The sequence below is a fragment of the Streptomyces sp. NPDC021212 genome (assembly GCF_044332925.1).
In the GTDB taxonomy this organism is placed as follows: Bacteria; Actinomycetota; Actinomycetes; order Streptomycetales; family Streptomycetaceae; genus Streptomyces.
Window position 1 is genome coordinate 112,623 of the sequence record NZ_JBIRPZ010000011.1, and the last position, 54,774, is coordinate 167,396.

The following is a 54,774-nucleotide window of genomic DNA, read 5'->3' on the forward strand; positions in this document are numbered from 1 at the left end:
GCCTTACGGGCGCCGAGGCCGCCGAGGAAGTCGGCGCAGCCATAGGCGAGCGAGCTGCCCAGGGCCAGCAGCAGAGCGATCACGGCACATCCCCCACTCGTCGTCGGAACGACCAGACCGTACGTCGGACCGACCGGGAGATGTCAAATATAAGCGACTGCGCGGTGCATTACATTGACCCACCAAGCCGGAATGCCGGGGCGGGCGCGGCAGTTGGGCAGATCATGACGCAGAATCCGGCACCTCGCCCGCTGTCCGACGAAGCGGCCTCCCAGCTGCTCGCCGCCCAGCGGTTCGGCACGCTCGCCACCGTCAAGCGCAGCGGCCACCCCCATCTGACCACCATGGTGTACGGCTGGGATCCCGAGGCCCGCATCGTGCGGTTCTCCACCACGGCGGACCGCGTCAAGGTCACGCATCTGCGCCGCGACCCTCGGGTGGCGCTGCATGTGCAGGGTGCCGACCCGTGGTCGTTCGCCGTGGCCGAGGGGGAGGCCGAGGTCTCCGAGGTGACGACGGTCCCGGGTGACGCGGTCGGGCGGGAGCTGCTGGGGATGCTGCCGGAGGCCGCGAAGCCGGAGGACGAGGACGCGTTCCTGGAGCAGCTGGTCGCCGAGCGCCGGGTCGTCATCCGGCTCACGGTGGACCGGCTGTACGGGACGGCGCTGGACTTCGACGGCAGTTGATTTCGACGGCAGTTGATTTCGACGGCGGCTAAAGACGAGCCGGCGTGATCGTGGCGGGCATAGGGCCGTCCGGGCGGACCGTGATGCCGAAGACGGTCGCGGCCGGGGTGGCCTGGAACGCGGGGGCGAAGGCGGGCAGGAGGAGCTGGAGCAGCTCGGTCATCTCGCGCATCGCGAACTGCGCGCCCAGGCAGGCCCTCGCCCCGAGGCCGAAGGGGAAGTAGGCGCCGTGCCGGGAGGAGCGGTCCGCCACGGCGAACCGTGCGGGGTCGAAGCGCTCCGGGTCGGGCCACAGGGCCGGGTCGCGGTGGGTGAGGTAGGGGCAGACGAAGATGTCGGTGCCCGCCTCGATCCGGTAGCCGGTCAGGGTGTCGTCCTCGGTGGCGTGGCGGGGGATCAGCCACGCGGGCGGGTAGAGCCGCAGGGTCTCGGAGGCGAGGGCGCGGAGGGCGTCCTCGCGCTCGGGTGAGCCCTCGGGGCCCGCGTCGAGGGCCCGGCGGCGGGCCTCGGGGTGACGGTCGAGCAGCAGGTACAGCCAGGACATGGTGGTGGCCGTGGTCTCGTGCCCGGCGGCCAGCAGCGTGACCAGCTCGTCGCGGATCAGTTGGTCGGTGTATTCGGGACGGGTCTCCCCGGCCTCCACCAGGACGCGCAGCAGGCCGGGCCCTTCCGGGCCCGCCTCCCCTCGGCGGGCGGCCGCGATCGCGCGCTCGGCGACGGCGTCGATCCTCGCGAGGTCGGCGGCCACGGTGGCGCGCAGCGCCTCCATGTCGGCCGAGGCGGAGGGGATCGTCGGGAGGGCGGCCCCCACCGCCTCGACGGAGGCCAGCTCGCGGTTGGTGGCCTCGTCCAGGGGGTGGCCGGTGAGGGAGCGCCAGATGGTGTCGAGGGCGAAGAAGCGCATGTCCTCGGCGACGTCGGTCGGGGTGCCGGTACGGGCGGCGGCCGCCCAGTGGTCGGCGGCGCGGCGCGCGGCACCGGCGATGCGCTGCTCGTAGCGGCGGATACCGGCCCCGGTGAACTGAGCCTGGAGCAGGCGGCGTTGCCGCTTCCACGGCTCCCCGGTGGCCGAGAGCACCCCGTCGCCGACGAGCACCCGCGCCCGGTGCGAGCGCTTGACGTAGCGGTCGGGGTGCAGCGCGAGGACGTGCCGCACCGCGTCCGGGTCGGTGACCAGCACCGTGGGACGCGGGCCGAGCCGTACGGCGCCGACCCCGCCGAGTGCGCGCACCTGGGTCAGCAGATCGACCACCGCCCCCGAGGAGGCGCGCCACCGTTCGACGTCGGCCGGGTCCAGCTCCGGGACGGGGGCGCCGTGCGGGGCTGTGGTGGCCACTGTGTTCTCCTGCTCGCTCGATGGCACTACTAGGGCTCCTGGTTCATGGCTTCCCGCCCGGCCTCCCGCGCTGCCGCGAGATCCGCCACCCACCGCTCCTCTACCGGGACGCTCGCGTCAGAGTACTGGCCGGACAGGCAGACGGGGCCGCCGTAGCCCAGCTCCGCCAACTGGGCGGAGACGACCGACCAGTTGGACATGCCCTCACGGCCCGGTACGAACCAGGGCTTCCAGTTTCCGTCCACCGATGCGTAAACCGCGTTCTTCAGGTTGACGATCCCCGGCCGCCCCGCCACCAGCGGCAGCGTCACCCGCGGATCGTCCCCCGCCAGCGCGTCGTGCGCGGCGTCCCACACCACCTGGAAGTGCTCGTGCGGCACCCCCTCCAGCAGGTCCATCACCCCGAGCGCCGAGGAGACGAAGCGCCCGTGGTCCGGCTGCACCCCGACCCGTACGCCGTACCGCTCCGCGAGCGGCGCGGCGGCCTCCAGGCGCTGCCGTACGCGGCGTACGGAGGCGGCGTAACCGTCGGGGCCGAGGTCGGCCATGACGCGGATCATCGGCACGCCCGCCGCCGCGCACGCCGCGAAGACGGGTTCGCTGGTCGGGCACGGACGTCACGGCGGCGGTGTCGTCGCCGCGCTGACGCCACTGGACCGGGCCGCGCCGACCCAGCGGTGGTAGGCGTCCACGTCGACGTTGCTGCCGCACACGATGGTGACAACACGTCGGCCGGCGAAGCGGTCACGGTCTTCGAGGATCGCCGCGATGCCGAGCGCGGCCGACGGCTCGACGACGAGACCGGCGTGGTCGAGGAGCATCCGCATACCGGCGATGATCGACGCCTCCTGGACCAGGACGGCGTCGTCGGCGACCAGGAGAAGGTCGTCCAGGACGGCCGGGATGGGACACCGTCCGGCGACGCCGTCGGCGATGGTGTGGGTCGTGTCGGTGGTGACGACACGCCGCCCGCGCCACGAGTATGTCATCGCCGGTGCGCCCAGCGGCTGGACGCAGATCACCTCGACATCGGGCGCCAAGGCTTTCATCACATGACCCACGCCGGTGGCCAGCGCCCCGCCACCGAGAGCGACCAGGACGGTGTCGAACGACGACGCGGTGTCCACCAGTTCCAGGCCGATGGTCGCCGCGCCCTCGCAGGTCTCGATGTCCAGGCTGTCTTCGACCAGTCGGATGCCGTCGTGCCGCGCGACGGCCGCCGCCCGCTCGCGAGCCATCTCGTGGTCGCCGTCCACCAGCTCCAGCCTGGCGCCCAGCGCGCGGATGCGATCAAGCTTGGCCACCGTCGCGAAGCGGGACGCCACGACGGCCACGTCGAGCCCTCGGCGGCGACCTGACCACGCGAGGGCCTGGCCGAGATTGCCCGCGCTGGCGCACACCACGGCTCGCGAGCCGCCGCCGTCGGCCAGCCCGCTCGCGACGACCTCGGTGCCACGGGCCTTGAAGCTGCGGACCTGGTTCGCCGTTTCGAGCTTGATGCTCACCGCGCACCCGAGGTCGGGCTCCAACGCCTCGCAGCGGTACAGAGGGGTGTCGAGAAAGACCGGGTCGATCACCCGGCGAGCCGCCCGGATCCGAGCGGTGTCGAGGCGCGTTTCCTGCACGACACGGGAGTGTAATCGGCGGGTCACCACCCGGTCAGCCGAGCGCCGCGGCCCACTCCTCGACCGTCGTCACCGTGGCCTGGCGCGGGAACACCTTCTCGGTGAGCACCCGGTGGACCTCCTCGTCGGCGTCGGCGCATCCGTCGGCCAGGACGGTGAGCCGGTAGTCGAGGTCGGCGGCCTGGCGCAGCGTGGACAGCACGACGCCGCTGGTCGCGACGCCGGTCAGGACGAGATCGGTGATGCCCTGGGCCCGCAGGACCATCTCCAGATCGCTGCCCGCGAAGGCGCTGATCCGCTTCTTGGTGATCACGGTCTCGTCGGGCCGGGGCGCGACATCGGGGTGGATGGCGGCGCCCGGGTCCCCGGGCGTGAAGGCGCCGGACGCGCCCAACGCGCTGAACGCCATGTTGCGCTCCGACACCTCCGGATGCCCGGAGCGGAAGCCGACCACGACGTGCAGGACCGGAATCCCCGCGCCGCGCGCGGCGTCGACCGCGCGGGTCAGGCGCGGCACGTAGTCGGCGGCGGCGATGCGGCTCAGGATGCCGTTCTGAATGTCCATCGCGAGCAGTGCGGTGTTCGACACGATCAAGCCTTTCAGGATGTGGAGGGAGAGTCGGCACCGATGCGGCCCAGCGAGCGGTCCGCGACCGTCAGCGCCAGGAACAGCCCGGCGATGGCGAGCATGAACCAGGCCAGGCCGTGCAGACCGACGGTGTCGGCGCGGGGCCCGAAGAAGGCGCCGTTGGCGCTGGAGGCGACCATGGCGCCGAGGTAGAGGAAGGTGCGGAGCAGCCCCGCCGACGAGCCCATCCGCTCGGGGTCGGCCTGGTGGTAGACGGAGTTCTGGAGGGCCAGGTTGTTCAGCCCCTGCGGTACGCCGCACACGAGCGCGATCGCGATCAGCAGCCACACCGGGCTGTGCGATCCGAGCGTGAGCAGCATGAGGCACACGGCGATCTGCCCGACCGCGCCGACGAGGAGCTTGCCGCGCACGGCGGCGCGACGACCGGTGGCGGTGGACACCACGATCGCGGCCAGGAACAGCGGCAGTTGGGCGAGTCCCGCCTGCGACGCCGTCAGCCCCCGCCCCTCCTGGAGCCACTGGGTGTACCCGTACAGCATCACGTACGACACGACGGCGACGAGGAGCATACGGGCGTACGTGAGGAGCAGCGGAACGTTGCCGCCGAGCACCCGCAGATCGATGAACGGCTCCCCCGCCCGCAGCTCCCGCACCACGAACCCGACCGCCGCCACCACCATGATCACCGGCAGGTACCAGCGGTCGGCGCTCGGCTCCATCAGGAACAGCAGCAGCGATACGAGCATCCCGGCGAACAGCGCCATGCCGACGAGGTCCAGCCCGGCCGCCCCTTCGCGCTCCCGGCGCGGGTGGGCCTTCGGCAGCCGGAGAAAGCCGAGGGTCAGCCCGGCCACGGCGAGCGGAAGGTTGACGGCGAACGTCGCACGCCAGCCGCCCAGCCCGATCAGCAGCCCGCCCAGGGAAGGGCCGATGACGGCGACGGTCTGGTTGGCCACGGCGAGCGCGGTCAGCACCCCGGTGGGACTCTCCTTGCCCGTGCGCTCCGCCTCGCTGCGGATGAGGTACATCGACGCCGGATAGCCCGCGCACGTCCCGAACCCGAGCACCACCCGCGCGAGGATCAGCGTGCCCAGGTTCGGGGCCAGTACGCCGATGAGCCCCGACAGGCCCGTCAGCGCCGACCCCGCGAGGAAGAGGCGGCGCGGCCCGTACAGGTCGATGAGCCGGCCCACGACCGGCTGGCCTATCGCGGTGGCCAGGTAGAGCGCCGAGACCAGCCAGGCCGTCTGCGCGGGCGGGGCGCCGAAGGCGGCGCCGATCGGCACCAACGACACGGAGACGATGGAGGAGTTGACCGGGTTGAGGATCGACCCCAGCATCATCGGCGCGAGCAGCCTGCGGTCGAAGCCGCCGCGCGTCTGGGGCTTGCCGACGCGTCGTATGCGCCGCGTGATCATATGGCGTTGAGCCGGTCGAGCAGGGCCAGCGAACTGATGATGGCCTGCCGTTCGTCCTCGGTGTAGCCGGTTTCCAGGGACCGGGCCAGCCACTCCTCGCCCGCCCGCCGGTTGTCCTCCAGGAACGCCTGGCCCGCCTCGCTCACCGAGATCACCTGCCGCCGCCCGTCGTCCGGATCGGGCCGCCGCTCGATCAGCCCGCGCTCATCGAGCACGCCGAGGGTGAGCGCGATGGACTGCGGCCGGACGCGCTCCGCCGCCGCGAGCCCACTGGCCGAGGCGGGCCCGTCCTTGCTGAGCCTGCTGAGCACGGACGTCTGCGTGGGGGTGAGCCCTTCCATGTCGTACGTCTCCCTGAGCCGCCGCCGCAGACGGCCGACGACGACACGGATCTCATGCGCGGCGCGCACGGAGGACGCGGACATGCCGGGTGGAGTCTCTGCCATGCCCCCACCGTAAATTTCATCAGGCCAGCCTGTCCAGTCTGCACTGAACAGTTTGCCCTGTCGTTCAGCTGCGGCGCATGGGCCATAGGTGCACGGTGACGGCCGCCGCCGCGCACGCGGCGATCGCCAGGGCCATCGGCAGCGCCGCCCCGTTGCCGCCCAGCCCCGCCAGCGGCGCGGCGACGCCGCCCAGCGCGAACTGCAACAGCCCCAGCAGCGCGGACGCGGTACCGGCCGCCTCCGGGTGCCCGGACATCGACAGCGCCGTGGCGTTCGGCATGATCAGGCCGATGCTCGATACGAGCGCGAAGAGCGAGATCAGCACGGCGACCACGCCGAGACCGGTGAGCACGGACAGCAGCAGCGCACCGCCGCCTGTCGCGCACAGCGCGATCCCGGCCGTCAGCAGGGTGTGCGGGCTGCGGCTGCGCAGCAGCCGGGCGTTGCCCTGGCCGAGCAGCATGATGCCCAGGGCGTTGGCCGCGAAGGCGATGCTGAACTGCTGCGGGTCCAGGCCGTACGTCTTCTGGAGCACGAAGGACGACGCCGAGATGTACGAGAACATCGCCGCGAACGCCAACCCGCCCGCGAGCGCGGGCCGCACAAACCCTGGATCACGCAGCAGCGAACCGAAGCTACGGAACGTCTGCCCGAGCCCGCCCGAGCGCCGCCGCGCGGCCGGCAGCGTCTCCCCCACGACGACCACGGTGGCCGCGAGCAGAACGGCACCTATGACGGCGAGCACGAGGAAGACCCCGCGCCAGGACGTGAACCGCAGCAGCTGACCGCCGACGACCGGCGCGAGGATCGGCGCCATGCCGTTGACCAGCATCAGGAGGGAGAAGAAGCGCGCGACGGCGGCTCCCTCGTAGAGATCGCGGACGACGGCCCGGCTGATCACGATCCCCGCCGCGCCCGCTATCCCCTGGAGGGCCCGCAACCCGGTCATGGCGGTCACGTTGGGCGCGAAGGCGCAGAGCACGGACGCCACGACGTACCCGGCGAGGCCGATGAGGAGGGGCACCCGCCGCCCCCACCGGTCACTGAGCGGCCCGGCGATCAGCTGCCCCACGGCGAGGCCGATCAGGCAGCTGGTCAGGGTCAGCTGAACGCCCGCGTCGGGGACGGCGAAGTCGCGGGCGAGAGCGGGCAGGGCGGGCAGATACATGTCCAGCGACAGCGGACCGAACGCCGAGAGCCCCCCCAGGACGATGAGCAGCCGCAGCCGGCGGCGGGGCGGTCGTGTGGTCCCGGTGGCGGTGGGTGATGACGTGGCGACGGTGTCCATGACCAGCAGCGTAAGATATTGCTGACTGCTCAGCAATTGAGCAGTCAGTGATTTTCTCCACTAGACTGCCCACATGGTGATGAAGGCCGACTCGGAGAAGCGCACGGCCACGCAGGCGGCCAGCGAGCCGCTGGTCCACGATTTCGGCCTGTTGCTGAAGGCTGCGACCCACCTTGAGCAGCGCATCAACGCCGCCATGCGGGCGGAGGCCGGGATCGGCCACGTCATGTTCGAGGTGCTGCTGCGGCTGTGCCGGGACCCGGAGGAACAGGTCTCCCAGCGCACCCTGGCCGAGGACGTCATCCTGACCAGCGGCGGGGTCACGCGCCTGGTCGACCGCATGGAGACGGCGGGCCTCGTACGCCGCGTACCGTCACCCGACGATCGCCGGGTCACGCTGGTCGAGGCGACGGACGGGGGTGAGAGGACCTTCGTGCGTGCGGTGGACGTCCACGCCCGCATCGTGGAGCGCTACTTCGTCGCCCTGCCGCCCGACGACCGCCGTCGCCTGACGGCATCTCTCGACCGGCTCACCACGGCGCTCGTGAACGACGACGGTCCAGCCCATCCAGAGGACTGAACGGGCTGGACCTCTGGGTCAGTTGTTCGCGGCGAACCCCACGAACGCGTCCCACACGGTGGCCGGGAACGTGAGGACCGGGCCGGTGGTGTCCTTGCTGTCACGGACGTGGATGGTGTCGGGGCATGCGGCCACCTCGACGCAATCGCCGCCCTCGCTACCGCTATAGCTGCTCTTACGCCACTCCATGGCGACCTCGACGCACTGACCCCCCTCGCTGCCGCTGTAGCTGCTCTTGAACCAGACCAACTCGCCTATTCCCATACTCATAGCTCCCTCAGCACCTTCTCAATCAGCGCCAACGACTCCCCTGGGTTGAGAGCCTGGGCCCGGATGATCCCATACCGAGCGGCGATGATGCGGACCTCTTCCCGGTCGGTGAGCAGGATGCCGTGGCCCTGACGTTCGAGGTACGCGATCTGCGAGCCTCCCTTCGGGATCATCAGGCTCAAGGCTCCATCGGCTCCGGCATGGTCCTCCCGGTCCGTTGGCATGACCTGGAGTTCCACATTGCGCTTCTCCCCGATGAGAAGCAGGTGTTCCAACTGTCCGCGCAGAACCTGCTTCCCGCCATAGGGGCGCCGCAGAATGGCCTCCTCCATAACGAAGCCCATGATCGGTGCGGGCTTGACGGTGAAGATGGCCTGGCGCTCCAGCCGTGCGGCCACACGCTGCTCGATCAGCTCTTCGTCCACCAGGGGGCGACGCATCCCCAGTACGGCTCGCGCGTACTCCTTCGTCTGGAGCAGCCCCATGAACACCTGGGTCTCGTAGGAATACAGCTCGACCGCTTCCTTTTCGATCTCCGCCGCATCCTGGAAGAACGCCGGATACCGCTCCAGCGCGACCCGCTCCTTCATCGCCTTGAGGAGACCTCGGGCCCCGAGCACCTCATCGGCCTTGTCGATCAGGTCCGGCTTGGGGATGCGGCGCCCGCATTCCACCGACGCGATCTGATCCGCGCTGTACCCGATACGCAACCCCAATTCCGCCTGCGTGAGACCTGCCGCCTCCCGCAATAGCTTCAGCTGCCTGCCGAACCCCCTCAGAAATGCTGACGTCTCGTACGTACCTGCCATGGGTCACCACCCCTACCTCCGCGCCCTCGCGTGTCCGACAGACACTGTCCGTACAGGCGCGCTTACTGGCGAGACTAGGCACACGACCACCACCCTCGTTGCCATGACGACCGAAAATCCCCCCTCACGGGGTACGACTCAGGGCCAGCTCCCTTCCGTACCCGGCGAGTTCGCCATGCGCTTCACCTCGACGCCGCGCGGGGCGCGGCTCGCGCGGCGGCTCGTATCGCACCGGCTGGCCGCGTGGGGGTACCCGTACGATTCCAGCCCCAACGAGATCACGACGCTGATCGCCAGCGAGCTGTGCGCCAATGCGGTGCGTCACGGACGCGTCCCCGGGCGGGACTTCCACGTACGCCTCACCGCGCCGCTCGACGCGTCGGGCCCCATCCGTATCGAGGTCTCCGACACCCGCACCGAGCGGCTGCCCGCGCTCAAGACGGCGACGCCGGAGGCCGAGACGGGGCGCGGGCTGTTCCTCGTGTCGCAGTTCGCCGAGCGGTGGGCGGTTGGGCCACGGCCCAACGGTGGGCCGGGGAAGACCGTTTGGGCTGAGATCGCAACAAAATACGGGGCCGACACCCCTATCGTTGGCGCCCATGGAACAGCGGATGGAAACCGCCATGCGCGTGGAGATCAGCGCCGAGGCGGATGATGGGGATCTCGCGATCCACGACCTGTACCGGTGGCTGCGGCAGGACACGGACGTCCGTGCGCATGCCGATCTGAACATGCTCCCGAGCCCCTCGCACGGCAAGCTGGGGATCATCGACCTGGTGGTCAGCCAGGGGCTCGGCGCGCTGAACCTCGGCCTGTCCTACGCCGCGTGGCGCGCCGCGCGCCCGGCCGCACCCGCCGTCATCATCAGCGCCAACGGCCGTTCGATAACGGTGCGCGGGGAGTGCGACGCGGAGACGGTGCGCCGCTTCGTGGAGGCGATGGAGTCCGCCTCCGCTCCCAGCCCGACCCCGGCGGCGGACGCGGACAGCGCGTGACTCCTCAGCGGCAGCGGGCACGGGTACCCGGCATGTGCTCGGCGTGACCCCGACGGCTAGGGTCCAACCACGAGTGATCGCGTCGGCACCGTAGGGGAAGTCATGGCAACGCTCGCTGACCGGCCGAAGGGCGAGGACCACGAGCAGAGGCCACGTCGGCGCAGGTGGCTGGTGTGGTTCCTGGCCTTGTGCGTGGTGTGGACGCTCGGCGTGATCGTTTGGGCGGCCGTGGCGCTGTTCACGTCGGCCGGTGACGGTCCGGAGGAGTCAGTGGAGCGCAAGGCGGGGATGCACCACGATCAGCATCCATCCGCGGGGCGCTACTACATACCCACGTACGCCAAGGTGGCGAAGGACGGCGCCGCGGTGCTCCGGTACAAGGTGGGCAACGGCCAGGACTCAAGCGTCGAGGACTTCCTTCGTACGTACGACATCACCGCCGAGCCGAAGCGCTCCAGCCCGTCCAAGGTGACGTACTCCGACCACTTCGGCGAGGTACGGCGAACGTTCACGGTCACCTACAACCCATCGCCCGAGACTGGTGGCTACGACTACGCGCGGATCACCGTCGAAGCCACTCCTTGAGTCACAGCAGGACATCACGTACCGGGTCCGCCGCGTGGCGCGCCGCCCGCCCGGCGGCGCCCGCGTCATCATCAGCGCCAACGGCCGGTCATGGTCTCGCGGCGGACACCCCCTAGTAGCTGTCGTAGCTGGGCTTACCCTTCGGCCGGTAGACGCCGACGACGGTACCGCCCTTCGTCGTCGAGACGCTGACCGGCTCCAGCGCGGTGGGGATCGCCCCGTCGGCGAACAGCCGCTTGCCGGTGCCGATGATCACCGGATGGATGGTCAGCCGGTACTCGTCGACGAGGTCGTGCCGCATGAGGGTCTGGGCGAGGTCGCCACTGCCCACAACGTTGATGTTGCCGCCGTCGGAGGCTTTCAGCTTGCGTACGGCATCGGCGATGTCGCCCTCCAGCAGCGTGGAGTTCTGCCACTCGACGGACGTCAGGGTCCGAGACGCCACGTACTTGTGCATGCTGTTCATCCGATCGGTGAACGGGTTGTCGGGATCGGCGGTCGGCCAGTACGCCGCGAAGATCTCGTACGTCTTGCGGCCGAGCAGCATCGCGTCGGAGGACTCGTACCAACCGGCGATGGCCGTGCCGACCTCGTCGTCGGACACCGGCTTCTGCCAGCCGCCGTGCTCGAAGCCGCTCTCCGCGTCCTCGTCCGGACCGCCCGGTGCCTGCATGACGCCGTCCAGCGTCAGGAACGTGCAAACGATGATCTTGCGCATGGTGCGCTCCCTTCGTTGACACGTAGACCGCACCACCGCCGGAAACTCATCGGCGGAGCCGGTTTCACGACCAGGCGATCTCGCCATGGCGGGAGACGAAGCGTCCGGTACGCGCGCCGGGCCCCTCGGTGGCGAGGGCGACGATCGCGTCCGTGCCCTCGGTGACGGTCTGGGGGCCGCTGTGGCCGTTGAGGTCGGTCGCGGCGGCCACGGACGCGTCGTCGGTCACGTCGATGGGGACGTAGCGCGCGCCGAGCGCGGCCGCGGCCTCCTCGCCCTGCTCGCGGCTGCGGGCTCCCACGAGCACGGTGTGGCCGCGCTCGATCAGGCGGCGGGCGGTCTCGCGGCCGAGCCCCTTGTTGGCTCCGGTGATGAAGGTGATCGTCATGTGTTCGATCCTGGTCCCGTCGAGGGAGGCGGACCAGGGACGCTTCGACGGTAGGAAGACCCGTACCACCCTCGCGCCCCCACGCACCACGCGGGATGCAGAAGGATGGGGAACATGCCGACGACACCCGGGACCGGACTGGGCGCGATGATCCGCACGTGGCGGGACCGGCTGCCCCCGTCGGCCGCCGGGCTGCCGGTGGCCGGGGGGCGCCGGGCGGCCGGGCTGCGGCGTGAGGAGCTGGCCGACCTGGCCGGGGTGTCGGTCGACTACGTCGTGCGCCTGGAGCAGGGGCGGGCCACGACGCCCTCGGCGTCGGTGGTGGCGTCCCTGGCGCGCGCCCTCCAGCTGTCCACCGCCGAGCGGGACCACCTGTACCGGCTGGCCCGGCTCGTACCGCCGATGGACGGCGCGGTCTCCGACCACCTTCCGCCCGGCATGCAGCGGGTGCTCGCCCGCCTCGGGGACGTGGCGGTCGCCGTGTTCGCGGCGGACTGGCAACTGGTGTGGTGGAACCGTGGGTGGGCCGCCCTGCTGGGCGACCCGTCCGCCTCGCCGCCACGGCTGCGCAACTTCGCCCGCGACAGGTTCCCGGTGGACGCCGGCCCCGCGCACCTCGCACGGTGGCCGGTGACCGAGGCGGACCGCGACGCCACCGATGCCGCCGTCGTCTCCGACCTGCGCCGCGCCACCGGCCGCTTCCCCCGGGACAGCCGCTTGGCCACGCTGATCCGCGACCTGAACGCGGGCAACAGGAGGTTCGCCGAGCTGTGGGCGACCGGAGAGGTGGCCGCGCACCGGGAGGACCACAAGACGATCGACCACCCGTCGGTGGGTCCGGTGACGGTGGACTGCGACGTCCTGACCGACGGCGACTCCGAGCTGAAGATCGTCATCATGACCGCCGTACCCGGCAGCGAGGACGAGACCAAGCTCCAGCTCACCGCCGTCACCGGCCACCGTGCTGATGCCCCTTGAGGGGCTGCGCATACGTTCGGTATACAACAAGTATGCTGCCAGCCCATCCGGAAGAGAGGCCGCACACCCCATGCGCATCGCACTGAGCCAGATCACCACCGGCCCGGACCCGAAGGCGAACCTTGTCACCCTGCGCGAGCAGGCCCTGCGCGCGGCGGCGGACGGCGCCCGGATCGTCGTCTTCCCGGAAGCCGCCATGGCCTGCTTCGGCACCCGGCTGGGCCCGCTGGCCGAACCGCTGGACGGGCCGTGGGCCACCGAGGTCCGGCGGATCGCGGAGGACGCGGGGCTGGTCCTCGTGGCGGGCATGTTCACCCCGGCCCCCGACGGCCGGGTCACCAACACCCTGCTGGCCACCGGCCCTGGTGTCGAGGCCGCGTACGACAAGATCCATCTGTATGACGCCTTCGGTTTCGCGGAGTCCAAGAACGTGGCCCCGGGCTCGGAGGTGGTGACCTTCGCGCTGGACGGCGTCCGGATCGGCCTCGCCACCTGCTACGACGTGCGGTTCCCCGAGCTGTTCCGGGCGCACGCCGACGCGGGCGCGGCGCTGTCGCTGCTCCCGGCATCCTGGGGCGCGGGCCCCGGCAAGCGGGAGCAGTGGGAGCTGCTGACCCGGGCGCGGGCGCTGGACGCCACCGTATGGCTGGCCGCCGTGGGACAGGCCGATCCGGCGGCATCCGGCCTGTCCACCACCGGCTCCGCCCCCACCGGCATCGGGTACAGCGCCCTCGTCGGCCCCGACGGCACCGTACGGGAGCGACTGGAAGCGGCCCCCGGGCTGCTGGTGGCGGACGTCGACACGGACGAGGTCACCGCCGTACGGCGCACGGTGTCCGTCCTGGCCAACCGCAGGCTCGGCACCCACGCGACGAGCGGGCGGGCCAAGCCCGAGCTGGAATTCCACCGTCCCTCCGGCGCCTGGCAGGTGCCCGAGGGGGCCGCCCCGGGCGTCCGGGAGCAGACCCTCGCCGCCGACGGGAGCGGGGCGCATCGCACGGCGCTCGTCCGGTGGGAGCCGGGCACGGACACCTCGCGGTCCGGGGTCGTCCGTCATGACTTCTGGGAGGAGGTCTACCTGCTCGAGGGCGACATGCACGACCTGACGCTGGGGCGGACCTTCTCGGCGGGGGACTACGCATGCCGCCCGCCGGGCATGCCGCATGGCCCGTGGATCTCCGACGGCGGGGTGACGATGCTGGTGATCACCTACCCCGGGGCTTGAGTCACTGGATCCCGGCACGCTCCAGGGCCGTACGCGCCATCCGCCGCGCCGTCGCGACCGGGTCGGGGATGGCCGACAGGCCGTACAGCACGGTGGCGCCCTCGTGGAGCAGGAGCAGTTCGTCGGCGAGGGCGCCGGGGTCGGGGGCCTTCGCCTCCTCGGCCAGGCCCCGCAGATAGTCCCGTAGCCACCGCTTCTGGTCGCTGATCGCGCGGCGGGCCGGATGGCTGCTGTCCGGCAGCTCGGCGGCGGCATTGACGAAGCCGCAGCCGCGCGGGTTCTCGCGGCGCATCCAGACGCCGAGGGCGTCGAAGGTGGCAAGGATGCGGTGCGACGGGTCCTGCCGGGGCGACTTGTCGACTTCGGCGGTCAGCCAGACCCGCCACCGCTCGTCGCGCTCGCGCAGATACGCGGCGACCAGCGCCTCCTTGCTCCCGAAGCGTTCGTAGAGCGTCTTCTTGGTGACCCCGGCGCGCTGAGCGATCAGATCCACGCCGACCGCGTGGATCCCCTGCCCGTAGAACAGCTCGGCGGCGGCATCGAGGACGCGGCGGGCGGCGGGGGTGAGCGTATCCATGGGGCGCGATTCCTCCCGACGTGACGTGACGGGTATACCGATCTGTTTAGTCTAGTGGAAGAGCGTGGTAAACAGACCGGTATACCTAGTAGCTCGGGAGGAGTCCCATGCCCGTCACCGCGATCACGTCCATCGGTCTCGTCGTGATGTGGAGTTCCGGCTTCATCGGTGCCGAACTCGGCACCCGCGAGGCCCCCGCCGACACCCTGCTGATGTGGCGCTTCATCGCGGCGGCCGTTCTGCTGGGCGGCGGTTGGGCGCTCTTCCGGCGGCGCAGGCTCTCCCTGCGCGCGGTGGCCGAGCAGACCGTCATCGGCGCGCTCTCGCAGGGCGGTTACCTGGGCGGGATCGTATGGGCGGTCGGGCTCGGCGTACCGTCCGGGACCGCCGCCCTGATCGCCGCGCTGCAACCGCTGGCCGCCGGTGCCCTCGCCGGGCGGCTGCTCGGGGAGACGGTGACCGCGCGGCAGTGGGCGGGGCTCGCGATCGGGCTGGGCGGCGTCGCCCTCGTCGTACAGGGCGACCTGTACGGGACGGCGGCCGTGACGCCCTGGGCGTACGGCCTTCCGTTCGCGGCCATGGCGGCGCTGCTGGCGGCGAGTTTCCTGGAACGGCGCACGCGGGCGCCGCTCTCGCCGATGGACGCGATACCGCTGCACTGCGTCACCAGTGCGGTGCTCTTCACCGGTGTCGCCTTGGCCGGCGGCCACGCGGCGCCCCCGTCCGGCGGCGGCTTCTGGTTCGCGGTGGCGTGGACCGTCCTGCTCTCCACCGTGGGCGGTTACGGCTTCTACTGGCTGAGCGTGCGGCACAGCGGCGTCACCCGTACCTCCGCGCTGATCTACCTGACGCCGCCGACGACTTCGGTGTGGGCGTACGCGATGTTCGGCGAGGCGCCGGGGGTGCTCGCGCTGGTGGGGATGGCGGTGTGCGTGGCCGGGGTGGCGGCGGCGAATGGCCGCGCTGGGCGGCGGTCGGCGCGAATCTCTCCGGAACCGGAAGCGGCCCGTCGCGAGGTCGTCCCCTGACCGTGCCGCCGGACAGGCCGGGCTGTGTCCGGATCGAGGTGTCGGACACCCGCGGGAAGCGGAAGGGGCAGTCGCCCGCGACACGCACGGCCCGCGCGTAGGGAACGGCGGGATCGCATGCCTCCCACGGCCACAGGCACGGTCACTGGCGGACTCTTCCGGTTCATCTGTACGTCGAAAGCCGTACGCGTGGCCTGACCGACGCGACTGCCGGTGTCCGGTGCGGGGAACAAGACCACGCTGTCCGCCCTGCTCATCGCGCTTCTGGAACACGTTTTACCGCATGACCGTTCGCGCATTGACCGCAAGGGCACGATCTGGACAACCGGCCACCAGCCCACCGGTCGTACCGCTCACACTCCGGTCGCCGGTCCTTCGACGGCGGAAACCCACAGGTGAGACACGGTAATGCTCCCCGGAGGCCACCTTCGCCGAGAACACGTTCGCCCGCGCGGAGTTCCCTGCTCGCGGGCGCTCTCGTGATCGCTGTCCTGATTCCCGCCGCAGCCCCCTGTCTTGATTTACGTTGTTGATACATAGAAGAAACACACCTTTCCGCAGATCAGCCGCGTCAGCCTTTCCGCGCGGCTCCCGGTACGCACCGGCTCATCCGGCAGCTGCCCGGACATGGCCGGTTCCTGTCCTGCGGAGCCAAGAGCCGTGGGACACGATGATCGCGACAGATCAGCAGGGAGTTCGACGAACAGCAGAATGGATGTGCCACCCATCCAGTGCCGCAATAAAGCGGACGGATGAATTCACCTTCTCTTCGATCCGATCCCCGCCTCGATCCTGTGCGTCACCCTGCGTCACTGCTCGGCAAAGCCGTCACCCCAGTCAATCGCGCCTGAAACGGGAGTGAAAACGAGAATGACAACGTTTGCGAGCACGGCGATCCACGACTCGGTCACCTCACTCATCGACGACCTGGACCGGCACCCGGTCTACGAAAACGAGTACTTCAAGCTCCTCGAGGGAACGCCCTGGACCGGTGAATCGTTCGAATTCCACCGGGCGAACTTCTACCACCGCACCGAAGGCACCGTGAAGGGCATCGCCCATGTCTGCGCCCAGGCGGCGGCCCACGACGACATGGACACCCTGGTCCTGTTCTCGCACATCCTCAACGAGGAGACCGGCGACGGCAACCGGGCGCACTGTCACGAGATACTGATGGAGAACACCCACAACCTGCACGGTCAGGTCGAGTTCGGTGTGGCTCCGATGCTGGTCAAGGAGGCGCGGGACAGCAAGCTCGTCATCCCGGAGACCCTGGAGTACCGTCGGCGCACGCTGGACCTGCTGGTCACCAGCTACCACAGCATGCTGGGCGTCGCGATGGCGCTGGAGTCCCACGCCGACCGGATGCTCAAGATCTGCCGTACGGCGTTCCGCAACACCAACAAGGTCCTCCCGCAGGACAAGTTCGTGCACGACGTCGAGGTCTACTTCAACGTCCACGTGGGCGACGAGGGAGTCGAGGAGCGCCACGCCGCGGACGCCAAGAAGTGCGTGGTGAACAATTGCCACAGCGAGGCGGACGTGGCCGCCATCGCCGCCGCCGCGACGGCGACGCTGGACGTCCAGTTGGAGATGTGGAACGCGATGCACAAGGCCGTCACCAACTGAGTCCGCGGCTCCAGAGAGGCAGTCCACACAACTGTGCAGAAGAACCGAGGAATCTCCAGCGCCGTTCTGAACATTCCGGAATCGGCGACGCACGGAACCGCGGCCAAGCTCGTAGCGCTGAACAGCGGGCTCGCCGCGGAAGACCAAGTAATCGACCTCAGCATAGGCGCTCTCGACACGCCCACCGATCCCCGGATCGACCGCGGCGTGATCGATTTCATCCAGACGAAATCCGACGTGATCCACGCGTTCGCCCCCATCAAGGGATTTCCCTTTCTGCGGGAATCCATTGCGGCGCGCGTGAGCCGTCTGCACGGGATCGCATACGATCCGGAGAACGAGATCCTGGTGACGCCCGGTGGCGTGAAGGGTTCCATCTCCGTGGTGCTCCACGCCCTGCTGAACCCGGGCGACGAGGTCGTCGTTCCGGTGCCCAACTGGCCGCACTACTCGGACATGGTGCTGCTGCACGAGGCCGTACCGAAGACGGTCCTGGTCACGGCCGAGGACGGGCTGACGGCGCCGGCGCTCGAGCAGGCGATCTCCGACCGGACCAAGATCGTTGTACTCGGCGACTGCATCAACCCGACGGGCAAGATCTACTCGACGGAGGAACTCTCCGCGCTGGCACAGGTCGTCGCCCGGCACAACCTGCGGCGCGAGGCCGACGGTGCGAGCCCGATCTACGTCCTGTTCGACTGCCCCTACGAGGCCCATGTCCTGGGCGACCGCGCCAAGACGTTCGCCGCCATCGAGGCCGCACTCCCCGATGGGAGTCTCACCCCGATGCGGCCGTGGACGCTGACGGTGACCGGCCCCGGCAAGACGTACGGCATGCACGGGGACCGGATCGGCTATCTGTGCGGGCCGACGGACATCGTCGAGGCCGCCGCCCGGGCACAGGTCAACCTCACGTCGTTCGCGTCCACCTACGGCCAGGTGGCGACGCACATCGCGCTCCAGCCGGCGATGGACGAAGTGGCGACGGCGAGGGCCAGGACCGCGCGCACGAACCTGGAGGCCATGCTCCGCGAACTGGAGGCCGTTCCCGCGCTGCGGGTCAGGCCGCCCCAGGGGGGTTACTTCCTCTTCGTCGACCTGTCGAGCTACGCCCACGCCTACCAGGAGCACGGCTACGTCACGGCCGACCAGTTCCTCCTGGAGGAGGCGAAGGTCGCCACGATCTGCGGCAACCACTTCGCCGAGGACAAGGGCCTCAGCCACTTCGTGCGGATCAACTGCGGCCGCACGGCGTCCATCCTGAGCCAAGCCGGCATACGCATCAGGCGTGCCCTCAGCCGTCTGGAGCCCTGAGCTGAAAGCCAACACGGTAGGAACTGTCAGATACTGCGTCATCGGCACCGGATTCGCCGGTACCTGCGCGCTGTGGCATCTGGTCCGGGAGCTGACCGTTCCAGGGCGTCTGTCCCCGCTCTCCCGTTCCGCGATCACGATCGCCACGGTGGAGCGGGGGCGGGTGAACGGCCCCGGATACCCCTACGCCAAGGACAACGCCCAACTCGGACACCGGTGCAACAACGAAGCGAGCACCATGGGGATCCATGGCAACGACTTCGTCGACTGGCTCGCCGAGAGCAAGCCCTGGCTCGTCGCCGACCATCCGGAACTCATCCTGGAGACCCACCCCGGGATCGACCCGACGGACTGGAAGCCCGAGGACGGCGAGTTCTATCCGCGGGCCCTGTTCGGCCTGTACCTGGAGCACCGGTTCCAGGACGCCGTGAAAATCGCCCGGGACCACGGGATCGACGTGCGGCAGTACACGGGACACGAGGCCTTCGACGGGCGGACGACGGAGGACGGCTTCTCCATCCTGCTCCGTGACCTCGGCACCGGCCGCGAGTTCAGCCTGGACGGACTCGACCGGGTGCTGCTGAGCACCGGGCACTGGCAGTCCGCGGAGAACGACGCGCTCGCGGAACACGCGGGGTACGTCTCGGCTCCCTATCCGCCGGGCAGGCTCCGGTCCGTCGTCGCCGGCCGTGTCCGGTCACGGCGGACACCGGGTGCGCGTCCGCGGGTCTACGTCCAGGGGATGGGGCCGAGCGGCATCGACGCCATCATGACCCTGTGCGATGAGGGCGAGTTCACGTACACGGCGGACGGACACGTCGCCTCCTACCGGCCGGCGCCGTCGGGAGGGGGAGAAGAACCGCCGCACATCGTCGTCGGATCACGCTCCGGCTTCTTTCCCCCCGTCCGGGGCCCGCTCACCGGCCATGAGCTGTTCCATCTCACCCCGGACGCCCTCGCCGGTATCCGGAGCGAACACCGGGGGCAGCTGAGGATCAAGCCCATTCTGGACCTGTTGGACAAGGATCTGCGCAGAGCGACCGACGGGGCGCTGGGGTGGCACGACGTCGAAAATCCCCGGTTCTCCTCGGCCAGAGAGAAACTCGAAAGCGACCTTCGGGACTCACGTCACGGAAATCCCGTCTACACGCTCGTCCTGAAGGCGCGGAGGATGTGCTTCTACCGGGAACTGGAGCCCGGCGACAAGGCCGTGTACGACCGCCTTTTCGACACGCACTTCATTCGGACGGCGGTGCCGATGCCGACGGCGAACGCGGAGAAACTGATCGCCCTCATGGACGCCGGAGTTCTGTCCACCGTGAAACACGGGTACGCGGAGCCACCGGTCAGTGTGCACGAGGACGGCGGATTCGTGATCGCGTACGAGACCGCCGACGGCGAGCGTTCCAGCGTGCGGGCCGACTGCGTAGTACGGGCCAAGACACAGGATTTCAGCCTGGAACGCCACCCTTCGGCACTGGTGCGGAATCTCCTGCGACGGGGCGAGATCGTGCACCACGAGGAATCGGGATACGTCACCGGCGGATTGGCTCTCGACCCGCACGGAACATACCGGGTGACGAGGCGCGCGGGGAACCTTTCCGAACCGTCGCCGCATCTGTCGTCGTACGGTTCCCCCGTCAGGTTCTGGCAGAACGAACACAATTACGCCAGAGCCTTCGTGAAAGCCGCCGAGCAGGTCGCCGCCGACTGGGCCGACGCCGCGCCCAAAATACCGCAACACACCACCGTACCGGACGACGCAGGGCTGATCATCAGCTAGACAGGGAGTTGAACGATGGAAATGAAAGAGTTCTACTATCAGGACGGCCTACGGGTCAGCGTGTTCAACCTCGATCACGAAGCCGTTCCCTACCACTTCCACAACGAAGTGTCGGACATGGTGTACTGCTCCAGGGGGCAGATCGCCATCGAACTCCCCGAAGCAGGCGAGGTATTCACCGTGCTTCCCGGACAGGTCTTCCAAGTGCCCCGCACGAACAAGCACCGGTTCGTCAACGGAGCACCCGTCGGAACGCCCTCGCGGTACGTCCTCCTCCAGATCGGCACGTTCGACATCAACTTCGTGCCACCCACCGAAGGGCTCGCGGAGAAGGTCGCCGACCGCACGGCGACACACGTGGCGGACGCCGACGTATACATCGAGAACCGCAAGGACGACATTCTCGGGCTCGCCGACCGCTTCACGTCGGAGAGGCCGGAGGTCCTGACCGCGGAGGAGCAGGCCGACGTGGTGCAGGCGCTGCGCTGCTTCGTGGACCGCGGTATCGCGGCCGAGCATCCGAGGGCCGCCGTCCAGTCGTGACCGACGCCATCCCCTTCTCGTTCGGACTGACCACCTTCGTGCTGATCGTTCTCACGTTCTTCGTAGGTGGGTTGTTCAAGGGGCTGACCGGCCTGGGCCTGCCGCCCGTCGTCCTCGGGATTCTCACCGCAACGATCGGTATTCAGCCCGCAAAGGCGCTGATCATCATCCCGACGTTCCTGACCAACGTATTCCAGGCGGTGCGCGGCGGCCACGGTCGTAAAATCATCCATCTCACCTGGCCATTTCTCTTGGCCGCCACCTTGTTCACCCTGTCGGGCGCGCTGACGCTGAGCTATTTCCAGGCGGACGTGATGTCCGCCCTGCTCGGCGTCGGGCTCGCCGTCTACGGGATTCTGGGGCTGTTCCGACTGCGGGTGAACATCAGGGGAAAATGGTGGAATCACCCCGTGGGTGCGTCCCTCGGGGCCGTCAACGGATTTCTCACGGGAATGACCGGATCGTCGGCCGTCCCGGGGGTCTTCTACCTTCAGTCGATCGGTCTGTTGCGGGACCAGTTGATCCAGAGCATGGGGATCCTCTTCACGCTGTCGACGGTTTCCCTGGCATGGTCGCTGCGCACTCAGGATCTCTTGGACGCGAACCTGCTCGCCATGTCCGCGGTGTCCTTGGCGCCGGCCTTTCTGGGAATGTCGATCGGGAACAGGATCCGCCGCAGCATACCCGAGGAGAAATTTCACATGGTACTCTGTGCCGCTCTGATACTCCTCGGCCTCTACATCACGGCCCTGAATCTGGCCAAGTGACACCGGATCATTAATCGACAAGGGGAAATATCATGGAACCGGCCTTCGCCGAGTTACTGCGCGAGTTGGAGGAATTCGGCGAGGCCAACGACTCGGCCACGGACGACCGAAGCCGGAAGATGCTGAACATCACGCCCGACACCGGTAAGTTTCTCGCGCTGCTCGTCAAAGCCTGCAAGGCGCGGAACATTCTGGAGATCGGCACGTCCAACGGCTACTCGACCTTGTGGCTCGCCGACGCCGTGGGCCCGGAAGGTTCAGTCACGACGGTCGAGCGGGCCGACGACAAGGTGAAGATGGCCGAGCGGAACTTCCGGCGTGCCGGACTCCATTCCCGGATCCGGCAGATCACCGACGACGCGGGCCGTTTCCTCGCCTCGCGCGAGGCCGGCGAGTACGACTTCGTCTTCCTGGACAGTAACCGCGGGGAGTATGTCGGCTGGTGGGACTCGCTGCGGCGGATCCTCGCGGACGGCTGCCTGCTGGTGGTCGACAACGCCGTGTCCCACGCCCACCAACTGGAGGACTTCAACCGGCTGGTCGAGGCGTCGGACGACTTCTCCGGAGTCCTGCTGCCCATCGGCAAGGGCGAGTTGGTGCTCCTCAAGGACTCGTGACCGGTCCCTCGCCCGCCGACGAGCAGCCCGAAGGCCCTTGAGGGCTGCTCGTCCAGGACGGCGATGCCGTCTGCCCCTCTCCTGTCCTCTGAGCCGTGCTCTCCCGTGCATCGGCTGCACATCGGGTGTATCGCCCCGTCTTTCGTTCACCATCCGCACTGAGGAGTAACTGCCTTGGACGTCATGACGGCCATCCTGACGCGCCGTAGCATCCACACGCTCTCCGGTCCGGCTCCTTCGGACCAGGAGTTCGCCTACCTGCTGCGGGGAGCGGCCGCGGCCCCCGACCACGGCAGACTGCGCCCATGGCGCTGGATCCTGCTGAGGGACGCGGACCTGGAGGCGGTCGGCGCCTGCCTCGCCGCCGAGGCGGAGCCGGAGGAACGGGCCATGGTCGAGAGGAAGTTCATGCGAGCCCCCCTGAAGGCGGTGCTCGTCTTCTCCCCGGCGGCGGAGCACCGCGTGCCCGAATGGGAGCAGCTCGCCTCGGCGAGCAACGTCGCCTACGGCTTGATGCTGTTACTGCACGCCCGCGGCTTCGGCAGCATCTGGCGTACCGGCCGGTTGTGCCAAAGCCCGAGCGCTCGGAGCCTGTTGGGCGTCCGTCCGGACGAACAGCTCCTGGGCTCCCTGGACATAGGCACGCCCGGCAGCTCGGTACAACCGGCCCGCCGGAGCCATGAGGACGTCACCGACCGCATGCAGTTCCTGCGCACCTGAACGGGACCACGACGCCGTCAGCAGCACTGCCAGGTGAACATGGCGCGGTCGAAGCGGCCCGCCGCGAGGTCGTCGGGGCGGATCAGCCAGTACAGGGCGCCGCCGTCGCCCCACATCAGGTCGGCGTCCTCGTCGGAGTCGAACTGGGCCAGGAGCACCCAGCGCCGCGCCTCCGCCTCGATCCGCGGGTCCTCCCACGACACCCCGTGGCCGCCCAGTGCGCCATGTGCGACCACTACCTCCACGGGGGTCTGCACGGACTGCGCGTGGCCGCCGATCTGGTGGGCGGCGCCGCTCTCGTACGCCCACTGCGCCCGCTTGAACGCGTCCGGGAGGTCGAGGCCGCCGAGCGCGGGCGCGTCGGTGTCGGGGGCGCTCGGGCCGAGGCGGACGGTGAGCGGCACGGCCGGGTACGGGGTGAGCCCGGCGGGCGCGGGGCGCTCGGGGGCGTCGGCGGGCGCGGGCGGGAAGTGGAGTACGCGGGCTCCGGCCCAGGTGGTGGGGTCGGCGGTGTCGACCAGGGCGTCGTCGTCCTCGTCGCCGTAGTAGAAGAAGGCGAGCCGGCCGTCGGGAGCCAGCGGTATGTCCAGCCCGGCCACCGGCAGCGCGGCGCAGTCGACCGACGCGACGAACCGCAGCGGGCCATGGCCCTCCCACAGCGGCCACTCGACACCGTCGGGCAGCCGGGGCAGCCCGCCGAGCTGCCCGACGACCGGGTCGCCCGCCGCCGCGACGCGCAGATGCGCGGCGGGGCGCAGCAGCCCGGTCCAGCGGTCGGCCAGGTCGGCGGGGAGGTGGGTGCGCGCGAGGGCGTGCAGCGGGTGCTCGGCGGTGGTCATATGGGCCATCATGACGGGCGGCACCGACAACGGCCGGGCCGGGCGGTACCGGCGGCGGGGCGGGCCGAGCGGCGGGGCCCGCGCAGGTCGAGAAAGCCCACAGGTCAAGGAACCGTAAAGCGGGGGCGTTCGTTACCCCGGACATGACCGCTATGACACCCGGCTCGAACCTCCCCCTCCCCGTCGCGCGCGTGGCGGTTGACGTCACCGCGCCCGTGCGGCTCGACGTGTCGGGCCTGCTGCTCACCGCCGACGGCAAGGTGCGCTCCGACGACGACTTCGTGTTCTACAACCAGCCCTCCGGCCCCGGCGTGACCCACCGCGCCGGGGCCGGGGGCGGTGGTGACGCGATCACCGTCGACACCGCCGTCGTGCCGCCGGACATCGACAAGATCGTGGTGACGGCCAGCCTGGACGCCCCCGGCGCCACCTTCGCGGGCACCGAGCCGACCGCCACCGTGCGCGGGGCGGACGACGGCGCCGTGATCGCCACGTTCACCCCGCCGCAGCTGGGGACCGAGACCGCGCTCGTGGTCGTGGAGGTGTACCGGCGGGGCGGGGCCTGGAAGGTGCGGGCCGTGGGGCAGGGCTATGCGAACGGGCTGGCGGGCATCGCGACGGACTTCGGCGTGACGGTGGAAGAACCCGCCGCCCCGGCAGCAGCACCCACCGCACCGCCCGCGCCCCCGGTCACCCACGCGCCCCCGCCCACCGGCCCGGCGGCGTCCGTCCCCCCGCCGCCCATGCCGTCCGCCCCGCCCGCCGGCGGGAAGATCAACCTCGACAAGGGCCGGGTGAGCCTCCAGAAGAACCAGAGCGTCTCCCTGGTCAAGGGCGGTCGCCCGATGCTCAACTCGGTGAGGATGGGCCTCGGCTGGGAGCCCGCCTTCCGCGGTGCGAACATCGACCTGGACGCCTCCGTGATCGCTTTCGGCCCCGACCGCAAGAAGATCGACGCGTGCTTCTTCGGCAAGCTGGCGATCCTGAACGGCGCCATCCAGCACTCCGGCGACAACCTCACCGGCGAGGGCGGTGGCGACGACGAGTCCATCACCGTGCACCTGGGCGGGCTCCCACCGGAGGTCACGGGCCTCGTATTCACGGTCAACTCCTTCTCCGGCCAGAAGTTCACGGACGTGGCGAAGGCGTACTGCCGCTTGGTCGACGCCCAGACGAACGAAGAGCTGGTCCGCTTCGACATCACCAACGCCGAGCCGCGGACGGGCGTGATGATGGCCAAGCTGATCAGGCAGTTCTCGGGCGAGTGGGAGATGACGGCGATGGGCGAGTACGTCGACTCGCGCACGGTGCGGGGAATGGCGAAGCCCGCGGGCAAGGCCCTCTGAGGCGGCGGGGCGGGGCACGCCGAACCACCGTCGGGCTCCGCCCCAGGGCCGTATTATTAAGAGGATTGCTAAACTGGGTCACGTGGCAGCAGAAGAGACAGAGCCGGGGCTCGGCGAGGGACCGGCCAAGGCGATCAGCGTGTCCCTCCCCGAGGGGACCGTGCGGGCCCTGCGCGATTACGCGGGCAACCGTGGGGTCTCGGCTCTCGTCGCCGTGGCGATCGAGGAGCATCTGCGCAATCAGGCCACCCGCGAATACCTTGCCGAGTTCGAGGATGAGCACGGGTCGTTCACCGGTGCGGAGCGTCAGGCGGCGGCCGACATCTGGACGGCGGCCGAGCGTCGGGAGTCCCAGTGGCACGAGGCCGTCTGACCGGAGGCGGCTGCCTGGTCCTGGACAGCCAGGGACTGTCGCTCTACCTGGAGCAGGACCGGACCGTGATGAACATGGTGCGGTCCGCGCTCGACCGTGGTGCCGACCGCGTGGTCAGCGGTGCCACCCTCATCGAGGCCCAGCATGACGGCATCAAACGCGCGCGCTGGAACTACGTGCTCTCCCAGCTGCGCGTGGAGCCCCTCAGCGTGGACTGGTCCAAGGAAGCCGCACTCCTGCTCCAAGAGACCGGGTTGCACGGTCACAAGTACGCCATCGACGCGATGGTGGCAGTCACCGCGCTGCACCAGCCCGGCCCTGTGGTCATGCTGACCTCGGACACGGACGACATGGAAAAGCTGTGCGGAGACCGAGTCACCCTGGTCGCCGTCTGACCGGAAAAATGGGGCGCGCCCGGCCGCCGCGGCGCAGTACGGTCCCGGCCATGGACGAAGTCGGCAAGGACGGGTACTTCGGAGAGCGCGTCGCGGCGACATACGACGAATCGACGGCGGAGATGTCCGAGCCGGGGGCCGTGGACCCGGTGGTGGATCTGCTGGCGGGGCTTGCCCGGGGCGGGCGGGCGCTGGAGCTGGGCGTGGGGACGGGGCGTATCGCGCTGCCGTTGGCGGCCCGCGGGGTTCCGGTCCACGGGATCGACCTGTCGGAGGCGATGGTGGCCCGGCTGCGGGAGAAGCCGGGCGGGGACGCGATCGGGGTGACGATCGGGGACTTCGCCACCGCGCGGGTCGACGGCTCGTTCTCCGTGGCGTATCTGGTGTTCAACACGATCATGAATCTGACGACGCAGGAAGCGCAGGTGGCGTGCTTCCGCAACGTCGCGGAACACCTCGCGCCCGGCGGCTGCTTCCTCATCGAGGTCATGATCCCCGAGCTGCGGAAGCTGCCCCCGGGGCAGCACATCGTGCCGTTCCACGTGGGCGCCACGCGCTGGGGGTTCGACACCTACGAGGTCGCCACCCAGACGATGAGTTCGCACCACCTGCAGATCGCGGAGGACGGCCGGGCCACGTACACGCCGATGCCCTTCCGGTACGTATGGCCCGCCGAGCTGGACCTGATGGCCCGGCTCGCCGGGCTGCGGCTGCGCGACCGGTGGGAGGGCTGGGCCCGGGAGCCGTTCACCAACGACAGCCCCCGGCATGTCTCGGTCTGGGAGAAACCCACCGCCTAGCGATCAGGCGGTGGCCGCCTCCAGCAGGGGCCAGCCGTCGACCTCCACCGTCTGCCGCTCCCCCGGCTGCCACCCTCGGGCCGACGCCGCGTCGAGCAGGGCCCGGACGGCGCCCGGTTCGTGCAGGTTGAGGGAGCCGCCCCGGACGTACCCCACGTCCCCCGAGCCCATGGGGAACCCGCCCGGGACGTACCGGCCGGGGCCATCGGCGAAGACGATGCGCAGCGGGCCGCCGCTGCCGGACGGCTGCGGGTACAGCGTGAGGGTCTGGCGGCAGTCCGCGGCCCGGCCGCCGTCCACCACCCGATGGCTGTGGCGGAGCGTCCACAGATACGTGCGCCCGTCGGCGACCAGGCGGCGGGGCTTCTTCGGATGGCGCGGCACGGAGCCGAGCGTACGCGGCCCGACCGCTACGCCGTGAAGAAGTCGGCGAGCGCGCGGGCGATCCGGCCGGGGGCGTTCTCCGTGGGGATGTGTCCCGCGTCCGGGATCCGTAGGAGCGTGGTGTGCGGGATCTCCGTGGCGAACCGCTCGGCGTACTCGACCGTCTCGAAGGGGTCGTCCTCGCCCCAGATCAGCAGCTTGGGCGTCGTCGACCGCCGCAGCGCGGGAACGAGATCGAGGGTGTAGCGGCTGTCGGCCGCGCCCGCCATGGCCATCCAGGAGCGGCGAACCCGGGCGGCTGTCCACGGGTCCAGGTAGTCCGCGATCCGCTGCTCGGTGGCGGCACCGGCCAGCGCCGCCGTCACCGCCTCTCGGCGGGCGGCGAGAACGTCGTCGGCGGTGGCCCCCGGACCCCGGAACCGGGCCACGTGGGGGGCCGGCCAGGAGTCGTAGGTGACCGAGTTGACCAGGGCCAGCCGCGACACCTCCAGGCGGTCGTGGACGAGGAGGTGCTGGGCGACGGCGCCGCCGATGTCATGGCCCGCCACGGCGACCGGCCCGGAGATCTTCAGCGCGGACGCGAAGCGCGCCACCCAGTCCGCGAGGGCCGGGACCGTGGCCGTTTCCGGGGTCAGCTCGCCTCCCGAGCGGCCCAGTCCGGGGAGATCGACCGCGAGGGGGCGCAGCCCGGCCTCGGTGAGGCGGCCCAGCACCGGGAGCCAGACCCGGCTCCAGTACGTGCCGTGCAGCAGCAACACGACCGGGCCGTCCCGCTCCACGGCCTCCACGGTCAGGTAACTGGCCGTTTCGCCGTCGACCTGGACGGCGGCCCTCAGCACTGTGGTTTCACCCATGGGACCACTGTGACCGGGGACGGCCTCCCCGCCCGAGAGTCCGGAAAGACACCCACAGGTACATTCCTGCCATGAACCTGCATCGGGTGGTGGCCCTGCTCAACCCGCCCCAGTCACCCTTCGAGCTGGCCTGTGCCACCGAGGTCTTCGGCACCGTCCCACACGGCGAGCCGGCCCGCTACAGCTTCCGGGTCTGCGCCGAGCGCCCCGGCCCCGTGCAGACCACCGCCGGCTACGCGATGTTCGTCGACGCGGGGCCGGCGGCCCTGCGGGAGGCGGACACGGTGATCGTCCCCGGATGGCAGCCGCCCGGCGCACCCGCACCGCCGGCCGTCATCGAGGCGCTGCGGGACGCGCACCGGCGCGGGGCCAGAATCGTCGCCATCTGCACGGGGGCGTTCGTCCTCGCTCAGGCCGGACTGCTCGACGGCCGCCGCGCCACCACCCACTGGCGCAGCGCCGCCCGGCTCGCCGCCGCCTTCCCCGAGGTGCGGATGGATCGGGACGTGCTCTTCGTGGACCACGGCGACGTGGCGACCAGCGCCGGGACCGGCGCGGGCATCGACCTGTGCCTGCACCTGGTGCGTTCCGACCACGGCGCGGCGTACGCCGCCCAGATCGCCCGGAACATGGTCCTGCCGCCGCACCGGGAGGGCAGCCAACTCCAGTACGCCGCGCGGCCCGCACCGGCCCGGGCGGACGAGTCGTTGGCGCCGCTGCTGGAGTGGGCCGCCGCCCGGCTCGACACGCCGCTGACTCTCGGCCGTCTCGCCGAACGCGCCGGGCTGTCCGGCCGCACCCTCGCCCGGCGGTTCGCCGAACAGCTCGGCACCAGCCCGGGACAGTGGCTGCTCGGCCGGCGCCTCGACGCGGCCCGGGTACTGCTGGAACAGACCGACCTGCCGGTCGAGGCCATTGCCACCCGGGTCGGGCTTGCCTCGGCCGTCAACCTGCGGCGTCGTTTCCGGACGCATCTCGGGACCACACCTGGTGCCTACCGACGGACCTTCGGCGAAACCCGCGTCACACGGCGGTGAGCGGTGCCGGTGCCAGATCCGCCAGCCGGGCCAGGCGCCGGTAGGAGGCGAGCAGGGCGTCCTGGTCGTAGGTGCTGGTGGTGACCAGCACCTCGTCCGCGCCGCTGCGGCCGATCAGCTCATCGAGCGCGGCGGCCACCTCGTCCTCCGTGCCGTACAGCTGGCCCCGCAGCCCCTCCTCGTAGAAGCCGCGCTCCTTCTCCGTCATGTCCAGCGCGGCGATCTCCTCCGGCGGGGTGAGCGGGGGGAAGGTGCCGCGGGTGCGGGAGTGGGCCATGGCCCAGGCTTCGGGGACGAGGAGGCGGCGGGCCTCTTCCGTCGTGTCGGCGACCGCCACGTTGCCCGAGACGACGACGTACGGCTCGGACGACCACGCCGAGGGCCGGAAGCCCTCCCGGTAGCGGTCGATCGCGCGCAGCATGCGGTCCCGGCCGCGGAGGTCGCCGATGACCAGCCCCAATCCGGCCTCGGCCGCCACGTCCGCGCCCGCGCCCGTCGCCAGGACGAAGGCGGGCAGGGTCAGGCCCTCCGCCGGGAGGGCGTGGACCTGGGGGTACGCGCGCTGCCCGCCGGTGAACCAGCCCAGCAGCTCGGACAGTTGCGCGCCGAAGTCCTGCGCGGCGTCCTTCTCGGCGCCCAGGGCGCGGCGGATGCCGTCGGTGAAGCCGACCGAGCGGCCGAGACCCATGTCGATGCGGCCCGGGAAGAGGGAGGCCAGCACCCCGAACTGCTCGGCCACCACCAGCGGGCGATGGTTCGGCAGCATCACGCCGCCCGTGCCCACCCGGATGCGCTCCGTCGCCGCCGCGACGGCGGCCGCCAGCACGGTGGGGGCCGATCCGGCGACGCCGGGCACGCTGTGGTGCTCCGAGACCCAGAAGCGGTGGTAGCCCAGGTCCTCGGCCTGCTGCGCGAAGCGAACGGTGTCGCGCAGCGCCTGCGACCGCTCCCGCCCCTGCCGGGTGCGGGAGCGGTCCAGGATGGAGAAGGGGGTGGTGTGCAGACGTGAGGTCACCTTCACGTCAACACGCGCCCCGGCCGGGAGGATTCCCGGCTCAGCCCTGGCGGCGCCAGGGGCCTGTGATGGCCAGCATGATGCCCGGCTCCTGGATGTTGGCGTACAGCGTCTGCCCGTCGGGCGAGAAGACGACGCCGGTGAACTCGCTGAACTCCGGCTCCTCCGCCGAGCCGATGTTCAGGTCGTTGCGCGCGATCGGGTACGTACGGCCGTCGTCCGTCGCCCCGAACAGGTGCTGGATGCCCTCGCCGTCCTCGGCGATCACCAGGCCGCCGTACGGCGAGACGGTGATGTTGTCCGGGCCGTCGAACGCGCCGTCCTTCGACGGGTCCGGGTTGACGCCCAGCAGCACCTTGAGGGTGAGGGTGCGGCGCTTGGGGTCGTAGAACCAGACCTGGCCGTCGTGCTGGACCGGGCTCTCCTCACGGGCGTACGAGGAGACGATGTACGCGCCTCCGTCGCCCCACCACATGCCCTCCAGCTTGCGCGCCCGGGTGATCTGGCCGTCCTCGAACTGCTTGCGGACGGGCACGGACTTCGCGTCGCGGTCCGGCACCGGCTCCCAGTCCACGCCGTAGACCGTGCCGATCTTGGTGGCGCGGGACAGGTCGTCCACGAACTTGCCGCCGGAGTCGTAGCACCGGGGCGCCTGGAGCACGCCCGCGTCGTCCGCCAGCGTGCGCAGCTTGCCGCGGCCGTGCTGGAAGCCCTGCGGCGGGACCCAGCGGTAGAAGAGACCGTTCGGTCCTGAGGCGTCCTCGGTGAGGTAGAGGTGGCCGCTCTTGGGGTCGACGACGACCGCCTCGTGCGCGTACCGGCCCAGCGCCTTGATCGGCTTGGGGTTGCGGTTCGCCTTGCGGTCGCTCGGGTCGACCTCGAAGACGTAGCCGTGGTCCTTGGTCATGCCGTTCTGGCCGGCCTTGTCCTCGTTCTCCTCGCAGGTCAGCCAGGTGCCCCACGGGGTGCGCCCACCGGCGCAGTTGGTCGAGGTGCCCGCGATGCCGACCCACTCGGAGACGTGGTCGCCGTACTTGGCGACCTCGACCACGGTGCAGCCGCCGGACGCCGCCGGGTCGTAGACCAGGCCGTCGATCAGCGGAACCGGGTGGGGCCAGTTCGCGCGGGGGCCCTTCAGCTCGTGGTTGTTGACGAGCAGCGTCGCGCCGCGGGGGCCCTCGAAGGTGGCGGTGCCGTCGTGGTTGGACGGGGTGGACTCGCCGGACTCCAGCTTCGTCACACCGGTGCGGGTGATGATCCGGTACGTGAACCCCTTGGGCAGGGCCAGGATGCCCTTGGGGTCGGCGACGAGCGCGCCGTAGCCGAGGGCGGCGGCGCCCTCCTCCGCGGCGGTGCCGGTGGTTTCCGTCGCCAGGGCGCCGGGCGCGGTGCCGAGGACACCGGCGCTGCCGACGAGGGCGAACCCGGCCCCGGTGTACGCGGAGCGCTTCGCGAAGTCTCTTCGGGTGAAGGGCATCTTTTCTCTCCTGAGCGGCGAGGGCCTGGCTGCGAACGCCATGCTGGGGACTGCGCGCTTAGATTTTCGCCCCAGACCGAACAGCAGTTGAACGGAATGAGACATCGACGGACCAAAGGGTCCGTCGATGTCATGCTGTCGGCCGCCGTCAGGAGCCTTCCGGCCGTTACGCCCGGGAGCGGGCCTTGAACGCGGCCTTGCGGGCCTCCTTCGCGGCCTTCTTGTCCGGATGCAGCCGCCCCATCGCCTCCAGGACATCGGCCGTCGCCGGGTGGTCCACCCGCCAGGCCGACTCGAAGAAGCCGCCGGACTGGTCGACCAGCCCGCGCACCAGGTCCCGCAGCTCCTCGGAGTCGTCCTCCGTGGCGAGCTGCGCGGCCAGGGTGTCCACCGTCAGCCAGAAGACCATGGTCTCCGACGGCTCCGGGATGTCCTTCGCGCCGTGCTCGGCCAGCCAGACCCGGGCCAGCCCACCGAGGTGGCGGTCGTCCAGCACCTCCCGCAGGGCGGGCTCGGCCGCGTCGCCGACCAGCGACAGCGTCTGCTGGCAGGTGAGGCGGCGCAGCGGGGCGTCCTCGTCGTCGCCGCGGGCGGCGGCCAGGAGTTCCCGGGCGGCACCGTCGGGCGTACGGCGGCCCAGCCACAGCTCGGCCTCGGCGTGGGCGGCGGGCTCGGGGTGGCCGGGGAGGGTGTCCAGCAGGACGTCCGCGCCCTTGTCGGCCAGGTCGCCGACGACCGGGGCGTCGACGCCCGCGTCGAGCATGCGGGAGCGGATGGCGTAGACGCCGAGGGGGGTGAGGCGGACCATGCCGTAGCGGGAGACGTCGTCCTCGTCGTCCTGCGGCTGCGCTTGCGCCGGGTCGGACTCCTGGAGGCGGACCTCGCCGTCGACCTCCTCGATCAGCGACTCGTCGACCGGCTGGTAGTCGATGAGGCCGGTCGGGGCGAGCAACCGGAACTGGTCGTCCAGCCGCACCATCGCCTCCGACACCTCTTCGAGGATGTCGTCGGTGGGCTCGTCCATGTCGTCGGGGACGACCATGGAGGCGACGAGCGCGGGCAGCGGCACCGAGCCGACGGCCGCCTCCTCGTCCATGGCGGTGAGGAGGTAGAGGTTGCCCAGGATCCCGTCCAGGAACTCGGCCTCCTCCTCCGGGTTCCAGTCGATCGACTCGAGGTCGATCTCGCCGCCCTCGCTGATCTGGTCCACGATGTCGGCGAGGTCGGGCGCGGCGGCGTCGGCGAGGACGGTCTCGAAGCCGTCGAGCCAGATGTCGAGGATGTCCTGCGGGCTGCCGCCGGTGATCAGCTCCAGCTCTTCGCCACTGGTCGCGGTGGCGGGCGCCTCGCTCTCGCCGTCGGCCGCTGTGTCGTCGTCCGCCGAGTCGGAGGAGTCGGCGGAGTCGTCCGCGGACTCCTGGATCGCGACCAGGCCGGTGTCGACGGCCAGCTGCCACGCCTGGGCGACGTGCTCGGCCCCGTCCTCGTCCGCCGCGAGGTCCAGCAGCTCCACCGCCGCCCGCAGATCCTCGGCCGACAGCACGCCCCCCGCCGCCACCGGTTTTCCGGGCTCGGCCCAGCGGGCGAGCCGTACCGCGCGGGCGAGGAGCGGCGCGGCGAGCGCGTCCCGGGCGAGTTCCGCGTCGGAGCGGAGCCGCACGGGCGGCATGGTGGGGCGGTCTCCTGGCATAAGCGGAAGTCTCCTCGGGCGGATGGCGGTACGGAGGGCACGGGGCACGCGGCCCGGCCCCCAGCGTAGACGGAACGCGGGGGCAGTTTCGTCCCGATGTGGCCGCCCGCCGCGTTCCCCCGCCCGTTCACGTGTCCGTTCATCGGCCTGCCCGGGTCCGTACACCTGACCGCCCTTGACAACTGCCGTACGAAGACAAGAGATTGACGCGCGTAGAGGCCACCTTGTCCCTCTTTTCACTCCGCACCGGAGGCCATCACCATGTCCCCACGCGCCCGGCGCACATCCGTCGCCGTCACCGTCACCGCCGTCGCGGCAGGGCTGCTCGTCGGCCCGTCGTCCGCGTTCGCCGCCCCGACATCGGATGCGGTCCGTATCCATGACATCCAGGGCAGCACCCGAATATCCCCGCTGGCCGGGAAGCAGGTGACCGGCGTCCCCGGCACGGTCACGGCGGTGCGCTCCTTCGGCTCGTCGCGCGGCTTCTGGATGCAGGACTCCCGGCCGGACGCCGACCAGGCCACCAGCGAGGCGATCTTCGTGTTCACCGGCTCCACCACCCCGTCCGTCGCCGTCGGGGACGCGGTCGAGGTCAGCGGGACGGTGAGCGAGTACTACCCGGGCGGGGCGTCGGCCGGTCTCCAGTCGCTGACCGAGATCTCCAAGGCCACGTGGACGGTCCGGTCGCAGTCCAACGAGCTGCCCGCCGCCTACCGGCTGAACCCCTCCACCGTCCCCGACCGGTACGCCCCCGACGGCTCCCTGGAGGGCCCGGCGCTGCGGCCCCGCTCGTACGCCCTGGACCGGTACGAGTCGCTGGAGGGCATGCGGGTCTCGGTCACGGACGCGCCCGTGGTCGGCGCGACCAACACGTACAAGGAGCTGTGGGTCACCGCCGAACCGCGCCACAAGCGCACCGCACGCGGCGGCGCCCTCTACGACACGTACCGCGACCCGAACCCCGGGCGGCTGAAGGTCGCCTCCCTCCTCCCCTACGCGGAGCACCCCTTCCCGGTCGCCGACGTGGGCGACGAGCTGACCGGGACGACGGCCGGGCCGCTGGACTACGACAACTTCGGCGGCTACACGATCGCGGCCAGTACGCTCGGGAAGCCGGCCGACCGCGGGCCGACGCGGGAGCGCACCCGCGGGCAGAAGTCCGGTGAGCTGTCGGTCGCCACGTACAACGTCGAGAACCTGTCCCCCAAGACCGCGCAGTCGAAGTTCGACCGCCTCGCCTCCGGCCTGGTCGACAACCTCGCCTCGCCCGACATCGTCGCCCTGGAGGAGGTCCAGGACGACAACGGCGCCACGAACGACGGCGTGGTGAGCGCCGACGCCACCCTGAAGAAGCTGACGGACGCCATCGCGGCGGCCGGTGGCCCGGCGTACGCATGGCGGCAGATCAACCCGGTGGACGACCAGGACGGCGGGGAGCCGGGCGGAAACATCCGGGTCGCCTTCCTCTACAACCCGAAGCGGGTCTCCTTCACCGACATTCCGGGCGGCGACTCGACGACGCCGGTGAAGGTCGTGAAGGACGGCGGCAAGGCCGCCCTGTCGGCCTCCCCGGGGCGCATCGATCCGGGGAACGAGGTGTGGAAGGCCAGCCGCAAGCCGCTGGTCGGGCAGTTCGCCTTCCGGGGCCGCCCGGTGTTCGTGGTCGCGAACCACTTCAACTCCAAGGGCGGCGACCAGGGCCTCGACGCCCGCGTCCAGCCGCCGGTGCGGTCCTCGGAGACCCAGCGCACGGGCCAGGCCACGGCCGTCAACACCTTCGTGAAGTCCCTGCTGGCCGCCGACCCCAAGGCGGCGGTGGTCGTCGCGGGCGACCTCAACGACTACCAGTTCTCCCCGGCGCTGTCCGCCCTGACCGAGGGCGGCGTGCTGACGGATCTGGTGACGCGCCTGCCGCGGGATGAGCGGTACGGCTACGTCTACAACGGCAACTCGCAGGTGCTGGACCACATCCTGACCAGCCGGGCCCTGCGCGGCCCGGACTACGACATCGTCCACATCAACGCGGAATTCGCCGACCAGTCCAGCGACCACGACCCCCAGGTGGTCCGCCTCCGCCCCTGACCGGGGGCGGTGGGGCGCGTCCGCGGTTGGAGAGGAACCCCACGCCGTAGCGGCGCTGCACGGTCACACCAAGAAGATTTAAGTGGACCTGCGGCATCCCCCGGCACGACACTTCCGTCATGTCCAGATCCCATCTCGCCTGCGCCATGGTCACCCCCTTCACCCGGGACGGGGACCTCGACCTCATCGGCGCCCAGGGCCTCGCGGCCGCCCTCGTCGACGAGGGCGGCTGCGACGGGCTGGTGCTGGGCGGGACCACCGGGGAGTCGCCGACCACCAGCGACGCCGAGAAGACGGCGGTCGTGCGGGCCGTGGCGGGGGCCGTCGGGGACCGGGCGCGGGTCGTGGCGGGGGTGGGGAGCAACGACACGCAGCACGCCGTCGCACTCGCGCGGGCCGTGGAGAAGGCGGGTGCGCAGGGGCTGCTCGTGGTCACCCCGTACTACAGCCGCCCGCCCCAGGAAGCCGTCGAGGCGCACTTCCGGATGGTCGCCGACGCGGTCGACATCCCGGTCACGCTGTACGACATCCCCTTCCGCACCGGCACCGCCCTCTCGTACGAGACCCTGTGCCGCCTCGCGGAGCACCCCCGCGTGATGGGGGTGAAGGACTGCGCGTACGACCTGATGAAGTCGGCGCGGACGATGGCCGCCACCGGGCTCGCCTACTACTCCGGCTGCGACGAGTTGAACCTGCCGCTCAGGGCGATCGGCGCGGCCGGATGCATCAGCACGGTCGCGAACGTGGCGCCGCGCGAGGTACGGGGCGTGCTGGACGCGTACGACGCGGGCGACCCCGAGGAGGCCGCCCGCCGCCATCTGGCGCTGATCCCGCTCATCGACGCGATGATGTCCACCCTCCCCGGCGCGGTCACCGCGAAGGCGCTGCTGGGCACCCTCGGGCGACCCGGCGGGGCGGTACGCCCGCCCCTGTTCGGGGCGGACGCGACCGTAACGGCCGACCTGGCCGACGCCTACGCGTCGGCGACCTGACCGACCACGAGGCCGATCAGCCGCGCCCTCGACCGGACCTCACCCGGCGCGGGCCCGGGGGCAGGGCTCTGCGCCGCCCTCCCACCCCCGGCACGCCGTGACCAGCCGCGGCCGTACGGCACCGTGGGCGCCGGGCCGCGGCGGACCCGATGCGGGGATTTGGGGGGACGGAGCGCCCCTCTCTGCCCCAACCCCGGCACGCCATGACCAGTCGCGGCTGCGCAGCGCCGCGGGCACCGGGCCGTGCCCGGTGTGGGGGCACGGTGGCGGAGCAAGGCGCGCCCCCCTACACCCCGGCACGCCGTGATCAGCCCTGGCCGTACGGCACCGGTATGGGGTCCGGGGCGGGGCCCCCGGTTTCGGGGAGGGGCGGGGTGGGGGACTTCCCGCCCCGCCGCGATCAGTTGTGGCTGTGCAGCGCCTCATTCAGCCCGCCCCACGACCCCGTACGCGGCAGGACCTCGACCGCGCCGGTCGTGGAGTTACGGCGGAAGAGGATGTTCGTGGCGCCGGACAGCTCAAGGGCCTTGACGATCTTGCCGTCCGGGAGGGTCACCCGCGTACCCGCCGTCACGTACAGGCCCGCCTCGACGACGCAGTCGTCGCCGAGGGAGATGCCGAGACCCGCCTCGGCACCCAGCAGGCAGCGCTCGCCAATGGTGATCGTCTGCTTGCCGCCACCGGACAGCGTGCCCATGATCGACGCGCCGCCCCCGATGTCGGAGCCGTCGCCGACGACGACGCCCGCGCTGATGCGGCCCTCGACCATCGAGGTGCCCAGCGTGCCGGCGTTGAAGTTGACGAAGCCCTCGTGCATGACGGTCGTCCCGGCGGCGAGATGCGCGCCGAGCCGTACGCGGTCGGCGTCACCGATGCGGACACCGGACGGAACGACGTAGTCCGTCATCCGCGGGAACTTGTCGACGCTGGTCACCGACAGGTGCAGCCCCTCGGCGCGGGCGCCGAGCCGGGCGCGCTCGACCTGGTCGGCGGCGACGGGGCCGAGCGAGGTCCAGGCGATGTTGGCGAGCAGGCCGAACTGGCCCTCCAGGCTCAGCCCGTGCGGCTTGACCAGCCGGTGGCTGAGCAGGTGCAGCCGCAGGTACACGTCATGCGCGTCCAGCGGCTTGTCGTCGATCGAGGCGATGACCGTGCGGACGGCGACGACCTCGACCCCACGGCGCGGGTCCGGGCCCAGCGCCTTGAGGGCGGTCTCGCCCAGGAGCTGCGCGGTGCGCTCGGCGTCGAGCCGCTCGGTCCCGGCCGGGCCGGGCGCGTCGGCCAGCTCGGGGGCCGGGAACCAGGTGTCCAGAACGGTGCCGTCCTCGGTGAGGGTGGCGAGCCCGGCGGCGACGGCGCCGGTGGGGCGGGTGGTGGTGGCTGCATCGGTCATGGTCAGCACGCTAACCGGAGGCGGGCCCCGGAGGCTAACCGGTCTCATCGGCCAGACACGGCCAGACCCCCCTCGGCCCCGGCCGCTCAGGGCCGCCGGCCCTTGCCGTCGACCAGCGCCCGCTCCACCAGCGCATGGGTGCTGAGCACATCGCCGGCCTTCCAGCCGTCCCGGTCGTCATCGTCCGGTTCGCCATCGCGCCCCGCGATGCTCCGCTCCCCGAGCGGAGCGAAGGTCTCCGGGTCGTAGAGCAGCTGGAACTCCGAGAACCCCCGCTTCCCCACGGTGCCCTGCCCCCACCGCGACGGCCGTCCGCCCGAGGTTGTCCTTGACCTCCGCCGCCGTGATCCCCGGAACGGTCGCCCTACGGAACACCTCGGCCCGCCCCCGGGGTCGGCCGGGAACGCCTGGCTCAGCCCGCCGAGCAGCCGGGCCTTCTCCGTGACCCGCTCCGGGCCGCCGGGGAGCGTGTCACCCTCTGTTCCCGGTGGACGCCAAGGGTTCACGCCCCTCCAGGACCCGCGCCCCTCAGCCGGTCACGCGCGCGAACGCCACCCGCACCTCCTCCCGGTCGAACTCCCGCCCGGTCAGCAGGATCTGCAACAGCAGCCCGTCGTACAGCGCGTTCAGGGCCCGCGCGACGTCCGGGTCGCCGGTGCGCCGCTCCAGCAGCGCGGCCATCCGGTCGAGGAACGCGGCGGCGATCGGCCGCACCGAGGCGCGGCGCAGGGCGGCGAGATACAACTCGTACTCCAGCTCCAGCCGTTTGCGGTCGCCGTCGCCCGTCAGCTGCTCCTCCATCAGGCCCGCCAGCTGGTCCGCGAGCGGCGTCCCGGGCGGCGCGTCGCGCTCCCAGCGCTCCATGTCGGCCAGACATGTGGCGTTGACCTGGTCGAGCGCGGCGACGAGCAGATCATCGAGGGTGGCGAAGTGATACGTGGTGGAGCCGAGCGGTACGTCCGCCTCGGCGGCCACGGCCCGGTGGCTGAGCGCCCCGATGCCCCGCTCCCCCACCACCGCGATCGCGGCGTCGATGATCCGCTGCCGCCGCTCGGGGTCGTAACGGCGCCCCATCAGTGGGCCCCGCCCAGGTTGAGCACGACCACTCCGACGATCACCAGCAGCACCCCGGTCACCCTCGCCGCGGTCACCGCCTCCCCGAGGAACAGCATTCCGATCGCGGCGATGACGGCGGTCCCGGCCCCGGCCCATATGGCGTACGCGGTGCCGACGGACACCGTCTTGAGCGTCTGGGCGAGGAGCACGAAGGCGATCCCGTAGCCCAGGGCCGTCCCCAGCGAGGGCCAGAGCTTGCTGAAGCCGTCGCTGTACTTCATCGAGGTGGTCGCGAGCACCTCGGCCAGGATGGCTCCGGAGAGCGTCACGTATCCCATGCGTACGAGTGTACACAACGATGCGTACGGGCGTACACAACAGTCGTGCACAACAAAGCCCGGAGACCCGGAAACGCGAAGCGGCCCCCGCGCACCATGCGCGGGGGCCGCTTCGGAAAACCGGCGGGAGGCCGGGAACCTCAGACGTTGAAGCCGAGGGCCCGCAGCTGCTCGCGGCCGTCGTCGGTGATCTTGTCGGGACCCCACGGCGGCATCCAGACCCAGTTGATCCGCAGCTCGTTGACGATGCCGTCGGCCGCGGACTTGGCCTGGTCCTCGATGACGTCGGTCAGCGGACACGCCGCGGACGTGAGCGTCATGTCGATGGTCGCGATGTTGCTCTCGTCGACGTGAATGCCGTAGACGAGGCCGAGGTTGACCACGTCGATGCCCAGCTCGGGGTCGACCACGTCGTAGAGGGCCTCGCGGACCTCTTCCTCGCTCGCGGGCTTGGTGGTGGTTTCCACGTTCTCAGTCATGCGGTCTTCCCTTCAGCGCCGTCGCCCAGGGCCTGAGCGGTGGCGTCCTTCCATGCCATCCAGCTCAGCAGGGCGCACTTGACCCGGGCCGGGTACTTGGAGACGCCGGCGAACGCGACCGCGTCCTCCAGCACCTCTTCCATCGCGTCATCCGGTTCCAGCTGGCCCTTGGACTGCATCAGCTCCAGGAACGTCGTCTGGATCCTGCGAGCCTCGCTCAGTTCCTTGCCCACCAGCAGGTCGTTGAGCACGGACGCGCTCGCCTGGCTGATCGAACAGCCCTGGCCCTCGTAGCTCACGTCCTCGATCGTCTCGCCGTCAAGCCGCACCCGGAGGGTGATCTCGTCACCGCAGGTGGGATTGACGTGGTGTACCTCGGCGTCGCCGTCCCTGAGACCCCGCCCGTGGGGGTGCTTGTAGTGATCCAGGATGACGTCCTGGTACATCGAATCCAGCTTCACGTGGCATCCCCTAGCCGAAGAAGTTCCGTACGTGCTCCAGCCCGTCGACCAAGGCATCCACCTCGGCCGGCGTGGAGTACAGGTAGAACGACGCTCGCGTGGTCGCAGGAATTCCGTACCGCAGGCAGACCGGACGGGCACAGTGGTGGCCCACCCGGACGGCGATGCCCTGCTCGTCGAGCACCTGGCCCACGTCGTGGGGGTGGATGTCGCCGAGCGTGAAGGAGATCGTGGCGCCGCGCTCCTCGGCCGTGGTGGGGCCGATGATGCGCAGGTCGGGCACCTCCAGGAGCTTGCCGACCGCGTAGTGGGTCAGGGCGTGCTCATGGCGGGCGATGTTGTCCATGCCGATCGAGGTCAGGTACTCCACGGCCGCGCCGAGGCCGACGGCCTGGGCGATCGGGGGCGTACCGGCCTCGAACTTGTGGGGCGCCGGGGCGTAGGTGGAGGAGTTCATCGAGACGGTCTCGATCATCTCGCCGCCACCGAGGAACGGAGGCAGGTCCTCCAGCAGCTCCTGGCGGCCCCACAGGACACCGATGCCGGTCGGGCCGCACATTTTGTGGCCGGTGAAGGCCACGAAGTCGGCCTGGAGCGCCTGGACGTCCAGCAGCATGTGCGGGGCGGCCTGGGAGGCGTCGATGACGACGAGCGCGCCGACGTCCTGCGCGCGGCGGACGATCGCCTCGACCGGGTTGACCGTGCCCAGGATGTTGGAGACCAGCACGAAGGAGACGACCTTGGTCTTCTCCGTGATGACCTGCTCGATCTCGGACAGGTCGAGACGGCCGTCCTCGGTGAGGCCGAACCACTTCAGCTTCGCACCGGTGCGCTGCGAGAGCAGCTGCCACGGAACGATGTTGGAGTGGTGCTCCATCTCCGTGATGACGATCTCGGTGTCCTGGTCCACCCGGTAGGGCTCATCGGCCCAGCCGAGCATGTTGGCGACCAGGTTCAGCGACTCCGACGCGTTCTTGGTGAAGATCACCTCGTCGCGGCTGGGCGCGTTGATGAAGGTGGCGACCTTGTCGCGGGCGCCCTCGTACAGCGCCGTGGCCTCCTCCGCGAGCACGTGGACGCCGCGGTGCACATTGGCGTTCGCGCGCTCGTAATAGCTGTTCAGCGCGTCCAGCACCTGGCGCGGCTTCTGCGAGGTCGCCGCGTTGTCCAGGTAGACGAGCTTCTTGCCGTCGTGGACCGAGCGGTCCAAGATCGGGAAGTCCTTGCGGATCGCCTCGGTGTCGAGGAGGCCCGGCAGCTGTGTCACTCGGAGACGCCTCCCTTCACGTACGCCTCGTAGCCCTCGTCCTCCAGCTTGTCCGCCAGCTCCGGGCCGCCGGACTCGGCGATCCGGCCGTTCGCGAACACGTGGACGTGGTCGGGCTTGATGTACCGCAGGATGCGGGTGTAGTGGGTGATCAGCAGGGTGCCGACCTGGCCGGACTCGCGGACGCGGTTGACGCCCTCGGAGACCACGCGCAGCGCGTCGACGTCGAGACCGGAGTCGGTCTCGTCGAGGATCGCGATGGCGGGCTTCAGCAGCTCCAGCTGAAGGATCTCGTGGCGCTTCTTCTCACCGCCGGAGAAGCCCTCGTTGACGTTCCGCTCGGCGAAGGACGGGTCGATCGAGAGGCGCTGCATGGCCTCCTTGACCTCCTTCACCCAGAGGCGCAGCTTCGGCGCCTCGCCGCGGATCGCGGTCGCGGAGGTGCGCAGGAAGTTGGAGACGGAGACGCCGGGCACCTCGACCGGGTACTGCATGGCGAGGAAGACACCGGCGCGGGCCCGCTCGTCGACGGACATCTCCAGCACGTCCTCGCCGTCGAGGGTGACGGTGCCGCCGGTGATCTTGTACTTCGGGTGACCGGCGAGCGAGTACGCCAGGGTGGACTTGCCGGAGCCGTTGGGGCCCATGATGGCGTGTGTCTCGCCCTGCTTCACGGTCAGGTCGACGCCGCGCAGAATCTCGCGGGGGCCACCCTCGGCCTCGACGGAGACGTGCAGGTCGTGGATCTCAAGCGTTGCCATGGGTGCCTCAGGACTCCTGGGTGACGGAGACGAGCACGTCGTCCCCTTCGATCTTTACGGGGTATACGGCGATGGGGCGCGTCGCGGGAAGACCGGACGGCTTGCCGGTGCGGAGGTCGAAGCTGGAGCCGTGGAGCCAGCACTCGATCTGGCAGTCCTCCACCTCGCCCTCGGACAGCGAGACGTTCGCGTGCGAGCAGACGTCGTTGACCGCGAACACGTCGCCCTCGGTGCGCACCAGTGCGACCGGCACGCCGTCGAGTTCGACGCGCTTGGGGGCGTCCTCTTCGAGCTCGGCCAGCGCACAGGCGCGGAGATAGGTCGCGGTCATCCTACGGACGCCTCCAACTCGGCCTCGATCTTGGCGATCAGACGCTCCTCCAGCTCGGGCAGCCCGATCTGCTGGACCAGCTCGGCGAAGAAGCCGCGGACGACCAGGCGACGGGCCTCGTCGGCCGGGATGCCGCGGGCCATCAGGTAGAACAGCTGCTCGTCCTCGAAGCGGCCGGTCGCGCTGGCGTGACCGGCGCCGACGATCTCACCGGTCTCGATCTCCAGGTTCGGCACCGAGTCGACGCGGGCGCCGTCGGTGAGGACCAGGTTCCGGTTCAGCTCGTAGGTGTCCGTGCCCTCGGCCGCGGCGCGGATCAGCACATCGCCGATCCAGACCGCGTGCGCGTCCTTGCCCTGCAGCGCGCCCTTGTAGGCCACGTTGCTGCGGCAGTGCGGGGTGTCGTGGTCGATGAAGAGCCGGTGCTCCTGGTGCTGGCCGTTGTCGGTGAAGTACAGGCCGTACAGCTCGGCCTCACCGCCCGGCGCGCCGTAGACGACGCGCGGGTGCAGCCGGACCAGGTCGCCGCCGAAGGTGACGACCACGGACTTGAAGGTGGCGTCCCGGCCGACCAGCGCGGTGTGCTGGCCGACGTGGACGGCCGTGTCGTCCCAGTCCTGGACGGAGACGACGGTGAGCTTGGCGCCGTCGCCGATGAGGTACTCGACGTTGGCGGCGAGCGTGGCGTCACCGGTGTGGTCGATGACGACGACGGCCTCGGCGAAGGCGCCGACCTCGATCACCTGGTGGCCGAAGGCGGTGCCGCCCTCGCCGTGCACGGCGATCCGCACCGGCTCGTCGAGCACCTTCTCCTTGGGCACGGAGACGACCGAGGCCTTCTCGAAGGAGCTGTACGCCTGGGCCGCCACCCGGTCCACCGGCTTGCCGGCCTTGCCCAGGCGCGCGTCGTCGCGGCCCACGGTCTCGACGGTGACGCCCTCGGGGGCGGTCACCTCGACCTTGACGCCGCCGTCGGCGACGGCGGTGCCGTCGTGGAGGCCGCGCAGCCGCTCCAGCGGCGTGAACCGCCAGTCCTCCTCGCGCCCGTGCGGCACGGGGAAGTCGGCCACGTCGTACGACGCGGGCGCGCTGACCCGCGCGTCGATGGGCTGCTGCCCCACCTGGATGACGCCGTCCGTGGTGGATCCGGCCGGAATGGTTTCAGCCATGGCTGTCGTACTGCTCGCTTTCTGCCTTCTGGGGCTTACACGGGGGTGCCCCGATGGCGGGGCGGGAAGGGCGGTGGCGTCAGCCGACCGCGCCCTCCATCTGCAGCTCGATCAGCCGGTTGAGCTCCAGCGCGTACTCCATGGGCAGCTCGCGCGCGATCGGCTCGACGAAGCCGCGCACGATCATCGCCATGGCCTCGTCCTCGGACAGACCGCGGCTCATGAGGTAGAAGAGCTGGTCATCGCTGACCTTCGAGACGGTCGCCTCGTGGCCCATGGACACGTCGTCCTCGCGGACGTCCACGTACGGGTAGGTGTCCGAGCGCGAGACGGTGTCGACCAGCAGGGCGTCGCACAGCACGTTGGACTTGGAGCCCTCGGCACCCTCGCCGATCTCGATCAGACCGCGGTAGGAGGTGCGGCCACCGCCCCGGGCCACCGACTTGGAGACGATGTTCGAGGAGGTGCGGGGCGCCATGTGCACCATCTTGGCGCCGGCGTCCTGGTGCTGGCCCTCGCCCGCGAAGGCGATGGACAGCGTCTCGCCCTTGGCGTGCTCGCCCATCAGGTAGACGGCCGGGTACTTCATGGTCACCTTGGAGCCGAGGTTGCCGTCGACCCACTCCATGGTCGCGCCCTCGTAGGCCACGGCGCGCTTGGTGACCAGGTTGTACACGTTGTTCGACCAGTTCTGGATGGTCGTGTAGCGGCAGCGGCCGCCCTTCTTCACGATGATCTCGACGACCGCGGAGTGCAGCGAGTCCGACTTGTAGATCGGCGCGGTGCAGCCCTCGACGTAGTGGACGTAGGCGTCCTCGTCGACGATGATCAGCGTCCGCTCGAACTGGCCCATGTTCTCGGTGTTGATCCGGAAGTACGCCTGGAGCGGGATGTCCACGTGGACGCCCTTGGGCACGTAGATGAACGAGCCGCCGGACCAGACCGCCGTGTTCAGCGAGGCGAACTTGTTGTCGCCCGCCGGGATCACCGTGCCGAAGTACTCCTTGAACAGCTCCGGGTGCTCCCTGAGCGCGGTGTCGGTGTCCAGGAAGAGGACGCCCTGCTCCTCCAGGTCCTCACGGATCTGGTGGTAGACGACCTCGGACTCGTACTGGGCCGCGACACCCGCGACGAGGCGCTGCTTCTCGGCCTCCGGGATGCCCAGCTTGTCGTACGTGTTCTTGATGTCCTCGGGCAGCTCCTCCCAGGAGGCGGCCTGCTGCTCGGTGGAGCGGACGAAGTACTTGATGTTGTCGAAGTCGATACCCGACAGGTCCGAGCCCCAGGTGGGCATGGGCTTCTTGCCGAAGAGCTTCAGGCCCTTGAGGCGGAGCTTGAGCATCCACTCCGGCTCGGACTTCTTCGCCGAGATGTCGCGTACGACTTCCTCGGAGAGGCCGCGCTTGGCCGAGGCGCCGGCCACGTCGGAGTCGGCCCAGCCGTACTCGTAGTTGCCCAGACCCTCGAGCTCAGGGTGAGCGGTCTCCGTGGGGAGAGTCATTCGGGGTTCCTCCCGGCCGTACTGGCAGATGCTGTGGTGGTCTTGGTAATGCGGTGGTCGGTCTTCTCGACCGCGGTGTCGGTCTGTCCGGGGTGTCCGGTCTTCGGGATGAACGTCGTGCACACCCCGTCGCCATGGGCGATGGTGGCCAGACGCTGGACATGGGTCCCGAGCAGCTGGGAGAAGACCTCGGTCTCCGCCTCACACAGCTGCGGATATCGCTCGGCTGCGTGGGCGACCGGGCAGTGGTGCTGGCAGAGCTGTTCGCCGACCGGCGCGCTGCGCGCCGTAGCAGCGTACCCGTCCGCGGACAGTGCGCCCGCCAGAGCTTCCGTACGCCGCCCGGGAGCGGCCGCCTCGACGGCGCCGCGGTATCCGTCGGCCTGGGCGGCGAGCCTGGCACGGGCGAACGCCGCGACGGCGGCCCGGCCCGCCTCGCCACCGCCCGCGGTCTGCTCGATCCAGCGCAGGGCGTCGACGGCGAGATCGTCATAGGCCTGGTCGAAGGCGTCACGGCCGCAGTCCGTCAGCGCGAACACCTTGGCCGGGCGGCCGCGCCGGCGCGCCCCGTACACCCTCTTCTCGCGGGGCTCGACGACGCCGTCGGCGACGAGGGTGTCGAGGTGGCGCCGCACGGCCGCCTGGGTCAGCTCCAGCCGCAGGGCGAGCTCGGCGGCGGTGGACGGGCCGTGGTCGAGGATGGAGCGGGCGACCCGGTTCCGGGTGCCGTGCTGCTCCTCGGGAGCGGTCACGGCAGGCGTGCCCGACCGCGCGGCCGTCTCGGCCGCGCGTCCCTCGGGAGCCTCGCTCGCGTATTTCACAACGCCATTGTTGCGTAATTCTTCGGCAACGTACAGCGGGCCCGGAGGCGGCTTCCGGTGGGGTGGGTCACTTAGGCGTACCTAAGTGTGACCTGGGGCGATGCGGCCGCCGGCTCGTCGGAGGGGGCTCGTACCGCCCGTGACCACTGTCCGTTCCGGCCCTGCCGCCCACGGCCCGCCCCGCCGTTCGTAGACTGCCGGACATGCGAGAAGAGCCCGCGGTCGACGTCGTCGGCCTGGTCAAACGGTACGGCTCGAAGACCGCCGTCGACGGGCTCGACCTGTCCGTCGGCCGCGGATCCGTGAGCGCCGTCCTCGGCCCCAACGGCGCCGGCAAGACCACCACCGTCGAGACCTGCGAGGGATACCGCCGCCCCGACGCCGGGACGGTGCGCATATTCGGCCTCGACCCGGTCGCCGACGCGGCGGCGCTGCGGCCGCGGGTGGGCGTCATGCTCCAGTCCGGAGGGGTTTATTCCGGGGCGCGCGCAGAAGAGATGCTGCGCCACACCGCCTCGCTCCATGCCCATCCCCTGGACGTCGCCCAGCTCATCGAGCGGCTCGGCCTCGGCTCCTGCGGCCGTACGACCTACCGGCGGCTCTCCGGCGGCCAGCAGCAGCGGCTCGCGCTCGCCATGGCCGTCGTCGGCCGCCCCGAACTGGTCTTCCTCGACGAGCCCACCGCCGGACTCGACCCGCAGGCCCGCCGCGCCACCTGGGACCTCGTCCGCGATCTGCGCCGCGACGGCGTGACCGTCGTGCTGACCACGCACTACATGGACGAGGCCGAACAGCTCGCCGACCACGTCGCGATCATCGACGGCGGCAAGGTGATCGCCCAGGGCACCCCCGAGGAGCTGTGCCGCGGCGGCGCCGAGAACACCCTGCGCTTCAGCGGCCGCCCCGCGCTCGACCTGGCCTCGCTGCTGAAGGCGCTGCCCGCCGACAGCACGGCCGCCGAGCTGACCCCCGGCGGCTACCGGGTCACCGGCAAGGTCAACCCGCAGATGCTGGCCACCGTCACCTCCTGGTGCGCGCAGAACGGCGTGATGCCCGACCGCATCTCGGTCGAGCGGCACACCCTGGAGGACGTCTTCCTGGAGCTGACCGGTAAGGAGCTGCGCGCGTGACCGCCACAGGGACTTTCACCCCCCGGCCGGGGGCGGCACCGCTGCTCCGGATGATCCGCGCGCAGGCCGCGCTGGAGACCCGGATGCTGCTGCGCAACGGCGAACAGCTGCTGCTGACCGTCGTCATCCCGTCGCTGGTCCTGGTGCTCTTCAGCAGTGTCGATATCGTCGACACGGGCGCCACCGGTGTCGCCGGGAACACCGTCGACTTCCTCGCGCCCGGCGTGCTGGCGCTCGCCGTCCTGTCCACGGCCTTCACCGGCCAGGCCATCGCGACCGGCTTCGAGCGGCGGTACGGCGTGCTCAAGCGGCTCGCCGTCTCCCCGCTGCCCCGGTGGGCGCTGATGACCGCCAAGACGTGCGCGGTGCTCGTCACCGAGGTCCTGCAGATCGTGCTGCTGACCGCGATCGCCTTCGCGCTGGACTGGTCGCCGCGGGGCGACCCGCTCGCCGTGGTGCTGCTGCTGGTCCTCGGCACCGCCGCGTTCTCCGGGCTCGGGCTGCTGATGGCGGGCACCCTCAAGGCCGAGGCGACGCTCGCCGCCGCCAACCTGGTCTTCCTGCTGCTGCTCGTGGGCGGCGGGGTGATCGTGTCGCTGGACAAGTTCCCGGGCGCGGCGCGCACCGTCCTGGAGCTGCTGCCGATCTCGGCGCTCTCCGGCGGGCTGCGGGACGTCCTCCAGGACGGGGCCGGAACGCCCTGGCGGGACCTCGGCATCCTGGCCGTGTGGGCGGTGCTGGGGCTCGGGGCCGCGGCGCGGTTCTTCCGCTGGGAGTGAGCGGGGAGTGAGGGGCCGCGCCCCTGCCCACGCTGGGACTTTCCTCAACCATGACCCCCTCGTGAAAAGCTGCACAAGCGGCCGCCTACGATGGCTCCGTGCCGAATTCGCTGAATCCGTTCGAGCTGATCGCCCGGCGCTGGCAGCCCTCCGCGCGCTTCGTGGAGCGGGCCGCCCTCGCCACCGTGGTGATGGCCGTGGTCATCGTCGTCACCGGAGGCGCGGTGCGGCTGACCGAGTCCGGGCTGGGCTGTGACACCTGGCCCAGGTGCACCTCCGGGAGCCTGACGCCCACCGCCGACATGGGCATCCACGGCGCCATCGAGTTCGGCAACCGCATGCTGACGTACGTCCTGTGCGCGTTCGTCGGCCTGCTGATCATCGCTGCCCGGGCCCGTCAGCCGGTGCGCCGCCCGCTCACCCGGCTGGGCTGGGTCCAGTTCTGGCTGATCATGAGCAACGCCATCATCGGCGGCATCATCGTCCTCACCGGCCTGAACCCGTACATCGTCAGCTCGCACTTCCTGCTGTCCACCGCGCTCCTCACGGTCGCGATGACCGTCTGGCAGCGCTCCCGCGAGGGCGACGGCGCGCCGCGCGACCTGGTGGCCCGGCCGGTGCGCCAGCTGACCTGGCTGCTGGTCGGCGCGACCCTGACGCTGATCCTGCTCGGCACCGTGGTCACCGGGTCCGGTCCGCACGCCGGTGACGCCCGTGAGGTGCACCGGATCCCGCTGGACTGGCAGGAGATCACCCAGCTCCACGTGGACTTCGTCTACATCGTGCTGGGCCTCACCGTCGCCCTGTGGTTCGTGCTGCGCGCCGTGCAGGCCCCGGCGGCCCTGCGCCGTACGGTGCTCGACCTGCTGGCCGTGCTGCTCCTCCAGGGCGTGATCGGGTACGTCCAGTACTTCACGGGCCTGCCCGAGGTGATCGTCGGCATCCACATGTTCGGGTCCTGCCTGGTGTGGATCGCGGTCCTGCGGGTGTTCTTCGCGCAGCGGGAGCGCCCCTCGCTCGCCGCCGCCCCGGAGTCCGGCCCCACGGGCGACCACGAGTCCCTTCAGCCGGAGAGCCCGGCGGCCCCGGAGCCCGAGCCCGCCGCGTCCAGCCGGTAGACCCGGCGCGCCGTCCCGGCCGCGACCAGCCCGGCGATCCGCCGGGCCTCCGCCCGCGTACAGATGCCGTCGGCGACCCATTCGGCCGCCAGCCGGTTCATGGCCCGGCCGAACAGCCGGGCGGCGGTCACATACAGCTCGGGCAGCGCTCGGGCGCCGGTGGAGAACAGCAGCTTGCCGAACGGCGCCTCGCCCAGCGTCTCCGCCGGCCGCGGTCCCGCGTCCGCGTAGACGTGCGGGAAGACGGCGGCGAGCTGGGCCGCGCCGCGGTGGTGCGGCCGGTCGGGCAGCAGCACCAGGTCGGTGCCGAACCCGGCGGTGGCGCGTAAGAAGCCGACGAGCGGCTGCGGATCGGCGCAGTGCAGCTGCACCGGCAGCCCGGTCGCCACGGCGCTCCACATCAGATGCTGGGCGAGCACGGGGTCGGGCGCCCGGTTGCGCGCCGGGCGCGCGGAGAGCCGCCGGGCCGCCGCGCGGCGCACCTCGTGCGGGTCGGGCGGGGTCTCGTCGCAGAAGGTGATGCCCAGCGCGAAGGCGGTGGCGTGCTGCGCGGCGGCGTACAGGGCCTCGGCGGTGTTGCCGATGAACGCGTCGACCGTCCCCGAGGTGTCCGCGACCTGTTCGGCCAGCGGTTCGAGGCGTACGACCTCGTGCACCCGGCCGTCGGCCGCCGCGGCCAGCTCGGCGGCGGAGGTGAGGGCGCTCGGGGCGCCCGACTCCAGCAGGAACGTGCCGATGCCGGCGCCGCGCAGCAGCAGCCGGGCGGCGCGGTAGGCGCCCAGCTCGCGGCGGCGGGCGAGATAGCGCACGGGCGTGCAGTGCGGTTCCATGCCCAGCAGCGGCGGGCACCAGCGGCGTACGGCGAGCCCGGTCCAGCTGTCGAAGTACGTGGTCCCCGCCGGGGCCGGGCCCGATCCCGCGGCGGTGGCCAGATGCGTCTCGAACGAGCCGAGGCCCAGCTCGCCGTGAACGATGCCGTGGCCGTGCTGATCGACCAGCGGGGGCAGCTCCACACCCGGCCCGTCCCGGGGCACCGGGCCGGTAGCGGGACCCAGGGTCTCCTGGGAACGCTCGTCCATCGCCGCCGCCTCCTCGCCCTCCGGCATCGCAGGGCTTAACGCCCGGATGCCGCACGAGGTGTCGCCGGTCGGGGTCCGGCGGACCGGCGGACCGGCCGTATGCGGGCGCCGCCCCATTGTGCCGGTCCGCGGGACGGACTTTCCGCGGTTCGGGCGTTTGCCGGTTCGGGCTGCGCGGCTCAGGTGGTGCGCGGACCGTCAGGTGTTGCGCGGGCCGCCCAGCTGGATACCGGCCATGCGCTTCCACTCGTACGGGCCCGTACGGACCTTCGCCGCGAGGTCGCCGTCGAAGTCGTCCTGGAGCGTGAGCCCGGCGATCTCGACGGCACGGTCGGCCGTCTCGCGGCTGGGGGCGACGAGGGTGCCCCATTCGCCGTTGGCGCCCACCAGGGCGATCCGGACGGTGCCGCGGCCGATGTGGGCGAGCTGGCCCTCGGCGCTGCCGCCGTGGCTCTTGGCGAAGGCCGTGATCTGGTGGGCGAGTCGCTGGGCCCGCTTCTCGTCCTTCGCGGACGCCTGCGTGGTATCTGCCATACCACCGATGCTACCCGCCAGTAATCACCGCTGGAAGGGGATCACCGCAGGAAGGGGTCCACGGCGACGGCGACGAACAGCAGCGAGACATAGGTGATGGACCAGTGGAACAGCCGCATCTCCTTGAGCTTCGCGCCGGTGATCTCGGCCCGGGCGCGCGCCTGCAGCCCGTGCGCCTCCTTGAGCCAGAACGCGCCCAGCACGGTCGCCACCACCGGGTAGAACCAGCCGGTGTAGCCGAGCGGCCACAGCAGCAGCGAGACGCCGACCATGGCCCAGCTGTAGAGGACGATCTGCCGGGCGACCGCCTTGTTGCCCGCGATGACGGGCAGCATCGGCACGCTCGCCCGCTCGTAGTCCTGCTTGACCTTCATGGACAGCGGCCAGTAGTGCGGCGGCGTCCAGAAGAAGATGACCAGGAAGAGGATCACCGCGGCCCAGGACACCTCATTCGTGACCGACGACCAGCCGATGAGCACCGGCATACAGCCCGCGATGCCGCCCCACACGATGTTCTGCGAGGTACGCCGCTTGAGCCACATCGTGTAGACGACGACGTAGAAGACCAGCGCGCCGAGGGCCAGCATCGAGGACAGCGGGTTGACCAGAACCCAGAACCAGGCCGTGGACGCGACGGCGAGCGAGAAGGCGAAGACCAGGCACTCGCGCGGCGAGACCATGCCGGTGACCAGTGGACGCTGCGACGTGCGGTCCATCATCGCGTCGATGTCGCGGTCGTAGTACATGTTGAACGCGGCGGCGCCACCGGCGGACAGATAGCCGCCGACGCAGGTCGCGAGGACCAGCCACAGGTCCGGGACGCCCTGGGCGGCCAGGAACATGACCGGCACCGTGGTCATCAGCAGCAGTTCGATGACGCGCGGCTTGGTCAGCGTCACGAACGCCTTGGCCCGGGCCCCGAACGGCCGGCGGCCGGGAAGCCGCTGCCCGAGGCTCGATTCGCTCGTTTCGAGCACCCCCGCAGGACGGGATTCGACGGCCGTCACGCACACCCCTGGTGGAAGCAAGAACCAGCAAGCACCGGAGATGAAACCCCGGTAAAGACTTGCGCGTACCACGCCACTCTAGACGTAGCGGATACACCGTCTGCCGCCGGGGTCGGGTCGTGTTGGCGCCCCCCGAAGACCTGCGCGGACGGCCCGTACCGCCGCCGGAACACGGTATTCCGCGGGTCCCGCAGAGAACTCCGATGGAATGCCACGACCTTGTGATTCGTTTCCCAGGACGTTGAGTGGAACTCGAAAAGATGACCGTTCTTACAGGGGTAGGCTCGACATCGCCGGTGTGCACACGGTCACCGGACAGCGACATTGTGGAGAGGAGCCCTGACTCAGGGTGAGCAGCAAGCCGACTACCACAGACCTTGAATGGACCGATCTGGACCAGCGGGCCGTTGACACCGCCCGCGTCCTGGCCATGGACTCCGTACAGAAGGTCGGTAACGGCCACCCTGGCACGGCCATGAGTCTGGCGCCCGCCGCCTACCTTCTCTTCCAGAAGCTGATGCGGCACGACCCCTCCGACGCGGACTGGGTCGGCCGCGACCGGTTCGTCCTGTCCCCGGGGCACACCAGCCTGACTCTGTACGTCCAGCTCTACCTGGCGGGCTTCGGCCTGGAGCTGGAGGACCTGAAGTCCTTCCGCACCTGGGGCAGCCTCACCCCGGGCCACCCGGAGCACGGCCACACCACCGGTGTGGAGACCACGACCGGGCCGCTCGGCCAGGGCATCGCGAACGCGGTGGGCATGGCGATGGCCGCCCGCTACGAGCGCGGACTGTTCGACCCGGAGGCGCCCGAGGGCGCCTCTCCGTTCGACCACACCATCTGGGCGATCGTCTCCGACGGCGACCTGGAGGAGGGCATCTCCGCCGAGGCGTCCTCGCTGGCCGGACACCAGAAGCTGGGGAACATCGTCGCCCTGTACGACGACAACCACATCTCCATCGAGGGTGACACCGCCACCGCGCTGTCCGAGGACGTGCTGAAGCGGTACGAGGCATACGGCTGGCATGTCCAGCGCATAGAGCAGGCGGCCAGCGGCGACTTCGACGTCCAGGAGCTGTACGCGGCGCTCAAGGCGGCGCAGGCCGAGACCGAGCGCCCCTCGATCATCGCCGCGCGCACGATCATCGCCTGGCCCGCGCCGAACGCGCAGAACACCGAGGCCTCCCACGGCTCCGCCCTCGGCGCCGACGAGGTCGCCGCCACCAAGCGGGTCCTGGGCTTCGACCCCGAGAAGCATTTCGCGGTCGACACCGAGGTGATCAACCACACCCGCGGCCTGGTCGACCGCGGCCGCGAGGCGCACGCCGCCTGGGACAAGAAGCTCCAGGAATGGCGCAACAACAACCCCGCGCGCGCCGCCGAGTTCGACCGCATCGCCGCCGGTGAGCTGCCGGAGGGCTGGGAGAGCGCGCTGCCGGTCTTCGAGGCCGGGAAGGACGTCGCCACCCGCAAGGCGTCCGGCCAGACGCTCAAGGCGCTCGGCGGAGTGCTCCCGGAGCTGTGGGGCGGCTCGGCCGACCTCGCCGGCTCCAACAACACCACCATCGACGCGTCCTCGTCCTTCCTCCCGAAGGGCAACCCGTTGCCGGAGGCCGACCCGTACGGGCGGACGATCCACTTCGGCATCCGCGAGCACGCCATGGGCTCGACCATGAACGGCATCGCGCTGCACGGCAACACCCGTGTCTACGGCGGTACGTTCCTCGTCTTCTCCGACTACATGCGCCCGGCCGTGCGGCTGGCCGCGCTGATGAAGCTGCCGGTCACCTACGTGTGGACGCACGACTCCATCGGCCTCGGCGAGGACGGCCCCACCCACCAGCCGGTCGAGCACCTGTCCGCGCTGCGCGCCATCCCGGGCCTGAACATCGTGCGCCCGGCCGACGCCAACGAGACCGCCATCGCCTGGCGCGAGATCACCCGCCGCCACGGCGACAAGCCGGCCCCGCACGGCCTCGCGCTCACCCGGCAGAACGTGCCGACGTACGAGGCGAACGAGGACGCCGCCAAGGGCGGTTACGTCCTGTTCGAGGCCGAGGGCGGCCAGCCGAAGGTGATCCTTATCGGCACCGGCTCCGAGGTCCAGCTCGCCGTCGAGGCGCGCGAGCAGCTGCAGGCCGCCGGCGTGCCGACCCGTGTCGTGTCGATGCCCTCGATCGAGTGGTTCGAGGAGCAGGACAAGGGGTACCGCGACAGCGTGCTTCCGCCGTCCGTGAAGGCGCGCGTGGCCGTCGAGGCCGGCATCGGCCTCACGTGGTACCGCTACGTCGGCGACGCCGGCCGCATCGTCTCGCTCGAGCACTTCGGCGCCTCCGCCGACTACAAGGTGCTCTACCGGGAGTTCGGCCTGACCGCCGACTCCGTGGTCACCGCTGCCCGCGAGTCCCTGGACGCCGCCGGGCAGTGACGCCCGCATCCGACTTGAACAGCGACGAGCAACAGGAGACACACCCCATGACAGACGCACTCAAGCGGCTGGCCGACGAAGGCGTCGCGATCTGGCTCGACGACCTCTCCCGGAAGCGGATCACCTCCGGCAATCTCGCCGAACTGATCGACCAGCAGCACGTCGTCGGCGTCACCACCAACCCGTCGATCTTCCAGAAGGCGATCTCCGGCGGCGACGGTTACGAGCAGCAGCTCACCGACCTCGCGGCCCGCAAGGTCACCGTCGAGGAAGCCGTACGCATGATCACCACCGCGGACGTCCGGGACGCCGCCGACATCCTGCGCCCGGTCCACGACGCGACCGGCGGCCAGGACGGCCGGGTCTCCATCGAGGTCGACCCGCGGCTGGCCCACAACACGAGGGCCACCATCGCCGAGGCCAAGCAGCTGGCCTGGCTGGTGGACCGCCCGAACACCTTCATCAAGATCCCGGCCACCCAGGCGGGCCTTCCGGCGATCACCGAGGTGATCGGCCTGGGCATCAGCGTCAACGTCACGCTGATCTTCTCCCTGGAGCGCTACCGCGCGGTCATGGACGCCTACCTGGCCGGTCTGGAGAAGGCGAAGGCCGCCGGCCTCGACATCTCCAAGATCCACTCGGTGGCGTCCTTCTTCGTGTCCCGCGTGGACACCGAGATCGACAAGCGCATCGACAAGCAGGGCACCGACGAGGCCAAGGCGCTGCGCGGCAAGGCCGCCATCGCCAACGCCCGCCTCGCCTTCCAGGCGTACGAGGAGGTCTTCGGCTCCGACCGCTGGGCCGCCCTGGACCGCGCCAACGCCAACAAGCAGCGTCCGCTGTGGGCCTCGACCGGCGTCAAGGACCCGGCCTACAAGGACACCCAGTACGTCGACGAGCTGGTCGCCCCGGGCACCGTCAACA

60 protein-coding genes and 2 pseudogenes (2 of these 62 running past the window's edge) are annotated in these 54,774 nt (G+C 70.6%); 28 read left to right on the forward strand and 34 right to left on the reverse strand.

What is annotated here, in order from left to right; translation table 11 throughout:
• On the reverse strand, positions 1–83 hold the beginning of the coding sequence (locus ACH4SI_RS28470; RefSeq protein WP_398300485.1) for an EamA family transporter. Its footprint begins 754 nt before the window's first position; only the first 83 of its 837 coding nucleotides appear in the window; its start codon is at positions 81–83; the stop codon falls past the left edge of the window.
• 141 nt (positions 84–224) lie between these two features.
• Between ACH4SI_RS28470 and ACH4SI_RS28475 the strand changes: the two genes are divergently transcribed.
• Positions 225–686, forward strand: coding sequence for a PPOX class F420-dependent oxidoreductase (locus ACH4SI_RS28475; RefSeq protein WP_398300487.1), 462 nt, complete (start codon positions 225–227; stop codon positions 684–686).
• Between the two features lie 28 nt (positions 687–714).
• On the opposite strand, the gene ACH4SI_RS28480 is transcribed toward ACH4SI_RS28475, so the two are convergent.
• The 7 genes and pseudogenes from ACH4SI_RS28480 to ACH4SI_RS28510 form a co-directional block, all read right to left on the reverse strand.
• Positions 715–2,022, reverse strand: coding sequence for a cytochrome P450 (locus ACH4SI_RS28480; protein WP_398300489.1), 1,308 nt, complete (start codon positions 2,020–2,022; stop codon positions 715–717).
• A 29-nt stretch (positions 2,023–2,051) separates the two neighbouring features.
• A pseudogene (locus tag ACH4SI_RS28485) lies at positions 2,052–2,594 on the reverse strand (sugar phosphate isomerase/epimerase family protein); the annotation flags it as partial.
• Between the two features lie 45 nt (positions 2,595–2,639).
• Positions 2,640–3,647 carry a threonine/serine dehydratase gene (locus ACH4SI_RS28490; protein WP_398300491.1) on the reverse strand — a complete coding sequence of 336 codons (1,008 nt, stop codon included), beginning with the start codon at positions 3,645–3,647 and terminating at the stop codon, positions 2,640–2,642.
• A 34-nt stretch (positions 3,648–3,681) separates the two neighbouring features.
• Positions 3,682–4,236 carry a cysteine hydrolase family protein gene (locus ACH4SI_RS28495; RefSeq protein WP_398300933.1) on the reverse strand — a complete coding sequence of 185 codons (555 nt, stop codon included), beginning with the start codon at positions 4,234–4,236 and terminating at the stop codon, positions 3,682–3,684.
• A gap of 11 nt (positions 4,237–4,247) precedes the next feature.
• Positions 4,248–5,654, reverse strand: coding sequence for an MFS transporter (locus ACH4SI_RS28500; RefSeq protein ID WP_398300493.1), 1,407 nt, complete (start codon positions 5,652–5,654; stop codon positions 4,248–4,250).
• Complete coding sequence (locus ACH4SI_RS28505; protein ID WP_398300495.1) at positions 5,651–6,100, reverse strand: MarR family winged helix-turn-helix transcriptional regulator; 450 nt, start codon at positions 6,098–6,100, stop codon at positions 5,651–5,653. The genes ACH4SI_RS28500 and ACH4SI_RS28505 overlap by 4 nt, the downstream gene beginning before the upstream one ends.
• A gap of 64 nt (positions 6,101–6,164) precedes the next feature.
• Complete coding sequence (locus ACH4SI_RS28510; protein WP_398300497.1) at positions 6,165–7,388, reverse strand: multidrug effflux MFS transporter; 1,224 nt, start codon at positions 7,386–7,388, stop codon at positions 6,165–6,167.
• Between the two features lie 73 nt (positions 7,389–7,461).
• On the opposite strand from ACH4SI_RS28510, the gene ACH4SI_RS28515 reads away from it, so the two are divergent.
• A complete protein-coding gene (locus ACH4SI_RS28515) occupies positions 7,462–7,968 on the forward strand; it encodes a MarR family winged helix-turn-helix transcriptional regulator (protein ID WP_398300499.1) in 507 nt (168 codons plus the stop codon).
• Between the two features lie 18 nt (positions 7,969–7,986).
• Here the strand turns inward: ACH4SI_RS28515 and ACH4SI_RS28520 are convergent, their stop codons facing one another.
• Positions 7,987–8,238 carry a DUF397 domain-containing protein gene (locus ACH4SI_RS28520; protein ID WP_398300502.1) on the reverse strand — a complete coding sequence of 84 codons (252 nt, stop codon included), beginning with the start codon at positions 8,236–8,238 and terminating at the stop codon, positions 7,987–7,989.
• Positions 8,235–9,047 (reverse strand): helix-turn-helix domain-containing protein, encoded by an 813-nt coding sequence (locus ACH4SI_RS28525; protein ID WP_398300504.1) that lies wholly within the window; start codon positions 9,045–9,047, stop codon positions 8,235–8,237. Before ACH4SI_RS28525 ends, ACH4SI_RS28520 begins: the two co-directional genes overlap by 4 nt.
• Before the next feature lie 103 nt (positions 9,048–9,150).
• Here ACH4SI_RS28525 and ACH4SI_RS28530 point away from each other — a divergent pair, with 103 nt between their 5' ends.
• From ACH4SI_RS28530 to ACH4SI_RS28540, 3 genes are all read left to right on the forward strand, one after another.
• Positions 9,151–9,702 (forward strand): ATP-binding protein, encoded by a 552-nt coding sequence (locus ACH4SI_RS28530; protein ID WP_398300506.1) that lies wholly within the window; start codon positions 9,151–9,153, stop codon positions 9,700–9,702.
• Positions 9,671–10,042, forward strand: a complete 372-nt coding sequence (locus ACH4SI_RS28535) for a hypothetical protein (RefSeq protein WP_398300508.1) — start codon at positions 9,671–9,673, stop codon at positions 10,040–10,042. The genes ACH4SI_RS28530 and ACH4SI_RS28535 overlap by 32 nt, the downstream gene beginning before the upstream one ends.
• Before the next feature lie 102 nt (positions 10,043–10,144).
• Positions 10,145–10,627, forward strand: coding sequence for a hypothetical protein (locus ACH4SI_RS28540; RefSeq protein WP_398300510.1), 483 nt, complete (start codon positions 10,145–10,147; stop codon positions 10,625–10,627).
• Positions 10,628–10,739: 112 nt separating this feature from the next.
• On the opposite strand, the gene ACH4SI_RS28545 is transcribed toward ACH4SI_RS28540, so the two are convergent.
• Together ACH4SI_RS28545 and ACH4SI_RS28550 are read right to left on the reverse strand one after the other, a co-directional pair.
• Positions 10,740–11,345: a dihydrofolate reductase family protein gene (locus tag ACH4SI_RS28545; RefSeq protein ID WP_398300512.1), complete on the reverse strand. Its 606-nt coding sequence runs from the start codon at positions 11,343–11,345 to the stop codon at positions 10,740–10,742.
• 64 nt (positions 11,346–11,409) lie between these two features.
• The gene (locus tag ACH4SI_RS28550) at positions 11,410–11,733 is read right to left on the reverse strand and encodes an SDR family NAD(P)-dependent oxidoreductase (protein WP_398300514.1); all 324 of its coding nucleotides are present in this window, start codon (positions 11,731–11,733) and stop codon (positions 11,410–11,412) included.
• Between the two features lie 114 nt (positions 11,734–11,847).
• On the opposite strand from ACH4SI_RS28550, the gene ACH4SI_RS28555 reads away from it, so the two are divergent.
• The 3 genes and pseudogenes from ACH4SI_RS28555 to ACH4SI_RS28565 all read left to right on the forward strand — a co-directional run bounded on the left by ACH4SI_RS28555 (position 11,848) and on the right by ACH4SI_RS28565 (position 13,936).
• Positions 11,848–12,711 (forward strand): helix-turn-helix transcriptional regulator, encoded by an 864-nt coding sequence (locus ACH4SI_RS28555; RefSeq protein WP_398300516.1) that lies wholly within the window; start codon positions 11,848–11,850, stop codon positions 12,709–12,711.
• A 70-nt stretch (positions 12,712–12,781) separates the two neighbouring features.
• Positions 12,782–13,573 (forward strand): annotated as a pseudogene (locus tag ACH4SI_RS28560) (carbon-nitrogen hydrolase family protein); the annotation flags it as partial.
• Positions 13,553–13,936 (forward strand): cupin domain-containing protein, encoded by a 384-nt coding sequence (locus ACH4SI_RS28565; protein WP_398300935.1) that lies wholly within the window; start codon positions 13,553–13,555, stop codon positions 13,934–13,936. The pseudogene ACH4SI_RS28560 and the gene ACH4SI_RS28565, both read left to right, overlap by 21 nt.
• Position 13,937: 1 nt before the next feature.
• On the opposite strand, the gene ACH4SI_RS28570 is transcribed toward ACH4SI_RS28565, so the two are convergent.
• Positions 13,938–14,513, reverse strand: coding sequence for a TetR/AcrR family transcriptional regulator (locus ACH4SI_RS28570; RefSeq protein ID WP_398300518.1), 576 nt, complete (start codon positions 14,511–14,513; stop codon positions 13,938–13,940).
• Between the two features lie 107 nt (positions 14,514–14,620).
• On the opposite strand from ACH4SI_RS28570, the gene ACH4SI_RS28575 reads away from it, so the two are divergent.
• The 8 genes from ACH4SI_RS28575 (at position 14,621) to ACH4SI_RS28610 (ending at position 22,914) form a co-directional block, all read left to right on the forward strand.
• Positions 14,621–15,541 carry a DMT family transporter gene (locus ACH4SI_RS28575; RefSeq protein WP_398300520.1) on the forward strand — a complete coding sequence of 307 codons (921 nt, stop codon included), beginning with the start codon at positions 14,621–14,623 and terminating at the stop codon, positions 15,539–15,541.
• Positions 15,542–16,411: 870 nt separating this feature from the next.
• A complete protein-coding gene (locus ACH4SI_RS28580) occupies positions 16,412–17,170 on the forward strand; it encodes an iron-containing redox enzyme family protein (protein WP_398300522.1) in 759 nt (252 codons plus the stop codon).
• A 33-nt stretch (positions 17,171–17,203) separates the two neighbouring features.
• Positions 17,204–18,484 carry a pyridoxal phosphate-dependent aminotransferase gene (locus ACH4SI_RS28585; RefSeq protein WP_398300524.1) on the forward strand — a complete coding sequence of 427 codons (1,281 nt, stop codon included), beginning with the start codon at positions 17,204–17,206 and terminating at the stop codon, positions 18,482–18,484.
• Positions 18,459–20,267: an FAD/NAD(P)-binding protein gene (locus ACH4SI_RS28590; RefSeq protein ID WP_398300526.1), complete on the forward strand. Its 1,809-nt coding sequence runs from the start codon at positions 18,459–18,461 to the stop codon at positions 20,265–20,267. Before ACH4SI_RS28585 ends, ACH4SI_RS28590 begins: the two co-directional genes overlap by 26 nt.
• 15 nt (positions 20,268–20,282) lie before the next feature.
• Positions 20,283–20,810: a cupin domain-containing protein gene (locus tag ACH4SI_RS28595; protein ID WP_398300528.1), complete on the forward strand. Its 528-nt coding sequence runs from the start codon at positions 20,283–20,285 to the stop codon at positions 20,808–20,810.
• A complete protein-coding gene (locus tag ACH4SI_RS28600) occupies positions 20,807–21,577 on the forward strand; it encodes a sulfite exporter TauE/SafE family protein (RefSeq protein WP_398300530.1) in 771 nt (256 codons plus the stop codon). Before ACH4SI_RS28595 ends, ACH4SI_RS28600 begins: the two co-directional genes overlap by 4 nt.
• Positions 21,578–21,609: 32 nt before the next feature.
• Entirely contained in the window at positions 21,610–22,194 is a 585-nt protein-coding gene (locus ACH4SI_RS28605) for an O-methyltransferase (RefSeq protein ID WP_361483315.1), read from the forward strand.
• A 183-nt stretch (positions 22,195–22,377) separates the two neighbouring features.
• Positions 22,378–22,914: a nitroreductase family protein gene (locus ACH4SI_RS28610; protein ID WP_398300937.1), complete on the forward strand. Its 537-nt coding sequence runs from the start codon at positions 22,378–22,380 to the stop codon at positions 22,912–22,914.
• Between the two features lie 17 nt (positions 22,915–22,931).
• On the opposite strand, the gene ACH4SI_RS28615 is transcribed toward ACH4SI_RS28610, so the two are convergent.
• Positions 22,932–23,753, reverse strand: a complete 822-nt coding sequence (locus ACH4SI_RS28615; RefSeq protein ID WP_398300533.1) for a YwqG family protein — start codon at positions 23,751–23,753, stop codon at positions 22,932–22,934.
• A 143-nt stretch (positions 23,754–23,896) separates the two neighbouring features.
• On the opposite strand from ACH4SI_RS28615, the gene ACH4SI_RS28620 reads away from it, so the two are divergent.
• From ACH4SI_RS28620 to ACH4SI_RS28635, 4 genes are all read left to right on the forward strand, one after another.
• Entirely contained in the window at positions 23,897–25,099 is a 1,203-nt protein-coding gene (locus ACH4SI_RS28620) for a TerD family protein (RefSeq protein WP_398300535.1), read from the forward strand.
• 82 nt (positions 25,100–25,181) lie between these two features.
• A complete protein-coding gene (locus ACH4SI_RS28625; RefSeq protein WP_398300537.1) occupies positions 25,182–25,472 on the forward strand; it encodes a hypothetical protein in 291 nt (96 codons plus the stop codon).
• Complete coding sequence (locus tag ACH4SI_RS28630) at positions 25,454–25,867, forward strand: PIN domain-containing protein (RefSeq protein ID WP_398300539.1); 414 nt, start codon at positions 25,454–25,456, stop codon at positions 25,865–25,867. The genes ACH4SI_RS28625 and ACH4SI_RS28630 overlap by 19 nt, the downstream gene beginning before the upstream one ends.
• Before the next feature lie 50 nt (positions 25,868–25,917).
• Entirely contained in the window at positions 25,918–26,667 is a 750-nt protein-coding gene (locus tag ACH4SI_RS28635; RefSeq protein ID WP_398300541.1) for a class I SAM-dependent DNA methyltransferase, read from the forward strand.
• 3 nt (positions 26,668–26,670) lie between these two features.
• Here the strand turns inward: ACH4SI_RS28635 and ACH4SI_RS28640 are convergent, their stop codons facing one another.
• Together ACH4SI_RS28640 and ACH4SI_RS28645 are read right to left on the reverse strand one after the other, a co-directional pair.
• On the reverse strand, positions 26,671–27,051 hold the full coding sequence (locus ACH4SI_RS28640; protein ID WP_398300543.1) for a hypothetical protein: 381 nt from the start codon (positions 27,049–27,051) through the stop codon (positions 26,671–26,673).
• Positions 27,052–27,077: 26 nt separating this feature from the next.
• Positions 27,078–27,905, reverse strand: a complete 828-nt coding sequence (locus ACH4SI_RS28645) for an alpha/beta fold hydrolase (protein ID WP_398300545.1) — start codon at positions 27,903–27,905, stop codon at positions 27,078–27,080.
• A gap of 71 nt (positions 27,906–27,976) precedes the next feature.
• Between ACH4SI_RS28645 and ACH4SI_RS28650 the strand changes: the two genes are divergently transcribed.
• Positions 27,977–28,942, forward strand: a complete 966-nt coding sequence (locus ACH4SI_RS28650; protein WP_398300547.1) for a GlxA family transcriptional regulator — start codon at positions 27,977–27,979, stop codon at positions 28,940–28,942.
• Here the strand turns inward: ACH4SI_RS28650 and ACH4SI_RS28655 are convergent.
• The 3 genes from ACH4SI_RS28655 to ACH4SI_RS28665 all read right to left on the reverse strand — a co-directional run bounded on the left by ACH4SI_RS28655 (position 28,929) and on the right by ACH4SI_RS28665 (position 33,124).
• Positions 28,929–29,957: an LLM class flavin-dependent oxidoreductase gene (locus tag ACH4SI_RS28655; protein ID WP_398300941.1), complete on the reverse strand. Its 1,029-nt coding sequence runs from the start codon at positions 29,955–29,957 to the stop codon at positions 28,929–28,931. The two genes, ACH4SI_RS28650 and ACH4SI_RS28655, sit on opposite strands and share 14 nt — an antisense overlap.
• Positions 29,958–29,997: 40 nt before the next feature.
• Positions 29,998–31,434 (reverse strand): alkaline phosphatase PhoX, encoded by a 1,437-nt coding sequence (locus ACH4SI_RS28660; RefSeq protein WP_398300550.1) that lies wholly within the window; start codon positions 31,432–31,434, stop codon positions 29,998–30,000.
• Between the two features lie 166 nt (positions 31,435–31,600).
• On the reverse strand, positions 31,601–33,124 hold the full coding sequence (locus tag ACH4SI_RS28665) for a hypothetical protein (protein ID WP_398300552.1): 1,524 nt from the start codon (positions 33,122–33,124) through the stop codon (positions 31,601–31,603).
• Between the two features lie 261 nt (positions 33,125–33,385).
• Between ACH4SI_RS28665 and ACH4SI_RS28670 the strand changes: the two genes are divergently transcribed.
• Positions 33,386–35,206, forward strand: coding sequence for an endonuclease/exonuclease/phosphatase family protein (locus tag ACH4SI_RS28670; RefSeq protein ID WP_398300554.1), 1,821 nt, complete (start codon positions 33,386–33,388; stop codon positions 35,204–35,206).
• A 119-nt stretch (positions 35,207–35,325) separates the two neighbouring features.
• Positions 35,326–36,198 (forward strand): 4-hydroxy-tetrahydrodipicolinate synthase, encoded by an 873-nt coding sequence (gene dapA / locus ACH4SI_RS28675; RefSeq protein ID WP_398300557.1) that lies wholly within the window; start codon positions 35,326–35,328, stop codon positions 36,196–36,198.
• 400 nt (positions 36,199–36,598) lie between these two features.
• Here dapA and dapD read toward each other — a convergent pair whose 3' ends face one another.
• The 12 genes from dapD to ACH4SI_RS28735 all read right to left on the reverse strand — a co-directional run bounded on the left by dapD (position 36,599) and on the right by ACH4SI_RS28735 (position 45,775).
• Positions 36,599–37,591 (reverse strand): 2,3,4,5-tetrahydropyridine-2,6-dicarboxylate N-succinyltransferase, encoded by a 993-nt coding sequence (dapD, locus tag ACH4SI_RS28680; protein WP_398300559.1) that lies wholly within the window; start codon positions 37,589–37,591, stop codon positions 36,599–36,601.
• 86 nt (positions 37,592–37,677) lie between these two features.
• Positions 37,678–37,875: a hypothetical protein gene (locus tag ACH4SI_RS28685; RefSeq protein ID WP_398300561.1), complete on the reverse strand. Its 198-nt coding sequence runs from the start codon at positions 37,873–37,875 to the stop codon at positions 37,678–37,680.
• A 244-nt stretch (positions 37,876–38,119) separates the two neighbouring features.
• Positions 38,120–38,665: a TetR/AcrR family transcriptional regulator gene (locus ACH4SI_RS28690; RefSeq protein ID WP_398300563.1), complete on the reverse strand. Its 546-nt coding sequence runs from the start codon at positions 38,663–38,665 to the stop codon at positions 38,120–38,122.
• Entirely contained in the window at positions 38,665–38,985 is a 321-nt protein-coding gene (locus tag ACH4SI_RS28695; RefSeq protein WP_398300565.1) for a DMT family transporter, read from the reverse strand. Before ACH4SI_RS28695 ends, ACH4SI_RS28690 begins: the two co-directional genes overlap by 1 nt.
• 140 nt (positions 38,986–39,125) lie before the next feature.
• Entirely contained in the window at positions 39,126–39,464 is a 339-nt protein-coding gene (locus tag ACH4SI_RS28700) for a metal-sulfur cluster assembly factor (protein WP_009718823.1), read from the reverse strand.
• Positions 39,461–39,925 (reverse strand): Fe-S cluster assembly sulfur transfer protein SufU, encoded by a 465-nt coding sequence (gene sufU / locus ACH4SI_RS28705; RefSeq protein WP_009718822.1) that lies wholly within the window; start codon positions 39,923–39,925, stop codon positions 39,461–39,463. The genes ACH4SI_RS28700 and sufU overlap by 4 nt, the downstream gene beginning before the upstream one ends.
• A 10-nt stretch (positions 39,926–39,935) precedes the next feature.
• Positions 39,936–41,192: a cysteine desulfurase gene (locus ACH4SI_RS28710; RefSeq protein ID WP_398300571.1), complete on the reverse strand. Its 1,257-nt coding sequence runs from the start codon at positions 41,190–41,192 to the stop codon at positions 39,936–39,938.
• The gene (gene sufC, locus ACH4SI_RS28715) at positions 41,189–41,953 is read right to left on the reverse strand and encodes a Fe-S cluster assembly ATPase SufC (RefSeq protein WP_398300573.1); all 765 of its coding nucleotides are present in this window, start codon (positions 41,951–41,953) and stop codon (positions 41,189–41,191) included. The genes ACH4SI_RS28710 and sufC overlap by 4 nt, the downstream gene beginning before the upstream one ends.
• A 7-nt stretch (positions 41,954–41,960) precedes the next feature.
• On the reverse strand, positions 41,961–42,284 hold the full coding sequence (locus tag ACH4SI_RS28720) for a bifunctional 3-phenylpropionate/cinnamic acid dioxygenase ferredoxin subunit (RefSeq protein ID WP_398300575.1): 324 nt from the start codon (positions 42,282–42,284) through the stop codon (positions 41,961–41,963).
• On the reverse strand, positions 42,281–43,453 hold the full coding sequence (gene sufD / locus ACH4SI_RS28725; protein ID WP_398300577.1) for a Fe-S cluster assembly protein SufD: 1,173 nt from the start codon (positions 43,451–43,453) through the stop codon (positions 42,281–42,283). The genes ACH4SI_RS28720 and sufD overlap by 4 nt, the downstream gene beginning before the upstream one ends.
• Before the next feature lie 79 nt (positions 43,454–43,532).
• Positions 43,533–44,954, reverse strand: coding sequence for a Fe-S cluster assembly protein SufB (sufB, locus tag ACH4SI_RS28730; RefSeq protein WP_398300579.1), 1,422 nt, complete (start codon positions 44,952–44,954; stop codon positions 43,533–43,535).
• A complete protein-coding gene (locus tag ACH4SI_RS28735; protein ID WP_398300581.1) occupies positions 44,951–45,775 on the reverse strand; it encodes a helix-turn-helix transcriptional regulator in 825 nt (274 codons plus the stop codon). The genes sufB and ACH4SI_RS28735 overlap by 4 nt, the downstream gene beginning before the upstream one ends.
• 203 nt (positions 45,776–45,978) lie before the next feature.
• Between ACH4SI_RS28735 and ACH4SI_RS28740 the strand changes: the two genes are divergently transcribed.
• From ACH4SI_RS28740 to ACH4SI_RS28750, 3 genes are all read left to right on the forward strand, one after another.
• Positions 45,979–46,905 (forward strand): ABC transporter ATP-binding protein, encoded by a 927-nt coding sequence (locus ACH4SI_RS28740; RefSeq protein WP_398300583.1) that lies wholly within the window; start codon positions 45,979–45,981, stop codon positions 46,903–46,905.
• Positions 46,902–47,684, forward strand: a complete 783-nt coding sequence (locus ACH4SI_RS28745; RefSeq protein WP_398300585.1) for an ABC transporter permease — start codon at positions 46,902–46,904, stop codon at positions 47,682–47,684. The genes ACH4SI_RS28740 and ACH4SI_RS28745 overlap by 4 nt, the downstream gene beginning before the upstream one ends.
• A gap of 98 nt (positions 47,685–47,782) precedes the next feature.
• Positions 47,783–48,802: a heme A synthase gene (locus ACH4SI_RS28750; protein WP_398300587.1), complete on the forward strand. Its 1,020-nt coding sequence runs from the start codon at positions 47,783–47,785 to the stop codon at positions 48,800–48,802.
• Here the strand turns inward: ACH4SI_RS28750 and ACH4SI_RS28755 are convergent.
• The 3 genes from ACH4SI_RS28755 to ACH4SI_RS28765 all read right to left on the reverse strand — a co-directional run bounded on the left by ACH4SI_RS28755 (position 48,748) and on the right by ACH4SI_RS28765 (position 51,422).
• Positions 48,748–49,881, reverse strand: coding sequence for an amidohydrolase (locus ACH4SI_RS28755; RefSeq protein ID WP_398300589.1), 1,134 nt, complete (start codon positions 49,879–49,881; stop codon positions 48,748–48,750). The genes ACH4SI_RS28750 and ACH4SI_RS28755 overlap by 55 nt on opposite strands.
• Positions 49,882–50,079: 198 nt before the next feature.
• Complete coding sequence (locus tag ACH4SI_RS28760; protein WP_398300592.1) at positions 50,080–50,415, reverse strand: hypothetical protein; 336 nt, start codon at positions 50,413–50,415, stop codon at positions 50,080–50,082.
• Between the two features lie 41 nt (positions 50,416–50,456).
• A complete protein-coding gene (locus ACH4SI_RS28765; RefSeq protein ID WP_398300594.1) occupies positions 50,457–51,422 on the reverse strand; it encodes a heme o synthase in 966 nt (321 codons plus the stop codon).
• A gap of 349 nt (positions 51,423–51,771) precedes the next feature.
• On the opposite strand from ACH4SI_RS28765, the gene tkt reads away from it, so the two are divergent.
• Both tkt and tal read left to right on the forward strand, forming a co-directional pair.
• Complete coding sequence (tkt, locus tag ACH4SI_RS28770) at positions 51,772–53,850, forward strand: transketolase (protein ID WP_398300596.1); 2,079 nt, start codon at positions 51,772–51,774, stop codon at positions 53,848–53,850.
• Positions 53,851–53,897: 47 nt separating this feature from the next.
• On the forward strand, positions 53,898–54,774 hold the 5' portion of the coding sequence (tal, locus tag ACH4SI_RS28775; RefSeq protein ID WP_398300598.1) for a transaldolase. The gene runs 242 nt beyond the window's last position; 877 of the gene's 1,119 nt are visible here — the first part of the coding sequence; the start codon lies at positions 53,898–53,900; the stop codon falls past the right edge of the window.

Coding starts and splice junctions, on each gene's coding strand:
- ACH4SI_RS28525 (WP_398300504.1), bottom strand. CDS start 9,047: ATGGCAGGTACGTACGAGACGTCAGCATTTCTGAGGGGGTTCGGCAGG.
- ACH4SI_RS28755 (WP_398300589.1), bottom strand. CDS start 49,881: ATGGACGAGCGTTCCCAGGAGACCCTGGGTCCCGCTACCGGCCCGGTG.
- ACH4SI_RS28760 (WP_398300592.1), bottom strand. CDS start 50,415: ATGGCAGATACCACGCAGGCGTCCGCGAAGGACGAGAAGCGGGCCCAG.
- ACH4SI_RS28520 (WP_398300502.1), bottom strand. CDS start 8,238: ATGAGTATGGGAATAGGCGAGTTGGTCTGGTTCAAGAGCAGCTACAGC.
- ACH4SI_RS28530 (WP_398300506.1), top strand. CDS start 9,151: ATGACGACCGAAAATCCCCCCTCACGGGGTACGACTCAGGGCCAGCTC.
- ACH4SI_RS28575 (WP_398300520.1), top strand. CDS start 14,621: ATGCCCGTCACCGCGATCACGTCCATCGGTCTCGTCGTGATGTGGAGT.
- ACH4SI_RS28535 (WP_398300508.1), top strand. CDS start 9,671: ATGCGCGTGGAGATCAGCGCCGAGGCGGATGATGGGGATCTCGCGATC.
- sufD (WP_398300577.1), bottom strand. CDS start 43,453: ATGGCTGAAACCATTCCGGCCGGATCCACCACGGACGGCGTCATCCAG.
- ACH4SI_RS28645 (WP_398300545.1), bottom strand. CDS start 27,905: ATGGGTGAAACCACAGTGCTGAGGGCCGCCGTCCAGGTCGACGGCGAA.
- ACH4SI_RS28650 (WP_398300547.1), top strand. CDS start 27,977: ATGAACCTGCATCGGGTGGTGGCCCTGCTCAACCCGCCCCAGTCACCC.
- dapA (WP_398300557.1), top strand. CDS start 35,326: ATGTCCAGATCCCATCTCGCCTGCGCCATGGTCACCCCCTTCACCCGG.
- ACH4SI_RS28665 (WP_398300552.1), bottom strand. CDS start 33,124: ATGCCAGGAGACCGCCCCACCATGCCGCCCGTGCGGCTCCGCTCCGAC.
- ACH4SI_RS28610 (WP_398300937.1), top strand. CDS start 22,378: ATGACGGCCATCCTGACGCGCCGTAGCATCCACACGCTCTCCGGTCCG.
- ACH4SI_RS28475 (WP_398300487.1), top strand. CDS start 225: ATGACGCAGAATCCGGCACCTCGCCCGCTGTCCGACGAAGCGGCCTCC.
- ACH4SI_RS28635 (WP_398300541.1), top strand. CDS start 25,918: ATGGACGAAGTCGGCAAGGACGGGTACTTCGGAGAGCGCGTCGCGGCG.
- ACH4SI_RS28620 (WP_398300535.1), top strand. CDS start 23,897: ATGACCGCTATGACACCCGGCTCGAACCTCCCCCTCCCCGTCGCGCGC.
- ACH4SI_RS28595 (WP_398300528.1), top strand. CDS start 20,283: ATGGAAATGAAAGAGTTCTACTATCAGGACGGCCTACGGGTCAGCGTG.
- ACH4SI_RS28740 (WP_398300583.1), top strand. CDS start 45,979: ATGCGAGAAGAGCCCGCGGTCGACGTCGTCGGCCTGGTCAAACGGTAC.
- ACH4SI_RS28700 (WP_009718823.1), bottom strand. CDS start 39,464: ATGACTGAGAACGTGGAAACCACCACCAAGCCCGCGAGCGAGGAAGAG.
- ACH4SI_RS28670 (WP_398300554.1), top strand. CDS start 33,386: ATGTCCCCACGCGCCCGGCGCACATCCGTCGCCGTCACCGTCACCGCC.
- ACH4SI_RS28510 (WP_398300497.1), bottom strand. CDS start 7,388: ATGGACACCGTCGCCACGTCATCACCCACCGCCACCGGGACCACACGA.
- dapD (WP_398300559.1), bottom strand. CDS start 37,591: ATGACCGATGCAGCCACCACCACCCGCCCCACCGGCGCCGTCGCCGCC.
- ACH4SI_RS28605 (WP_361483315.1), top strand. CDS start 21,610: ATGGAACCGGCCTTCGCCGAGTTACTGCGCGAGTTGGAGGAATTCGGC.
- ACH4SI_RS28690 (WP_398300563.1), bottom strand. CDS start 38,665: ATGGGGCGCCGTTACGACCCCGAGCGGCGGCAGCGGATCATCGACGCC.
- ACH4SI_RS28615 (WP_398300533.1), bottom strand. CDS start 23,753: ATGACCACCGCCGAGCACCCGCTGCACGCCCTCGCGCGCACCCACCTC.
- ACH4SI_RS28540 (WP_398300510.1), top strand. CDS start 10,145: ATGGCAACGCTCGCTGACCGGCCGAAGGGCGAGGACCACGAGCAGAGG.
- sufB (WP_398300579.1), bottom strand. CDS start 44,954: ATGACTCTCCCCACGGAGACCGCTCACCCTGAGCTCGAGGGTCTGGGC.
- ACH4SI_RS28695 (WP_398300565.1), bottom strand. CDS start 38,985: ATGGGATACGTGACGCTCTCCGGAGCCATCCTGGCCGAGGTGCTCGCG.
- ACH4SI_RS28550 (WP_398300514.1), bottom strand. CDS start 11,733: ATGACGATCACCTTCATCACCGGAGCCAACAAGGGGCTCGGCCGCGAG.
- ACH4SI_RS28580 (WP_398300522.1), top strand. CDS start 16,412: ATGACAACGTTTGCGAGCACGGCGATCCACGACTCGGTCACCTCACTC.
- ACH4SI_RS28555 (WP_398300516.1), top strand. CDS start 11,848: ATGCCGACGACACCCGGGACCGGACTGGGCGCGATGATCCGCACGTGG.
- ACH4SI_RS28570 (WP_398300518.1), bottom strand. CDS start 14,513: ATGGATACGCTCACCCCCGCCGCCCGCCGCGTCCTCGATGCCGCCGCC.
- ACH4SI_RS28545 (WP_398300512.1), bottom strand. CDS start 11,345: ATGCGCAAGATCATCGTTTGCACGTTCCTGACGCTGGACGGCGTCATG.
- ACH4SI_RS28720 (WP_398300575.1), bottom strand. CDS start 42,284: ATGACCGCGACCTATCTCCGCGCCTGTGCGCTGGCCGAGCTCGAAGAG.
- sufC (WP_398300573.1), bottom strand. CDS start 41,953: ATGGCAACGCTTGAGATCCACGACCTGCACGTCTCCGTCGAGGCCGAG.
- ACH4SI_RS28660 (WP_398300550.1), bottom strand. CDS start 31,434: ATGCCCTTCACCCGAAGAGACTTCGCGAAGCGCTCCGCGTACACCGGG.
- ACH4SI_RS28505 (WP_398300495.1), bottom strand. CDS start 6,100: ATGGCAGAGACTCCACCCGGCATGTCCGCGTCCTCCGTGCGCGCCGCG.
- ACH4SI_RS28515 (WP_398300499.1), top strand. CDS start 7,462: ATGGTGATGAAGGCCGACTCGGAGAAGCGCACGGCCACGCAGGCGGCC.
- ACH4SI_RS28500 (WP_398300493.1), bottom strand. CDS start 5,654: ATGATCACGCGGCGCATACGACGCGTCGGCAAGCCCCAGACGCGCGGC.